This window comes from Listeria grandensis FSL F6-0971, from assembly GCF_000525835.1.
Classification (GTDB): Bacteria; Bacillota; Bacilli; order Lactobacillales; family Listeriaceae; genus Listeria_A; species Listeria_A grandensis.
This window is the reverse complement of the sequence record NZ_AODD01000009.1, coordinates 57,672-114,823: the sequence shown is the minus strand read 5'-3', so window position 1 is coordinate 114,823 and position 57,152 is coordinate 57,672. Positions and strand designations below refer to the sequence as shown.

Annotated in this window: 58 protein-coding genes, 7 tRNA genes and 2 pseudogenes (2 of these 67 cut by a window edge); 42 read left to right on the top strand and 25 right to left on the bottom strand. The window is 40.8% G+C overall.

The window, feature by feature from the left end; genetic code table 11:
- The 11 genes from PGRAN_RS16770 to PGRAN_RS07450 form a co-directional block, all read left to right on the top strand.
- On the top strand, positions 1-122 hold the 3' portion of the coding sequence (locus tag PGRAN_RS16770; protein ID WP_185526573.1) for a hypothetical protein. The gene continues 37 nt to the left of window position 1, outside the view; 122 of the gene's 159 nt are visible here — the last part of the coding sequence; its start codon lies beyond the left edge, outside the window; its stop codon occupies positions 120-122.
- A 57-nt stretch (positions 123-179) separates the two neighbouring features.
- Complete coding sequence (locus PGRAN_RS07495) at positions 180-980, top strand: Crp/Fnr family transcriptional regulator (RefSeq protein WP_077914623.1); 801 nt, start codon at positions 180-182, stop codon at positions 978-980.
- Positions 981-1,081: 101 nt separating this feature from the next.
- The gene (locus tag PGRAN_RS07490) at positions 1,082-1,792 is read left to right on the top strand and encodes a polyphosphate polymerase domain-containing protein (RefSeq protein WP_036066209.1); all 711 of its coding nucleotides are present in this window, start codon (positions 1,082-1,084) and stop codon (positions 1,790-1,792) included.
- Entirely contained in the window at positions 1,792-2,469 is a 678-nt protein-coding gene (locus PGRAN_RS07485) for a DUF4956 domain-containing protein (RefSeq protein WP_036066208.1), read from the top strand. The genes PGRAN_RS07490 and PGRAN_RS07485 overlap by 1 nt, the downstream gene beginning before the upstream one ends.
- Positions 2,470-2,719: 250 nt before the next feature.
- Positions 2,720-3,574 (top strand): class A beta-lactamase, encoded by an 855-nt coding sequence (bla, locus tag PGRAN_RS07480; RefSeq protein WP_036066262.1) that lies wholly within the window; start codon positions 2,720-2,722, stop codon positions 3,572-3,574.
- Between the two features lie 511 nt (positions 3,575-4,085).
- Positions 4,086-6,728: a cation-translocating P-type ATPase gene (locus PGRAN_RS07475; RefSeq protein ID WP_036066207.1), complete on the top strand. Its 2,643-nt coding sequence runs from the start codon at positions 4,086-4,088 to the stop codon at positions 6,726-6,728.
- A complete protein-coding gene (locus PGRAN_RS07470; protein ID WP_036066206.1) occupies positions 6,721-7,662 on the top strand; it encodes an L-lactate dehydrogenase in 942 nt (313 codons plus the stop codon). The genes PGRAN_RS07475 and PGRAN_RS07470 overlap by 8 nt, the downstream gene beginning before the upstream one ends.
- A 182-nt stretch (positions 7,663-7,844) precedes the next feature.
- Positions 7,845-8,954 carry a sporulation integral membrane protein YtvI gene (ytvI, locus tag PGRAN_RS07465; RefSeq protein WP_036066205.1) on the top strand — a complete coding sequence of 370 codons (1,110 nt, stop codon included), beginning with the start codon at positions 7,845-7,847 and terminating at the stop codon, positions 8,952-8,954.
- A gap of 110 nt (positions 8,955-9,064) precedes the next feature.
- Entirely contained in the window at positions 9,065-10,588 is a 1,524-nt protein-coding gene (gene cls, locus PGRAN_RS07460; protein WP_036066204.1) for a cardiolipin synthase, read from the top strand.
- Between the two features lie 347 nt (positions 10,589-10,935).
- Entirely contained in the window at positions 10,936-12,432 is a 1,497-nt protein-coding gene (yjeM, locus tag PGRAN_RS07455) for a glutamate/gamma-aminobutyrate family transporter YjeM (protein WP_036066203.1), read from the top strand.
- A gap of 159 nt (positions 12,433-12,591) precedes the next feature.
- Positions 12,592-12,774, top strand: coding sequence for a hypothetical protein (locus tag PGRAN_RS07450; protein WP_036066202.1), 183 nt, complete (start codon positions 12,592-12,594; stop codon positions 12,772-12,774).
- 59 nt (positions 12,775-12,833) lie between these two features.
- Here PGRAN_RS07450 and PGRAN_RS07445 read toward each other — a convergent pair whose 3' ends face one another.
- Positions 12,834-15,164 carry a glycoside hydrolase gene (locus tag PGRAN_RS07445; protein WP_206537355.1) on the bottom strand — a complete coding sequence of 777 codons (2,331 nt, stop codon included), beginning with the start codon at positions 15,162-15,164 and terminating at the stop codon, positions 12,834-12,836.
- 120 nt (positions 15,165-15,284) lie between these two features.
- Here PGRAN_RS07445 and PGRAN_RS07440 point away from each other — a divergent pair, with 120 nt between their 5' ends.
- From PGRAN_RS07440 to PGRAN_RS17265, 6 genes are all read left to right on the top strand, one after another.
- Positions 15,285-16,175, top strand: coding sequence for a PhzF family phenazine biosynthesis protein (locus PGRAN_RS07440; RefSeq protein WP_036066200.1), 891 nt, complete (start codon positions 15,285-15,287; stop codon positions 16,173-16,175).
- A gap of 66 nt (positions 16,176-16,241) precedes the next feature.
- Positions 16,242-16,979 carry a DUF2238 domain-containing protein gene (locus tag PGRAN_RS07435; RefSeq protein ID WP_051998486.1) on the top strand — a complete coding sequence of 246 codons (738 nt, stop codon included), beginning with the start codon at positions 16,242-16,244 and terminating at the stop codon, positions 16,977-16,979.
- Positions 16,976-17,356 (top strand): VOC family protein, encoded by a 381-nt coding sequence (locus PGRAN_RS07430; RefSeq protein ID WP_036066196.1) that lies wholly within the window; start codon positions 16,976-16,978, stop codon positions 17,354-17,356. Before PGRAN_RS07435 ends, PGRAN_RS07430 begins: the two co-directional genes overlap by 4 nt.
- Before the next feature lie 219 nt (positions 17,357-17,575).
- Positions 17,576-17,803, top strand: coding sequence for a helix-turn-helix domain-containing protein (locus tag PGRAN_RS07425; RefSeq protein WP_241433307.1), 228 nt, complete (start codon positions 17,576-17,578; stop codon positions 17,801-17,803).
- A 95-nt stretch (positions 17,804-17,898) separates the two neighbouring features.
- Positions 17,899-18,468: a VOC family protein gene (locus tag PGRAN_RS07420; protein ID WP_241433306.1), complete on the top strand. Its 570-nt coding sequence runs from the start codon at positions 17,899-17,901 to the stop codon at positions 18,466-18,468.
- Positions 18,369-18,740, top strand: coding sequence for a VOC family protein (locus tag PGRAN_RS17265; RefSeq protein ID WP_338151708.1), 372 nt, complete (start codon positions 18,369-18,371; stop codon positions 18,738-18,740). The genes PGRAN_RS07420 and PGRAN_RS17265 overlap by 100 nt, the downstream gene beginning before the upstream one ends.
- A 71-nt stretch (positions 18,741-18,811) precedes the next feature.
- Here PGRAN_RS17265 and PGRAN_RS07415 read toward each other — a convergent pair whose 3' ends face one another.
- Positions 18,812-19,057 (bottom strand): hypothetical protein, encoded by a 246-nt coding sequence (locus tag PGRAN_RS07415; protein ID WP_241433304.1) that lies wholly within the window; start codon positions 19,055-19,057, stop codon positions 18,812-18,814.
- Positions 19,058-19,216: 159 nt separating this feature from the next.
- Here PGRAN_RS07415 and PGRAN_RS07410 point away from each other — a divergent pair, with 159 nt between their 5' ends.
- The 3 genes from PGRAN_RS07410 to PGRAN_RS07400 all read left to right on the top strand — a co-directional run bounded on the left by PGRAN_RS07410 (position 19,217) and on the right by PGRAN_RS07400 (position 21,608).
- Positions 19,217-20,170, top strand: coding sequence for a magnesium transporter CorA family protein (locus tag PGRAN_RS07410; RefSeq protein ID WP_036066192.1), 954 nt, complete (start codon positions 19,217-19,219; stop codon positions 20,168-20,170).
- A 25-nt stretch (positions 20,171-20,195) separates the two neighbouring features.
- Positions 20,196-20,678, top strand: coding sequence for a GntR family transcriptional regulator (locus PGRAN_RS15615; RefSeq protein ID WP_051998485.1), 483 nt, complete (start codon positions 20,196-20,198; stop codon positions 20,676-20,678).
- A 270-nt stretch (positions 20,679-20,948) separates the two neighbouring features.
- The gene (locus PGRAN_RS07400; protein ID WP_036066191.1) at positions 20,949-21,608 is read left to right on the top strand and encodes a GntR family transcriptional regulator; all 660 of its coding nucleotides are present in this window, start codon (positions 20,949-20,951) and stop codon (positions 21,606-21,608) included.
- Positions 21,609-21,635: 27 nt separating this feature from the next.
- Here the strand turns inward: PGRAN_RS07400 and PGRAN_RS07395 are convergent, their stop codons facing one another.
- Together PGRAN_RS07395 and PGRAN_RS07390 are read right to left on the bottom strand one after the other, a co-directional pair.
- Positions 21,636-22,175 carry a GNAT family N-acetyltransferase gene (locus PGRAN_RS07395; RefSeq protein ID WP_051998484.1) on the bottom strand — a complete coding sequence of 180 codons (540 nt, stop codon included), beginning with the start codon at positions 22,173-22,175 and terminating at the stop codon, positions 21,636-21,638.
- Positions 22,156-23,181 carry a DUF975 family protein gene (locus PGRAN_RS07390; RefSeq protein ID WP_036066188.1) on the bottom strand — a complete coding sequence of 342 codons (1,026 nt, stop codon included), beginning with the start codon at positions 23,179-23,181 and terminating at the stop codon, positions 22,156-22,158. The genes PGRAN_RS07395 and PGRAN_RS07390 overlap by 20 nt, the downstream gene beginning before the upstream one ends.
- A 169-nt stretch (positions 23,182-23,350) precedes the next feature.
- Here PGRAN_RS07390 and PGRAN_RS07385 point away from each other — a divergent pair, with 169 nt between their 5' ends.
- Positions 23,351-23,542: an Lmo0654 family protein gene (locus PGRAN_RS07385; RefSeq protein WP_036066187.1), complete on the top strand. Its 192-nt coding sequence runs from the start codon at positions 23,351-23,353 to the stop codon at positions 23,540-23,542.
- Between the two features lie 96 nt (positions 23,543-23,638).
- Complete coding sequence (locus PGRAN_RS07380; protein WP_036066186.1) at positions 23,639-24,361, top strand: metallophosphoesterase; 723 nt, start codon at positions 23,639-23,641, stop codon at positions 24,359-24,361.
- 247 nt (positions 24,362-24,608) lie between these two features.
- On the opposite strand, the gene PGRAN_RS07375 is transcribed toward PGRAN_RS07380, so the two are convergent.
- From PGRAN_RS07375 to PGRAN_RS07355, 5 genes are all read right to left on the bottom strand, one after another.
- Complete coding sequence (locus tag PGRAN_RS07375; RefSeq protein ID WP_036066182.1) at positions 24,609-25,610, bottom strand: LLM class flavin-dependent oxidoreductase; 1,002 nt, start codon at positions 25,608-25,610, stop codon at positions 24,609-24,611.
- A gap of 101 nt (positions 25,611-25,711) precedes the next feature.
- On the bottom strand, positions 25,712-26,650 hold the full coding sequence (locus PGRAN_RS07370; RefSeq protein WP_036066180.1) for an LCP family protein: 939 nt from the start codon (positions 26,648-26,650) through the stop codon (positions 25,712-25,714).
- Between the two features lie 93 nt (positions 26,651-26,743).
- On the bottom strand, positions 26,744-27,244 hold the full coding sequence (locus PGRAN_RS07365) for a DUF420 domain-containing protein (RefSeq protein WP_077914619.1): 501 nt from the start codon (positions 27,242-27,244) through the stop codon (positions 26,744-26,746).
- A 194-nt stretch (positions 27,245-27,438) separates the two neighbouring features.
- Positions 27,439-28,254 (bottom strand): pyridoxine/pyridoxal/pyridoxamine kinase, encoded by an 816-nt coding sequence (gene pdxK / locus PGRAN_RS07360; protein WP_036066176.1) that lies wholly within the window; start codon positions 28,252-28,254, stop codon positions 27,439-27,441.
- A 24-nt stretch (positions 28,255-28,278) separates the two neighbouring features.
- Positions 28,279-29,145, bottom strand: a complete 867-nt coding sequence (locus PGRAN_RS07355) for a Cof-type HAD-IIB family hydrolase (RefSeq protein WP_036066175.1) — start codon at positions 29,143-29,145, stop codon at positions 28,279-28,281.
- Between the two features lie 175 nt (positions 29,146-29,320).
- Between PGRAN_RS07355 and PGRAN_RS07350 the strand changes: the two genes are divergently transcribed.
- The 5 genes from PGRAN_RS07350 to PGRAN_RS07330 all read left to right on the top strand — a co-directional run bounded on the left by PGRAN_RS07350 (position 29,321) and on the right by PGRAN_RS07330 (position 31,930).
- Positions 29,321-29,707: a DoxX family protein gene (locus PGRAN_RS07350; RefSeq protein ID WP_036066174.1), complete on the top strand. Its 387-nt coding sequence runs from the start codon at positions 29,321-29,323 to the stop codon at positions 29,705-29,707.
- 117 nt (positions 29,708-29,824) lie between these two features.
- Positions 29,825-30,394, top strand: a complete 570-nt coding sequence (locus tag PGRAN_RS07345) for a sugar O-acetyltransferase (protein WP_036066173.1) — start codon at positions 29,825-29,827, stop codon at positions 30,392-30,394.
- A gap of 3 nt (positions 30,395-30,397) precedes the next feature.
- The gene (locus PGRAN_RS07340; protein ID WP_036066172.1) at positions 30,398-30,685 is read left to right on the top strand and encodes a YwdI family protein; all 288 of its coding nucleotides are present in this window, start codon (positions 30,398-30,400) and stop codon (positions 30,683-30,685) included.
- Positions 30,686-30,702: 17 nt separating this feature from the next.
- A complete protein-coding gene (locus PGRAN_RS07335; RefSeq protein ID WP_036066171.1) occupies positions 30,703-31,077 on the top strand; it encodes a DUF423 domain-containing protein in 375 nt (124 codons plus the stop codon).
- A 427-nt stretch (positions 31,078-31,504) separates the two neighbouring features.
- Positions 31,505-31,930 carry a hypothetical protein gene (locus PGRAN_RS07330; protein ID WP_036066170.1) on the top strand — a complete coding sequence of 142 codons (426 nt, stop codon included), beginning with the start codon at positions 31,505-31,507 and terminating at the stop codon, positions 31,928-31,930.
- 55 nt (positions 31,931-31,985) lie between these two features.
- On the opposite strand, the gene PGRAN_RS07325 is transcribed toward PGRAN_RS07330, so the two are convergent.
- From PGRAN_RS07325 to PGRAN_RS07300, 6 genes are all read right to left on the bottom strand, one after another.
- A complete protein-coding gene (locus tag PGRAN_RS07325; RefSeq protein WP_036066169.1) occupies positions 31,986-32,357 on the bottom strand; it encodes an iron chaperone in 372 nt (123 codons plus the stop codon).
- Between the two features lie 129 nt (positions 32,358-32,486).
- The gene (locus PGRAN_RS07320) at positions 32,487-34,421 is read right to left on the bottom strand and encodes an FtsX-like permease family protein (protein WP_036066168.1); all 1,935 of its coding nucleotides are present in this window, start codon (positions 34,419-34,421) and stop codon (positions 32,487-32,489) included.
- Positions 34,408-35,175, bottom strand: coding sequence for an ABC transporter ATP-binding protein (locus PGRAN_RS07315; RefSeq protein ID WP_036066166.1), 768 nt, complete (start codon positions 35,173-35,175; stop codon positions 34,408-34,410). The genes PGRAN_RS07320 and PGRAN_RS07315 overlap by 14 nt, the downstream gene beginning before the upstream one ends.
- Positions 35,176-35,456: 281 nt before the next feature.
- Positions 35,457-36,212 (bottom strand): hydrogen peroxide-dependent heme synthase, encoded by a 756-nt coding sequence (gene hemQ / locus PGRAN_RS07310; RefSeq protein WP_036066165.1) that lies wholly within the window; start codon positions 36,210-36,212, stop codon positions 35,457-35,459.
- A gap of 117 nt (positions 36,213-36,329) precedes the next feature.
- Entirely contained in the window at positions 36,330-37,283 is a 954-nt protein-coding gene (gene manA / locus PGRAN_RS07305) for a mannose-6-phosphate isomerase, class I (RefSeq protein ID WP_036066163.1), read from the bottom strand.
- A 17-nt stretch (positions 37,284-37,300) separates the two neighbouring features.
- Positions 37,301-38,035: an NADPH-dependent oxidoreductase gene (locus PGRAN_RS07300; RefSeq protein WP_036066162.1), complete on the bottom strand. Its 735-nt coding sequence runs from the start codon at positions 38,033-38,035 to the stop codon at positions 37,301-37,303.
- A 128-nt stretch (positions 38,036-38,163) separates the two neighbouring features.
- On the opposite strand from PGRAN_RS07300, the gene PGRAN_RS07295 reads away from it, so the two are divergent.
- Positions 38,164-38,403 (top strand): helix-turn-helix domain-containing protein, encoded by a 240-nt coding sequence (locus PGRAN_RS07295; protein WP_036066161.1) that lies wholly within the window; start codon positions 38,164-38,166, stop codon positions 38,401-38,403.
- Positions 38,404-38,449: 46 nt separating this feature from the next.
- Here PGRAN_RS07295 and PGRAN_RS07290 read toward each other — a convergent pair.
- Positions 38,450-38,522, bottom strand: a tRNA-Ala gene (locus tag PGRAN_RS07290).
- 140 nt (positions 38,523-38,662) lie between these two features.
- Positions 38,663-39,385: a hypothetical protein gene (locus PGRAN_RS07285; RefSeq protein ID WP_036066159.1), complete on the bottom strand. Its 723-nt coding sequence runs from the start codon at positions 39,383-39,385 to the stop codon at positions 38,663-38,665.
- A gap of 392 nt (positions 39,386-39,777) precedes the next feature.
- On the opposite strand from PGRAN_RS07285, the gene PGRAN_RS07280 reads away from it, so the two are divergent.
- From PGRAN_RS07280 to PGRAN_RS16585, 3 genes are all read left to right on the top strand, one after another.
- The gene (locus PGRAN_RS07280) at positions 39,778-40,209 is read left to right on the top strand and encodes a MarR family winged helix-turn-helix transcriptional regulator (RefSeq protein ID WP_036066158.1); all 432 of its coding nucleotides are present in this window, start codon (positions 39,778-39,780) and stop codon (positions 40,207-40,209) included.
- A 15-nt stretch (positions 40,210-40,224) separates the two neighbouring features.
- Positions 40,225-41,163 carry an NADP-dependent oxidoreductase gene (locus tag PGRAN_RS07275; RefSeq protein ID WP_036066157.1) on the top strand — a complete coding sequence of 313 codons (939 nt, stop codon included), beginning with the start codon at positions 40,225-40,227 and terminating at the stop codon, positions 41,161-41,163.
- A gap of 63 nt (positions 41,164-41,226) precedes the next feature.
- Entirely contained in the window at positions 41,227-41,388 is a 162-nt protein-coding gene (locus tag PGRAN_RS16585) for a lmo0937 family membrane protein (RefSeq protein ID WP_149024011.1), read from the top strand.
- A gap of 63 nt (positions 41,389-41,451) precedes the next feature.
- Here PGRAN_RS16585 and PGRAN_RS07270 read toward each other — a convergent pair whose 3' ends face one another.
- The gene (locus PGRAN_RS07270) at positions 41,452-42,147 is read right to left on the bottom strand and encodes a phosphatase PAP2 family protein (RefSeq protein WP_065427908.1); all 696 of its coding nucleotides are present in this window, start codon (positions 42,145-42,147) and stop codon (positions 41,452-41,454) included.
- Positions 42,144-42,896 (bottom strand): alpha/beta hydrolase, encoded by a 753-nt coding sequence (locus tag PGRAN_RS07265; protein WP_036066156.1) that lies wholly within the window; start codon positions 42,894-42,896, stop codon positions 42,144-42,146. The genes PGRAN_RS07270 and PGRAN_RS07265 overlap by 4 nt, the downstream gene beginning before the upstream one ends.
- 212 nt (positions 42,897-43,108) lie before the next feature.
- Here PGRAN_RS07265 and PGRAN_RS07260 point away from each other — a divergent pair, with 212 nt between their 5' ends.
- Complete coding sequence (locus tag PGRAN_RS07260; protein ID WP_036066155.1) at positions 43,109-43,561, top strand: hypothetical protein; 453 nt, start codon at positions 43,109-43,111, stop codon at positions 43,559-43,561.
- 23 nt (positions 43,562-43,584) lie between these two features.
- Here the strand turns inward: PGRAN_RS07260 and PGRAN_RS07255 are convergent.
- The 6 genes from PGRAN_RS07255 to PGRAN_RS07230 form a co-directional block, all read right to left on the bottom strand.
- Positions 43,585-43,657, bottom strand: a tRNA-Lys gene (locus tag PGRAN_RS07255).
- Between the two features lie 5 nt (positions 43,658-43,662).
- Positions 43,663-43,737: transfer RNA gene (locus PGRAN_RS07250), tRNA-Gln, on the bottom strand.
- A gap of 11 nt (positions 43,738-43,748) precedes the next feature.
- Positions 43,749-43,831 (bottom strand) — tRNA-Tyr (locus tag PGRAN_RS07245).
- Positions 43,832-43,851: 20 nt separating this feature from the next.
- Positions 43,852-43,925: transfer RNA gene (locus tag PGRAN_RS07240), tRNA-Thr, on the bottom strand.
- A 63-nt stretch (positions 43,926-43,988) separates the two neighbouring features.
- Positions 43,989-44,064, bottom strand: a tRNA-Val gene (locus tag PGRAN_RS07235).
- 76 nt (positions 44,065-44,140) lie between these two features.
- A tRNA-Glu gene (locus tag PGRAN_RS07230) sits at positions 44,141-44,212 on the bottom strand.
- 334 nt (positions 44,213-44,546) lie between these two features.
- Here PGRAN_RS07230 and PGRAN_RS07225 point away from each other — a divergent pair.
- The 10 genes and pseudogenes from PGRAN_RS07225 to PGRAN_RS07180 form a co-directional block, all read left to right on the top strand.
- On the top strand, positions 44,547-46,370 hold the full coding sequence (locus tag PGRAN_RS07225) for an APC family permease (protein WP_036066154.1): 1,824 nt from the start codon (positions 44,547-44,549) through the stop codon (positions 46,368-46,370).
- Positions 46,371-46,735: 365 nt separating this feature from the next.
- Positions 46,736-47,641 (top strand): arginase family protein, encoded by a 906-nt coding sequence (locus PGRAN_RS07220; protein ID WP_036066153.1) that lies wholly within the window; start codon positions 46,736-46,738, stop codon positions 47,639-47,641.
- 226 nt (positions 47,642-47,867) lie between these two features.
- Positions 47,868-48,110 carry a hypothetical protein gene (locus PGRAN_RS07215; protein WP_036066152.1) on the top strand — a complete coding sequence of 81 codons (243 nt, stop codon included), beginning with the start codon at positions 47,868-47,870 and terminating at the stop codon, positions 48,108-48,110.
- A gap of 156 nt (positions 48,111-48,266) precedes the next feature.
- Positions 48,267-49,233: pseudogene (locus PGRAN_RS07210) on the top strand (LacI family DNA-binding transcriptional regulator).
- A gap of 486 nt (positions 49,234-49,719) precedes the next feature.
- Positions 49,720-51,495, top strand: a complete 1,776-nt coding sequence (locus PGRAN_RS07205; RefSeq protein ID WP_036066151.1) for a glycoside hydrolase family 13 protein — start codon at positions 49,720-49,722, stop codon at positions 51,493-51,495.
- Positions 51,496-51,771: 276 nt separating this feature from the next.
- Positions 51,772-53,035, top strand: a pseudogene (locus PGRAN_RS07200) (extracellular solute-binding protein).
- Between the two features lie 69 nt (positions 53,036-53,104).
- Positions 53,105-54,406, top strand: a complete 1,302-nt coding sequence (locus PGRAN_RS07195; RefSeq protein WP_036066150.1) for a carbohydrate ABC transporter permease — start codon at positions 53,105-53,107, stop codon at positions 54,404-54,406.
- Between the two features lie 68 nt (positions 54,407-54,474).
- Positions 54,475-55,260, top strand: coding sequence for a sugar ABC transporter permease (locus PGRAN_RS07190; protein ID WP_051998483.1), 786 nt, complete (start codon positions 54,475-54,477; stop codon positions 55,258-55,260).
- A gap of 201 nt (positions 55,261-55,461) precedes the next feature.
- Positions 55,462-56,301 carry a DUF1189 family protein gene (locus PGRAN_RS07185; RefSeq protein WP_051998482.1) on the top strand — a complete coding sequence of 280 codons (840 nt, stop codon included), beginning with the start codon at positions 55,462-55,464 and terminating at the stop codon, positions 56,299-56,301.
- Positions 56,298-57,152 carry the start of a glycoside hydrolase family 65 protein gene (locus PGRAN_RS07180; RefSeq protein WP_036066149.1) on the top strand. The gene runs 1,428 nt beyond the window's last position, so the window shows 855 of its 2,283 coding nt (coding positions 1-855); it begins with the start codon at positions 56,298-56,300; its stop codon lies off the right edge, out of view. The genes PGRAN_RS07185 and PGRAN_RS07180 overlap by 4 nt, the downstream gene beginning before the upstream one ends.

Below are 57,152 nucleotides of genomic sequence, written 5' to 3'. Positions count from 1 at the left end.
AGGATGTGGTGGAGGCCAATAGGCTAGTATCTGAAGAAGCAGTAAATACCGTTATTCATATCAGTTCTGAAGAGGAAATCGCGATTTTAGAAATGCTCAAAAAATATTGCGACGACTATTAAAGGCCATGCCTAGGGTGGCATAAGACATGCTATTGTTGCTAACGACCGCGCCAAAGAATGACCAATCAAGTAAGTTTGAAAGAAGATTTAATGGTTTTAAGAGATGCTATTGCTACAGCAACAAGCTCAAAAAGTTATGTGAAAATTAAAAGGAGGCATTCATTATGCTACAAACATTTGGCGTTGAAATCGACGAGAACTTTCTGGAAATACTGCTGTTTTCCAATAAATCATTTGATAAATATTCCAAAGAAAAAAGTATTACCAGCTAAAACAGTTATCGATGCCACGGTGACAGATAATCGTTCTTTCATCTATATAGAAAAAGGTCTAACCAAAGTTGTGGCAAGCCATAACACGAAGGAGACAACAATCTCATTCTCTGGAGATGGCGAATTTATCGGTTTTGCATCATTATTATCAAGGGGAAGCAATCAGTTTGAATTAGAAACGATTTCTGAAACGACGGCATATTTCATTGATCCGTACTTCGTTTTAAATGTAATCGATGAATCAGGTTGGGGGACCTCGATTCTACTAAAAATCATTGAAAATCTAACACAATCCGTGAACTATTATGGCAAGTTCAATCTTTTACCAGCGAAAGCAAAAGTAGCAGCGTCCTTGTTGCACTTAGAATCTAAAAAGCTAGGCAAATCAGAAGGACATTTACCAAAAGAAATCTGTCAACACCATTTAGCTAGCTATTGCCAAATCACGCGCGAGTACGCAACGACGATACTGTCTAAGTTTGAAGAAGAGGGGCTTGTCAAATTAACGCCGAAACCAATTACAATCTTGGATATACAGGCCTTAAAAGAAATGGTCGGTTTTGAAGTATCAGGATCTTTGCATTAATTGATAAAGAAATAGAATTTAGAATACCAGCCGGGAAGCGTAGCCTATTTTCGCGTTACGCTTCTGGTTTATATAAACATGTTTTAGAAAGGTGAGTAGTAATGCAGATTTTTGAACGGAAAGAAAAGAAATATATCTTGAGTGAGGAAAAATACACCTTGCTGTTAGATAGAATTTCTGAGCACATGAAAGAAGATAAGTACGGCTTACACACAATTTGTTCGCTGTATTACGATACAAACAACTATGATTTAATTAAGCGATCTAGTGAAAAACCTACATTCAAGGAGAAGTTCCGAGTTCGAACTTACGGGGTTCCGAGTAATGATCAGATGGTTTATTTAGAAATTAAGAAAAAATTAAAAGGGATTGTCTATAAACGGCGAATTTCGATGCGTTTGAGTCAAGTAGACGCGTATATGAGAAGCGATGAAGCACAGCAATTTGATGACAGATTAAATCAACAAATCAGTAACGAAATTTTTTGGCTAAAGAAGAAAGACATAATCGCGCCTAAAGTTATCATTTCGTATGATAGAAGAGCCTTTAGTGCGTATAAAGAGGACGAGTTTAGAGTAACATTCGATGCGAAAATAAGGTGGCGCAACGACGATCTCCAGTTGGCAAATGGTCACGATGGAGAACTTGTGGCACCAGAAATAGATGTATTAATGGAAGTGAAATCATTGCATGCCTATCCTTTATGGTTTGTAAGAATACTTTCAGAATTAGATCTTTATCCATCCAAATTTTCCAAATATGAGCAAGTATATAGACGCTATTTAACTAATCAGAAAGTAGGAGTTTTATAATGTTAGAAAATGTAGTGAAAAGTTCAATGGTGAACTTAGATGTATGGGAAATAATAATGTACAGTGGGGCTTCGGTTCTTTTAGGGATATTAGTTGCTTGCGTCCATATGTACCGCAACACCTATTCACAAAGTTTTATCGTGACGTTAACGATTTTGCCAATCTTGGTGCAATCGGTTATTATGCTCGTTAATGGAAATGTTGGTACAGGTATCGCTGTCCTGGGGGCATTCAGCTTGATTCGTTTCCGTTCTGTAGCAGGTGGTGCGCGCGAAATCAGCAGTATTTTTTGGTCGATGGGGATTGGCCTAGCAACAGGAATGGGGTATCTTATGTATGCGCTCATCTTCTCTGCCTTTGTTGCGGTTGTTTTGATTGTCTTAACGCGCACCAGATTTGGCTCGAAAAGTAAAGTGGCTGAGCGAAGTCTCCGTATTTCGATTCCTGAGGACATTGATTATGCGAACCTTTTCGATGACTTATTGCAACGTTATGGATATGAAATCTCACTGGAGCAAGTGCGGACGACGAATATGGGGAGTTTGATGGAGTTACGGTATTATATTAAATTGAAAAATATCGAGCAGGAGAAAGAGCTAATCGATGCAATCCGTACTAAAAATGGGAATTTACCTGTTATCTCGGGTCGTGTTTCGAGTATTAAGGCAGAGTTATAACCATTAGGTATAGCAAGAAGGGTAACCACTGAAAATCAGATGAGCTATTTCGGTGGTTATTTTGTATGATTTTCAACGTTGACGGAAAAATTAATATTTTCTTTCTGTTTTCTATACTTTTCCTTAAATGTTGTATGGTAGATTAGTATTTGTACGATATAATTAGGAGGGGTTGGAAGAATGTTTTTAAAAAAAATGTTTATTAGGATTGATGTTTCTTTTTGCAGTAACGGCTTTAGCGGCATGCGGCATGGCAGATAAGGATGCGACAGCTACTAAAACTAAAAAGGAAACAAAGCAGGAAAAAGCGTTGGCAGAGGCCAATGCCGAGTTGAAAAAACTAGAAAAGAAATATGATGCAACGCTAGGTGTTTATGGTGTTAATTTAGAGGACAATCAGAAAATCAGCTATAATGAACAAGAACGATTTGCGTATGTGTCTACATACAAAGCGATTGCTGGAGGATTACTACTTAAAAATTTGACAGCAGAACAGCTAAATAAGCGTGTCTATTTCTCAAAAGAGGATCTAGTCGATTACTCACCAGTTACAGAAAAACACGTGGAAAGTGGCATGACGGTTAAGGAAATTATTAACGCGGCCATGACGTATAGTGATAATACAGCAGGAAATATCTTATTTCATCAATTGAATGGACCTAAAGGCTATCAAAAAGAGCTCGCGAAAATTGGTGATAAAACAACACAGGCAGATCGATTTGAACCAGAATTAAATGAAGCTGTGCCTGGAGATAAGCGTGATACAACCACGCCAGAAGCGATGGTGAAAGTCCTATCATTCCTTGTAACAAAAGGAAATATGGCTTCTGATCGATTGGATTATTTCAAGCAAACGTTGATTGATAATACGACTGGAGATAAATTAATCCGGGCTGGCGTTCCAGAAGGTTACGCTGTTGGAGATAAAACTGGTGCTGGATCATATGGTACTAGGAATGATATCGCGGTCATCTATCCTAAGGAAAAGGATACGAGACCATTAGTATGGATTATCTATTCCAAAAAAGCGGGCAAAGACGATGAATACAACGATCAATTGATCGCAGACGCTGCAAAAGTGCTTAGTAATTATTTTTCTTTATAATACATTTCTCAGGTCGAGAGAAAAGGAACTCGTTTCATAGGGTTCCTTTTTTTGTTATCACGAAATAAAATTGTCATGAATGAATCTATGCGGCGCACAACTTTGGGCTGAAAAAGGAAATCAATGTGGTACGGTTTGAGGCCGTTTTATGGTATTATTATAAATGGAAGTATATAGAGAGAAGCTAACGAATGGAATTGTAAAGTGTCATATACAGTTGCACTTTTCTTCACTATTTGCAATTAGTCGTTGATCACACATTGACATTCTAAAAACAACATCGTAAATAACATAATAAAGACTAGAACCACTCGTAAATCTTGAAATGATGCTATTTTTGATCAGAAATAGTTATTGGAGGGGTTGTAGTTTTTTTTTTTCGGGAATAGTATAGAATAGCTGTATGATTGTTACATAAACCATCAAGACACGAATTGTAAGATTACTTTAATAGCGCAATTATTTTGGTAGGGAATCACGTATGGAGAAACATAGTGTGGAGGTAATCAGGATGAAATGGATGGAAAAAGAAATACAGGATATTTTTACGGCGCTTAATTCGAATGAGAGCAAAGGGTTAACGACAGGTGCTGCAACGAGGAAAAAAATTGAACATGGAGCAAATAAGTTCGAGGAAGGCCAAAAGGAAACATTACTTGCTAAAATTGGGCATCATTTACTAGAGATCACGACGATTATTTTACTTGTAGCAGCGGCAATTTCTCTGTACCTGGCAGTGACGACAGGATACGGATATCCGAAAGTAATTGTGATTTTGGCGATTGTTGTGCTGAACATGGTGTTAGGGATTTATCAGGAGAATAACGCAGAACGGGCGCTTGAGGCTTTGCAAAACATGAATGCGCACATGACGCTGGTGATTCGTGATGGTGTGAAGCAGGAGATTGACGCGACGCAACTTGTACCGGGAGATCTGATTGAACTTGGCGCGGGTGACATGATTCCGGCGGATGCGCGAATCATTGAAAGCAGTAGTTTGCAAGTCGAGGAGTCAGCGCTTACGGGTGAGAGCTTACCGGTGGAAAAGGATTCAAATGCGATTGTGACGGAGGCATCACCGCTTGGAGATCGCTTTAATATGCTGTTTTCGGGATGCTTAGTCACGGGAGGACGCGCGCGTGCGATTGTTGTGGAAACCGGGATGCAGACTGAGATGGGGAAAATTGCGAGCCTGATTAATGCGACGAAGAAAACGGAAACACCGCTGCAAAAACGCTTGAAGGAACTTGCGAAGCGTCTGAGTATTGTTGCGCTCGTTGCTGGTGTTCTTGTTTTTGGAATCGGCTTATGGCACGGTGAAACGATGATTGAGATGTTGATGATCGCGGTATCGCTTGCGGTTGCTGCGGTTCCGGAGACATTGCCGGTGATCGTGACGATTACACTGGCTTACGGCGTGCAGAACATGGTGAAGAAAAATACGATTATTAGACGGATTCCAGCTGTGGAAACGATTGGAAACACGTCGGTTATCTGTTCGGATAAGACGGGGACGTTGACGCAGAACAAGATGCGCATTCAGCAAATTTGGTCGGTCGGTGTGACGCCGAAAAAAGTGGAGGAAACATTTAGCGCGCAAGAAGATGCGCTGTTGGAAATGCTGAGCTTATCAAATAATGCAACGATTGAAGTGACGGAGGGCGTCGAGAATATCATTGGTGACCCGACGGAATCTTCTATTATCAGGTTGCTAGGTGAGAAAGGCTTGACGAAAAAGGCATTGGAACAGAAATCGCCTCGTGTATTTGAATTACCATTTGATTCGGAGCGCAAGTTGATGACGACTATTCATGAAGTGGAGGACGGTTTCTTAGCGATTACAAAGGGTGCTTTTGATAGGATTCCAGTTTCCTTTTCGGAGGAGTTGTTAGAGCAAGCACGCGAAATCCATGACCGTTTTGCGGAAAAAGCGTTGCGGGTCATTGCGGTGGCTTATAAACGTTATACGGAGATGCCGGTAGATTTAACGGCGGAGGCGCTGGAACATGATCTGACGTTTGCAGGGATGGTAGGCATGATCGATCCGCCAAGACCTGAGAGTAAGCGTGCAGTTTTGGCGGCGAAGAAGGCGGGAATAAAAACAGTCATGATTACGGGAGACCATATTGTGACCGCTTCTGCAATTGCTCGTGAAATTGGCATTTTGGAAGAAGGCGATAAATCGATTACTGGCGTGGAGCTTGCGGAGATGTCGCAGGAAGAATTGGAACGCACAGTTCGCGACTACGCGGTTTATGCCCGAGTAAGCCCTGAGGATAAAATTCGGATCGTCCAAGCTTGGCAAAAAAATGGCGAAGTAGTAACGATGACCGGAGATGGTGTCAATGATGCACCCGCTTTGAAAGCGGCGGATGTCGGAGCAGCGATGGGAATTACCGGAACAGACGTATCAAAAAATGCAGCAGATATGGTGATCACGGATGATAATTTCGCGACCATTGTAGATGCGGTGTCAGAAGGTCGGACGGCGTACGAAAATATTCGCAAAACGATTTATTTCTTGCTCAGCACAAACTTCTCGCAGATTTTCATCATGTTTATCGCGATTACGCTTGGCTGGGGAGCACCAGTTGTGGCAGTACAGTTACTGCTCATTAACGTTGTTGCAGATGGGATTCCTGGTTTTTGTTTGAGTCGTGAAAAAGCAGACGCGAATGTGATGGATCGTCCGCCGATGAAGAAAAATAGTGGCATTTTTGCGAATGGTTTAGGTGCGAAAGTAGCGACGCAAGCCGTTGTGTTTACCGTGGTGACCTTGGTCGGATTTTATGTCGGTAGATTTGTTGATATCAATGCTACCATTGGCGCAAGTACAGACGTTGGGATGACAATGGCGTTCGTTATTTTAGCCTGGTCGTCCGTGTCGCATATTTTTAATGTTCGTAGCGATGAGTCCATTTTCAAAATTGGCTTTTTATCGAACAAACCGCTATTTTTTAGCGCGATGCTATCGATGGTCATTATTTTACTGATGGTGCTGATTCCACCAGTTGCAAACATGTTTTACCTGGTACCGCTTAGCTTGACACATTGGTTGTTAGCATTTGGTTTATCAGTTTTTCCATTAATTTTTGTAGAAATTCAAAAAGCGGTTAAAAATCGCAAACAAAAAGGAGACGAGAAATATGCGTAAAGACAAACAAAAAGTGATTTTAGTAGGAGCGGGAGATGTTGGAGCAAGCTATGCCTTCGCACTGACTGCGCAAAATATCGCACGTGAAATCGGTATTATCGACTTAAATGTAGGTAAAAAAACAGGTGACGCGTTGGATTTGTCGCACGGCCTAGCTTACACTTCGCCAAAACGGATCTATGTAGCGAGTTATGACGATTGTACCGATGCGGATCTCGTTGTTATCACAGCAGGCGCAGCGCAAGCACCTGGTGAAACTAGGCTCGATTTGATCAGCAAAAATTTAAAAATCACAAAAGCCATTGTGGATAGCGTGATGGCCAGCGGTTTTGATGGTATTTTCCTCGTAGCAAGTAACCCGGTAGATGTTTTGACGTATGCCGTTTGGAAATACTCAGGATTGCCAAAGAACCGTGTCGTTGGTTCTGGAACATCGCTTGATAGCGCGAGATTCCAACAAGCACTGGCAGAACTTGTTGGCGTTGATGCCCGTGACGTACAGGCTTACACGCTAGGCGAGCATGGCGACAGTCAGTTTCCGGTCTGGTCACACGCGAATATTGGTGGCTTACAGATCAAAGAATGGATGCGAGATCATCCAGAAATCACGGATACAGTGCTTGATGAGCTATTCCATCGCGTTCGTGACGCAGCTTATGAAATCATCGAGTACAAAGGTTCTACCTACTACGGCATTGCGATTTCGCTTGCTCGGATCACAAAAGCGATTTTTAATGATGAAAATGCGATTTTGCCACTTTCGGTTTATTTAGAAGGTGAGTACGGACATCGCGATATTTATATCGGTTCAACGGCCGTTATAAATCGTGAAGGAATCAAGTTTATTATTGAAATGCCGCTAAATGACAAGGAACAACAAGACATGGACAAATCGGTGGGAGAAATTAAAGCGATGATGCACGACTTCTTCTAATCTTTCACCGGGGCGAGAAGGCCTCATTTCTGTCGTTAAAAGCTGTGCTCCGATGCTCATGTACAACCCCGTACGTGCCGCTTCGGTGCTCGCTTTTGCCCAGGAACTGATGCTTTCTCGCTTCCGATGAGGTTTGGAGTACATATTGGCTCATAGCATTGGAATAGAACGGAGGGGTGTTTTTGGATGAGGAACGGGAGAGCGCTCAGAAACCGGATTTAGAGAAGCAGAAACGGTTTTTGATTCGCTTTTTGTATATTGCTAGTATTGTTGTTATTATTTTTCTGTTTATAAAGTATGTTTTGCCGCTTACTTATCCGTTTTTGATCGGGTTTGGGCTGGCTTGGATGTGTATGCCGCTGACAAGGTTACTCGCACGGAAAACAAAATGGCGGAATCGCAAGGCTTGGGGACTTATCGTGATGTTACTTTTCTACACGATCCTCAGTGGACTGCTTTTTCTTGGATTGCTCGAGTTGTTCAAATTACTCGGTAGCTCGATTAGCAGTATTCCAGGTCATTATCAAAATGATGTTTTACCGGCATTGCAAAAAATTGAAGATTGGGGTGCCGACTGGATTGAGAATATTGCGCCTGATCTTTTGAAACAGTATACGGATGTGTTCCATGCTGTCATCGCCAAAATTGGGCGATTTGCGCTTTCGCTTTCGGGAAGTATCGCGAGCTGGGTCGGTTCTGTAACGCTTTCTTTGCCAAGTATTTTTATCTTCTTTTCCTTCAGTATGTTATTTTCCTTTTTCATCGTGTGGGATTTTGATAAGGTTGGAGCGTTTATGCGTAAGCAGTTGCCAGATCGCGTGAATGAAACGGTGCAAAATGTGCATAAGCATTTCAAAACTACGACGGTTGAGTACGTAAAAGCTTATCTTATTATCGCGGGAATTACTTGTGTGGAGCTTTTCATCGGACTTACCATTCTCGGTGTGCCAAATGCGATTTGGATTGCGCTTGGGATTTCTGTTTTTGATATGATCCCGGTATTTGGTACAGGCGGCATCATGATTCCGTGGGTTCTGATCACCATGATCAACGGCAATTTTGCTTTTGGGATTGAGCTACTTATCTTGTACGGCGTGATTACTGTCATTCGAAATATTATCGAGCCAAAAATCCTCGGTACAAAACTAGGCTTAAATCCAGTTGTGGCTCTATTTACACTTTACATCGGGCTCCAACTGTTCGGCATTATCGGGCTCATCATGGCACCAATTGTGACGGTTATTATCAAAGACTTGCACGATGCTGGGAAATTCAAGCTTTGGAAATATTAATAAAATGTGTCGCGCTCGGTAGAACTAGGCGCGGCCGTTTTTGATAGAAGAGGACAAAGGTAAGTATTCGATGTATAATAAAAGCAGAAATAAGAAAAGGGAGCCATAATATGCAAAAATTAATCCAGTTTATTGTTATTTTAGTCTTATTTGCCTTTGTAGGTTGGTTTCTATTCACTTGGTCAGGTTTTATTTTAACGATCGCAACCATTAGTGCGGAAATCGCCGGAGTCGTGATTGCGGTGCGCCTACTACTCTGGGATCAGCGCAATACTACATCCAAAATTGCTTGGGTAGCCGTTGTGTTCGTTTTGCCGACCTTTGGTGTTGTACTCTATTTATTCTTCGGTAGAAACCCACAAAATCGTATCTTTTCGTCAAATCAAATCAAAGAAAAAGAGAAACTTATTGAGGCGATACATAATTTGCCGATCCACCAATCGGAAAAAGAGTTGCCGGAACTTTCAAAGAGCCTCTATGCATTAACTGATATTCGGCCGATGAATGGGAATAAAGTCAAGATATTAACAAATGGTTCGGAAACATTTCCAGCTATTTTAGCCGCCTTGCGCGAAGCAAAGGATCATATCCACATGCAGTATTACATTTATCGGCAAGATGAAATTTCGACGGAAATACGAGATATCCTGATCGAGAAAGCGAAGGCTGGTGTGACGGTTCGTTTTATGTTTGATGGTATGGGATCGGCGCACTTGAAAGACGAATTTTTGGAGCCGCTAAAAAAGGCTGGTGCATCGGTTTATGCATATGATCCAGTGCGTTCGATTTGGATTGCGCGTACAGCCAACCTGCGGAACCATCGTAAAATGATTGTTATTGACGGAAAAATTGGCTTTACAGGCGGACTTAATGTTGGCGAGGAATACCGCAGCAATACACCTGACTTTGAGATTTGGCGTGATACTCATATGCAAATTGAAGGTACCGGTGTCATCGAGTTACAAGAATCTTTTCTGTTTGACTGGGTCTATATGGAGAACTATGATGGTAGTGCGGATGAGTTTATTAGTGAAGCTGGAATTGCACGCTATCTTAATGCACAACCAGCAACAGATGCAGATGATTGGATTCAGATCGTTTATGGCGGGCCGTATGACAAAGAGAAGTGGGTGCGTGATGCCATGCTTGATTTAATGAGTTCAGCCAAGAAGTCCGTCTGGATTGCCAGCCCTTATTTTGTACCAGATGAAGAATCACTTGCTGTTATTCGGCGTATTTCCATGAGCGGCATTGACGTTCGCGTTATCGTCCCAGGTAAGGGTGACCGAGGCGTGTCCTTCAATGGAAGTAATGCCTACATCCAGACCATGATTGATGCAGGAGCAAAAATGTATTCGTATCGTGACGATTCCTTTATCCATGCGAAGGTAATGCTTGTTGACGGTGAACGTGCAGCAGTAGGGACAGCTAATTTTGATATTCGTAGTTTCCGTTTAAATCATGAATTAATGGTATTTTTGTATGATCGCAGTGAAGCTATTGTGCAGATAGAACGAGATTTCAATGCAGATTTTCTTGAGAGTCATCTATTCACTGAAGCTGATATGAAAGCCAAATCAAGAACACAACGGATGAAGGAGACATTAGCGAGTCTACTGTCCCCAATCTTATAAAATTAAAATCGGTCGATCGCCAGTAGAATGAAATTATGGTGATCGACCGATTTGTTGTAGGAGATGCATCACTTGTCATGTGAAGTTAGTTATGGGCACGAAATTATGCAACGTATCATCGAACATGTAAAAATAACAACAAAATAGGCATATAAATGGATGACCCGATAAACGAATGTATGGTATAATCCTTTTGCTATACAAGTTTTACTTTCTTTTGTAGATTGGTCGGAGGTTAAAGAGTCGATCTATTTTAATTTAATTATCAGATAAAAGTAGACTTAATTACGTTTTTAATGATATTTTATCACGATAGCAGTTTCAAAATAAAAAATTGGAGGATACATATGACAACACAAGTGAAAAAATTAACATTGATAGGGCTTATACTGATGATTTTTACTTCGGTATTTGGATTTGCAAACAGTCCATCCGCGTTCTATCTGATGGGCTACGGCGCGATTCCATGGTATATTTTATCCGCGATTTGTTTTTTTATTCCGTACGCTTTGATGATGGCGGAATTTGGTTCGACATACAAAAAAGAACAAGGTGGTATTTTCTCATGGATGAATGATAGTGTGGGGCCACGGTTTGCTTTTATTGGGACTTTTATGTGGTTTGCTTCCTATGTAATCTGGATGGTGAGTACATCTTCCAAAGTGTGGATTCCGCTCTCAACATTCATTTTTGGTGGAGATAAGACGCAAGAATGGCGCCTATTTTCATTAACATCAACTCAGACAGTCGGTATTCTGGCAATTATTTGGATGCTTGCTATCACATTCTTTGCGTCGCGTGGTTTGAAACAGATTTCGAAGGTAACGGCGGTTGGAGGGATTGCGGTTACCGGCTTGAATGTTGTGCTTCTACTCGTAAGTTTGCTGATTATTTTCCTGAACGGTGGGGAATTTGCACAGCCGATTACTGGCTGGACCTCTTTTGTTGAATCACCTAATCCGTCTTATGTGACGCCACTTGCAACGCTTTCGTTTGTTGTTTTTGCGATTTTTGCATATGGTGGAATTGAGGCGGTTGGAGGACTTGTGGATCAGACGAAAAATCCAGAGAAGAATTTTCCAAAAGGGGTTATTATTTCGGCGATTATTATCTCGGTTGGTTACGCGCTTGGGATTTTCCTTTGGGGCGTGAGTGCGAATTGGCTACAAGTACTTAGTGGTAAAACAACGAACCTTGGAAATATCACATATGTATTGATGTATAACCTTGGTTTTGAGCTCGGGAATGCGCTTCAAGTGAGTACAACTGCCGCTGCTTCTATTGGCACCTGGTTTGCTAGAATCACTGGGTTATCGATGTTCCTAGCCTATACGGGCGCATTTTTCACCTTGATCTACTCACCTCTGAAAACGTTGATTCAAGGGACACCTGCTAAAGTTTGGCCGAAAAAAATGACACAGATGAATAAGGCGAATATGCCGGAATTCGCAATGTGGATGCAGGCCTTAGCCGTAACTATTATCATTCTTTTAGCCTCATTTGGTGGCGATAATGCTTCTGCTTTTTATAATAAATTAACACTGATGGCAAATGTTTCGATGACATTGCCTTACTTATTCTTAGCGTTTGCCTTCCCATTCTTTAAGGCGAAGCAAGGCCTAACAAGAGAATTTGTGATTTATAAAAAGAAATGGCAAACATATTTGGGAACTGCTGTTGTATTGATTGTTGTTGGGTTTGCAAATATCTTTACGATTATCAACCCATCTCTTCAAGGTGACTATAGTAGCACGATTTGGATGATTGCGGGTCCTGTTGTTTTTGCTCTTGTTGCTTACCTTTTATATGAATCCTATCTATACAGAACAAAAAATAACCGATAAATCGAAAAAAACGCTACGCTTCAAAATGAGGGAGTAGCGTCTTTTTGTGTTTATTTTGCTATAATTGATTATTTTCCTTGGCTAATTCATACATATTTTGTTATAATTATAAGGTAGTATAGATATAATAAAAATGAAATAAAGAAAGGTGCTGTTAATATGCAACGGGATGCATTAGAGAATGGCAATAAAGATACAACGTGGAGCGAATGCGCGGAGGCTTTCCAAGTAGTTATCGATCAGATGCGTGCGCAAACGGAAGAGCAACAGCAACGATTGCAAAAAACGATCGATATGTTTAAGGAGAGACAAAGAGAATTGCAGGAGCTCATGGATAAGTAACTGCTGGCGAAGATGTACAAGCAAAGACTGGGAGAATAACTCCCAGTCTTTTTCAGTGTTTATTTATCGAGAGTATCCGTTGAAATGAGTGTTTTTTTGCCGTTTTGAAGAATCACCGCGGTGTGTGCTGGTATTTTTAACTTGTCTGCTTGAAAGTCTTTATTAGAAAAGTTGGCGATGACTTGAAGCCTAGAACCAAATTCTGTTTTTTGAACGAGACGATCTTGATCGAGTGTTTGGAAGTTCGACATTTCGTGTTGCAAGGCTTCTTTTTGAAATGGTGTCCAGTTTTTCATATTCGCGGCAATATCAGCGCCGTGAAGTTTCCAATTCGCTTCATCGAGATGGAAGAGGGGCGGTGTGTTGTATAAATATTCCTTGAGACGACGCTCGCCTGTTTGTCCTTTTATTTTGTAACTATCCCATTCCCAGTGATGCGTACTAATGACTGAACGATTATACACCAATTTGAAAAGTGGTAGGGAATAAACTAGACTCGTATAAATCGGCTTGTATTCGTCTTTTATTGGGACAATTTTGCTATAGCGTGTCGGAATGGAGCCATCCATTGAAGCATATTTCCCGATAAAGTACGGACTATCTTCATTTTCTCGCATATCAGGGTCATCCCATTTAATAACAGGTGTTTCCAATCCATGGGCAAAAGCGATATCGGAGGCAGCGTAATCATTGCCGCCTTCTGAACCAACAACGAGTCCTTTTTTAGTTAGAAAATCGAGTCGTTTCATTCGAGCTGCAGCATCTTCTTTTTGCGTAGTTGGATGCGCTTTTGCGAAGTCATCGTGGAGCTCACCGGCAGCATCGACGTCCATAAACCATGAATTAAAACCAATACCGCCTGCTAAAATACCGTCAACGCGCGTTTTCACGGCATTAAAAACAAGCGTGGGATTAAGTTTGCGACCTTTTCCGAGGAAACCAGTGAGCTTTTTGCCTTGCTCATTTTCAACTGTTGCATCTTCGTAAAGTGTCGGATCTGGGAAGGAGGCAGTGTTCCAATCGATGCTCGCATTTTGCTGAATAGACTGATAGGAATCGTATGGTCCAACGAGATATCCTGCTTTTTTGGTAGCATCCACAAACGCCGGATTCATCAAGCCGTTCACCCAGTTTGGAAGGCCAATCCAGGCGTTTTTAATTCCTGCTTGTTGCATGGAAGCAATGATATCCTTGGAATTAGATTGTCCCCATTCATTTATTGGTGTAGTAAGGTCCGTTATTTGGTTAGCGACCAGATGTTTGTTTAAATCGTAAAGTTCTTGCTCGTTCAGGTTTTTTATCCCCTTATCAATGTACTTTGCCGCGGTTGCATCAGGATTTTTAAAGATATCAGGATTGTAAAGTTGCTTCATTTGTAAAGTATATTGGAGAGAATTTAAGATCATATTTTTTTCATAGGCATAGAGCTCCCCGTTTTTTATATTGGTTATTACGGTTCGATACTCTTTTGCGCCATCATCACCGTATTTGTCAAGTAAATCGCCAATCCATTCGAAAAGTGGATCATTGATGGCACTCTTTAATGTATTCCAATGCATATCATCAGCGGTCAACACGCGGCTGTTCCAAAGATAAGCGTGCGGTGCGCCGTATAGTTTTTTGATTTCTGGATTTTGCTTTTCTTTTTCAGCAAGTGTGGTGAACTGGTGGTGGTCCTTGATATAATTTTGATAATTTTTGGCGATTGCTACAGGATTGTTATCCGTAACAAAAATTTGATAGTTATAGTTTTTTTCCTTGTTTACGGAAGAAAATGTGTGCTTGATGCTAAACTGAATAGCTGGGTCTGTGTGGAATAAAATATCATTATTGAATGTATCTGGCATAACATAAGATACAGCGAAATTCTTTTTATTTAATGTGAAAAATTTCATTGAGAAATATTCATTCATCGTCTGCTCATTATCTGAGGTGAAGTATTTTTTCCAAGCCACATCGTTTTGAGGGATTTGTTTTCCTTCTGAGATTGGAAGTGTGTAGGTTGGCGCATTTACACGAGGCCACTCCAAGTGCGATGTTTTTGGATCGGTAGAATGAATGGAGACAGCAAGTGATTTTTTTTGTTTTTCGATGGTAACGTGGAGCTTATCATCTGGGAAATCCCAACTTGTTTTTGTGGCAGACTTTTGGAGATTGCTCACTTTTCGTTTGGCTTGAGGTTCTGCGATAGTTTCTGTGGTGCCGTCTTTTGTGATTTTTAATGTGAATGTTTCAGGAATAACCTCATATTCAAAATCACCTTGGGCATATTCGATTCGTTTATTATTTTCTTTGTCGATCTGTGATGGTGTTTGGGCACTTGTGTCCTGTGAACAAGCAGTGCCGATGAGTAGAAACATTACTATGCTTATGATCATCATTTTTTTCATTTTCATTCCTCCTTCATTGGTTCGAGGACAACTATAGCATCTGTATGTGACGTTAATTTGACAACATAATAATATTTCCCGGGAAATAGTGTTATAATTTGAGAGAAGGAGTGATGGGAAATGCAAGTATATCGTTATGATGCGTTTAGTCATGTGCCGAATAGGGGAAATCCGGCGGGTGTGTTGTTGGAAGCTGATAAGCTAACTGGAGACGAGATGCAGGAGATAGCGAAAGCAGTAGGATTTAATGAGACTGCTTTTGTGCTACAATCGGATATAGCGGATATCAGATTGCGCTATTTTACTCCTGGACATGAGATGAATCTGTGTGGACACGGAACGATGGCAGCAATTTATGCGCTATACGATCAACATTTTTGGACTGAAATGGGTGAAATGCGGGTAGAGACTAAGGCAGGCATTTTGACGGTGAAAACGGAGCGTTTGGATCATGGGCAACTGGAGATAACGATGGAGCAAGCTACACCTGCTTTTAAGCTGTTTTCAGGCTCTCACTTGGATTTAGCCGAAGCAATAGGGATTGAGATCGATGATTTGTCTGAGGAATGGCCGATTATGTATGGAAGTACTGGGGTTTGGACGCTGCTCGTACCAATTAAAAACAGGGAAACCTTTCAAAAAATGAAACCAGATAATGCGAGGTTTCCAGAGATATTAAAAGAAATACCTCGGGCTTCGGTGCATCCATTTTGTTTAGAAACGATAGATCCGAAAGCTACTATGCATGCGCGCCACTTCTCGTCACCATTTTCTGGGACAATCGAGGATCCGGTTACAGGGACGGCATCAGGTGTTATGGGTGCTTATTATGCCACGTATATTTCACCAGATTTCAAAAATCAACTGAATATCATGGTGGAACAAGGTACGGAGGTTGGTCGCGATGGCAAAGTAATAGTGCACGTTCACAAAAGAGAGGCTACATATGAGATCAAGATTACAGGAACGGCGGTTTATGTGGAAAGCATAGGCGTATCCATTCAACGTTGAGGTATGTAACTCTGCTATAATGAAAAGGATCAAGGAAGACTTTTGTAAGAAGAGGAGATGAGAACAATGTTAACAAAATTAAAGGGAGTGAGCATCGCGCAATGGATTGCGATCTTTATTTTCGTTTCAATGGGGATTTCGATGATTTTTATCACCGTTGAAATTTTCTTGGCGCCAGTGGAACAAACGCCGGGGCAGCCAAAAGTAACATTGCGCAGTGATTATATTTTCTTGCTATTTGAATGTGTGTTAGGAGTCATTATACTACTTTTACCAACGATTTTATCCCACCGATTCAAATTTGAGATACCAGGATTAGTCTATATTTTATTCTTAATTTTCTTGTATGCATCTATTTATCTTGGAACGGTGCAAAAATTTTATTCTACGGTGCCGCATTGGGATAAGATTCTGCATACATTCAGTGGTGCTATGCTCGGTGCCATCGGTTTCTCCTTCGTCAACTTGCTGAATAATGACAAGCATGTCGTGATGAAAATGAAGCCAGGTTTTATTTCCGTTTTTGCGTTCTGCTTTGCCGTCACGTTAGGTGCTTTTTGGGAAATTTATGAGTACACGTTTGACGGTTTGATGAACTTAAATATGCAGCGTTATAATTTGTCGAATGGGACACCGCTTGCAGGTCGTGCGGCATTAGCAGATACAATGGGAGATATTATAGTGGATGTTGTCGGCTCACTTGTCTTTGTGTTGATCGGTTACTGGGCCTTGAAAAAAGGAAGACCGTGGATGATCAATTTTGAATTTAAGAAAAAGCAGCCAAAAGAAGGAGGAGCAAAATGAAGATTGAACACGTAGCTATTTGGGTGGCAGATATCGAGCAAGCAAAGGATTTTTATACACGCTATTTTGAAGGTGTTGCTAATGAAAAATACACCAATGAAACAAAAGGATTCTGTTCTTATTTTATCACGTATCCGACAGGTGCACGTCTTGAAATTATGAATAGACGAGACATTACCGAAGAGAAGGGAAAAGCGCAACTTGGTTGGGCACACATTGCTTTTTCAGTTGGTAGCAAAGAGCGCGTGGATGAGCTAACCAAGCAGTTACAAACAGATGGCTATGTTTTAGAAAGCGGCCCACGAACAACCGGTGATGGCTATTATGAAAGTGTTATTTTGGACAGCGAAGGAAATCAGATCGAAATAACCGCATAAAAAAGAGGCGATGCGCAGAAAAAGATGGCATCGCCTTTATCTAATTCAAATAGGTAGATAAGCGTTTTGTTAATCAGGATTTCTCAATAGGATATTTCGTGATTTCCTCCTTGCTTGATATCTTTGAAAAATAAAAATTCGGGAAAACGATGATTTTTTCTTCAAGCATATCTATGTTATAATATGTTCATATATGAGCAATCGGAAAGGATGATGAATTTGGAGAAAATAATCTCAAATAGTCCGTATCCTCTTGCGCTCGATTTGTTTTATGACGAACAGATAGATAAGTTCCAAGATCTAAAAACGTATCTGGCTGAAGTAGAGGTTCACTGTATTCGCAAAACGATAGCAAGAAATAATGGAAATGTGACAAAAGCTGCGGAACAACTCGGTATTCATCGCTCGATATTATACCGTAAATTAAAAGAGTATGACGAAAAATAGGAGCACTAAATTGCTTACTAATTGTAAGCGGAATGATTGGACTTTTGCAGGTGAGTATGTTGTAATATTATTAGTTACAACGAAGGAGTGATTGAATGCTAAAAATAAATCCACATACGGAGATCGGCAAAGTTGTTTTAAAAACGAAAAATAATCAAAAGCTAGCGGCCTTTTATAAAGAAATAATTGGTTTGAAAGTAATAGAAGAGTCAGTGGACAGTGTCTCGCTAGGTATTGGGAAACGTATTCTTGTGGAATTGGTGCAAGTAAAGCGGGCTCAAATACCGAAGGAAGCCAAAACTGGTTTGTATCACACGGCTTTCTTGTTGCCGAGTCGTGAGACATTGGGGAGCTTTTTGCAACATCTACTAGAAAGTGAGTATCCCCTTGATGGAGCCGGGGACCATATTTTTAGTGAGGCACTCTATTTTCGGGATCCAGAAGGAAATGGGATAGAGGTTTATGCAGATCGGCCAAGAGCAGAGTGGCAACGAGATGAGGCTGGTAACTTACCGATGGCGACAAATCAAGTGGATGGGGATGGACTTTTGATGGCTGGTGCGATATGGATTGGTCGGGTGTGCCAAAGGATACAAAAGTTGGACATATCCACCTGCAAATCGGTGACATCGAAGCGACGCGGAACTTTTATCAAACTATGTTAGGCTTCACCATTATGACAGAGATCCCATCAGCGCTCTTTTTTGCAGCTGGAGACTATCATCACCATATCGGCGCTAATATATGGGCTGGGCGCGATCTGCCGAAGCTTGCAGATGACGAAACGGGCTTGGCCTATTTCACAATCAAAACTGCAGACATAGAAAAATTGCAAGCGTATCTTATACAACAAGGGATTGCTTTTCAAGAAAAGGATGATGATATTCTAGTAGAAGATCCGAATGGGATTAAATTACGCATTACTGAGCATAGATAACAACAAAAAAGCTAGGCGTCATTTTCGACGCTTAGCTTTTCTTTATGAGCAAAATTTTGCTATAATTAACTTTAAGAATGTTTCCAGTTCTTTTGACGCGTTGCTGTTTTCTTTAACAGCCAGTGCGCTAGTCCGAGTGCGGCTTGTATCAACACAAAGGTCAGAATACCTAAGTTCAAGTAAAATAGGGCAGTTTGTGCCTCTTCTGGAAACGCGCGCCCAACAAGTAGGAAGGCTAGGAAGAAGCCTGTATTTGCACTGAGCGATACCCAATAAATAGGGAGCTTTCCAAGTTTACTAATGACAAAAGATAGCACGAAGGAAAAAGACTGCAAAACCCAAACCAATCATTATCATTTGGAACGCCATGATGGACACCTCGATTTGTTACAAAATTTGTTTTATTGATAATAATTGTAACACAAATGAAATGTATTGTAAAGTTTACTTGTAATGTTAGGCTTGGAGGAGAGAAAATGATTGAGTATTATAAAACGCAAGAAAACGGTGAGATGGGGCAAATAAACAACTATGAATCGGGATGTTGGGTTCATGTCATCGCGCCTAATCCAGATGAAATCGACTATTTATCGGAGAAACTGGAGATACCGAAAGATCATATTCTTGATCCATTGGATGAGCAGGAACGTTCACGTATTGAATTAAAGCATGTGGAAGAGAATTTCAAGCATTCACTAGTTATTGTTGATTGTCCGGTGGAAGCGAAAGATGAGATGGGATTTTTAGAGTTTAAAACGATGCCGATCGGGGTGATTACGACGAAAGAGGTTGTCGTGACGGTGGCTTTGCGGCAGGTTCCTGTTTTGGAAGATATTATGGACCGGCGAATGGAGCAGTATAATACGGCTAATCACATCCAATTTGTCTTGCAAATTTTGTACGCGGTTTCTTATTATTTTCTCAATTACTTAAATAAGATCATCGAGCATATGCATGAGCTTGAGAAAAACATCCGCGTATCGATGAAAAATGAGGAATTGTATGCATTCATGGCAATTCAACGCAGTTTAGTATTTTTTGCAACAGCGCTTCAGTCAAATAAAGCAGTTTTGGACAAGATGGCACTGGCAGAACATTATACTAATAAAATGGAGAACCAAGAGCTTTTGCAAGATGTTATCATTGAAAACAAGCAGGCGATTGCGATGACAGATACGTACACACAAATCGTAAGTGGTATGTCTGATACATTTTCGTCGGTTATTGCGAATAATTTAAACCGTGTCATGAAATTTTTGACGTCGTTCACAATTATTCTATCTTTACCGACAATTGTCGCGAGCGTTTACGGGATGAATGTGAAGCTACCGTTCTCTGATCAAGAGTATGCATTTGGCCTCATTATGTTGGGGACACTGGTCATTACAATTATCACAACGATCATATTCTGGCGCAAAAAGTACTTTTAAAAAGACTTCGAGAGGGACGATCGACTTGGAAAAACAAAACTATGAGAAAAAATCTTATGAAACAATTAAGGAAAAAATACTAAATGGACAATTACGGACGGGAGACCGTGTCCCTGAAAATGTGATTGCAAAAGAGCTTGGGATTAGTCGTACTCCTGTGCGACGTGCGCTCATGATGCTTGAAACAGAAGGTTTTTTAACAATTGAGAGCAATCGAGGGGCCATTGTTTGTGAGAGTAAAGTGACGGTGGGTAAGTTTATTGAAATGTTGGAAATGCTTGAGTTGTTCACGATCAAGACGATGGATAAGATTAATAATAAGGGTATTTCTTACGAGCCAAAACTATTTTATCGTCGCTTGGAGGTAATGGAAGCATCTTTTAAATTGGGGGATAATATTGCTTTTGTGGAAGAGAATTGGCAAATTATCTTTGATTTTATGGGCTATTTGGGCAATACATATGCGGCAAATACAGTTCGTAAGATGGGAATTGATTTTTTTAACTAGGGCACCAAAAGAAATTCTTCTAATTCCATTTCATAATGGTGTATTTCTGATGGAGCAGCTATTGAAATTGAATGAGTTACTGCAACATAAGGATTTTGATGAAGCAAAAGCGACTGTGAGGGATTTAGTAAATTATTTTATAATCAAAACTTTCCGCTAACACTTGGTAGGTATTTTATCTATAGTGATGTAATGTTTTGTAAATTGCTTTTTTTTTTCAGAGGGCTTATGCTACAATGTTCGTAATTAAGATAGGGAGTGGCGGATCAATTGAAAAGTAAACGAGAATATAAGACGCTAGACAGAATGGTGTATTTCAGCATTATCGAAAAAATTAAATCTGGTGAGTTAAAACCGAACGAACACTTAACGGAGGAACGCTTAGCAAAAGAATTAGATGTAAGTAGATCACCGATACGTAAAGCGATTACAGCACTGGTTTCAGAAGGTATCCTAGACTATCGTACATATAGCGGGGTCGTTGTCCGGGATTCAATGATCGATTCTGCTAAATATGCACAACTTTTAGAAGTTATTGAAGTATTTATAGATGCTACCATTCAGAAAATGAAGAAAAACAAGACACAATTGGATATTGATGCCTTTCGTAACTATATTGCTTCCATGGATCGATCTTCTTATCTGCAAAATATGGAGGACTATATTTTTAATCAGCATCAATTTTTCTTCCGCATTTTAAAATATGATCCAAATCCATATTATTATGAAAATGTGAAGCGTACTTTCTTTACGATTAACAATTTCTCGATGGAGACGGTTGTGAAACAAGGATCGGAGGATAAGCGTGATTTGACAGTGAAGAAATTTACAGCTATTGCAGATGCTTTTGAAGCGAACGATTATGACTTGGCGAATGAACGGATTCACTCTCTATTTGCGGATTTTGCATTAAGCGCATTTCGTGAATAGTCCAAATGACAAAAAAAGAACGCAGGATTAATTCCTACGTTTTTTTTCGTATATACAGAAGCCATCTACCGTCGCGATGTTGGTAAAACCAGCGTTCTGATACAATGTGTTTAATTTTTGATTATCAGCGATGCAATCTAGGCGTACGGCTACATGGCCAGTGTGTTCGGCTTCTTTGCTTGCCCAATCAAGTATCGCTTGACTGAGGTTTTTACCAGACCATTCGCGCGCAATCATTAAACGATGCAAGTATCGGGCAGGCGCATCTTTTCCGTGGTCGTTCCACAGACGTGCATCCCAGTCACTAGCAGTTTTCCGTAAAATGAAGGCTGCCGCTATTTCCGCTCCTCTTAAAACTAAAAAAACTTCGCCATCTCGAATGCGGTCGCTGAGTCCGTGGACATCCGTTCCTTCTAGAATATCAGACCACTGAGAGGAACCGCGGCTTTTTAGCCAAGAGGCAGTATCAATCATTAATTGTTGTAGAGAGGCCTCTTCTGATACCGAAGCCTCCTTCACAACAAAGATGTCATCGCCTAATGGAATGTTATTTTTGTTCGTCGTCATTTTTTTGCTCGACAGATTGTTCAGGTTGAGATGGACGAACGGTTTCGCTTATCGTGTCGTTTTGTGTTTCTTCGATTGATGGCGCATCTGCTGGTGGCGTTTCCTCAGATTCAGGTGATGCAGTTGGTGCATCTGGTTTTACCATAGACTCAGAGCCCCATGTTTTATTTTCAAAATGCGGTGCTTCGGGTTCCGCTGGTGGAATAGCGCCAAATGTTGTATCATCTTCTGGTGCCTGCAAGTCTGTATCGCCGCCACCAAACGTACCAGTGCTCGCGTAAAGATCATCATAAAATACCGCACATGCAATAAGAACTTGTGGATAAATCCAAATCGCTAGACCAAACAATACGGCAGCCATCAAGAAGTAGCCTAAAACAAACACAAGCACAAAGACTGGGCTCATATCAGGCATACTTGAGTAATAATCATATGAGTATGAATGGTAACCATAGTCGAACATAGCAGTTGTTGCCATCGCCACAATTGCAAGTATCATCATAATAATCACGGGGATAAAGAACACCCAAACATAGGACAGCACAAGACCGAACAAACGACCTTTATGTCCATTCATACGATGACGACTTTCTGTAATCGCATCCAGTGGTGAAATATTCGGATCATCGCGCAAAATCATAAACGTTTGGGAATACGAGAACGATTTAATAATACCAGGAATAAGGAATAGCAAACTCCATAAAAATGTAAAAACAAATACCAGTACGGCGGCAAGTAAATTGCGTCCAAATGTTTTAAATCCACTAAATAAATAGCCAATCTCAGGCTTTTCTTGGCGGCTAATAGCAAGGAAAAACCAAGTTGCGCCAATCATAAATGGTCCTGCAAAAACATAATACGCAATCGTCCCTAGAACCGGAATGAAATTGAGCATGGAGACAGCCGCTAAAATCACGTAAGCCAATGCTATTCCACCAATCGCTAACCCCCAGTTACCCTTCAAGGCTTGCTTTGTCATCTTTCTAACTTCTGAAATACTCATCATAAAATTTATTATCTCCTTTCAAAAGATACATATATACTTAAAAGTACCATAGAATCGTTACGAATGACAGCAATAATTAGGGATTTTACAAAATGATTGACTTTTCACGTAAAGGGGAATAGTCTATAAGGTAAAATGGATGCTGATTACTTTTGGAGGTGAAGAAGAAATGGCATATGAAAAACAAGATTTAGAAGACCGTTTGGTTGAACTGCGTCGTCAACATCAGGAACTGCTCGGTGAAACAGATCAATTTAATGATACCAACTTAGTAAATGGAACGATTTCGGCGACAGAGCTACGAATGAATGCACTTGACAAAGAGATCAAATCGGTTGAAAAGAAATTGAATAAACTTTAAAATGATCTAAAGACGCGTATACACAAGTTAGATCAGCCTTTTTAGCGCCTGATTTACCAAGGCGAATAGAGAGGTACTACATATGAGGTGATAGAAATGGATTATATTTTTGCGGTTGGAGATGTGCATGGAGAAATAGCGGCATGGGAGGCATTATTGGCGAAATGGAATCCAGAGAAGGAACGCTTGCTTTCTGTCGGAGACTTAATTGACCGTGGCAAGAATCCGGGAGCGGTTGTTCGTAAAGCAATGCTACTTGAGAAGCAGTACGGAGCGATTTTTTTGCGAGGAAATCACGAGAACATGTTGCTAGATTGGCTGGCGGAACCAAGTGAGAAAATGATGTATTACATTAGCCAAGGCGGAATGGAAACGATTGAGAGTTTTATAACCTACAAAGCAATGACGAGAAAAATAACACCAGAAGAATTGGCACGGCGTGTGGAGGACGAGGCTGCAGAAGAACTTGCTTTCATTCGAAAACGGCCATATTACTATGAATGGGGCGATTTTGTTTTTGTCCATGCTGGTGTCGATTTAACAATGGCAGACTGGAAAATGACGTCAGAGCACGATATGGTCTGGATTCGTGAACCTTTTCAACAGGGTGAAAATAAAACAGGAAAGACATTTATTGTTGGGCATACCCCCACAGAGAGTTTAAATGAAGACGGATCAGCGGCTATTTGGTATTCACCAGATCGCACAATTATTGATATTGATGGTGGTGCAGTGTTCGGTGGCGATTTGCACGGCGTTGTGGTATCACAAACAGGTATTGAAAAAACATATCATATTACGAATCAGGAAAAAGCATGAAAATAAAGCCGAAAACTATTCTACCAATTGATAGCGGGTAAATCAGTTTTCGGCTTTATTTAGTTTACTATCAAAGCTTCCTTGATTTTCGTGGATGCTTGTGCGTGGCATTACGCCGTCTAGCTCGTTTGCTGTTCTTTTTTTGCGTTTTTCGCTTCCCATTCGATCCTTTGCGATCAAACAGGCTCATAAATGCTTCACCAATGAACGAAAAAATAAAATAGAGCAATCCGTCTAAAAGCAGCATCTAAAACCACATTTCAGCTAAGCGTTGATAACTTTTTTGTTTTAACATAGGATCATAGATGTTCGACGCAACAATAATTTCGTTTGGTTGGTGAACGTCGATAAATTGTTTTAATTCGGTTGTGACTTTCTGCTGATCACCAATAAAGCTATATTTCATTTGGTGTTGTAGCGCATGTTTTTCATAATCGGTCCAAATTTGATCGATATCTTCTCTTGGTTTTGGAAGTGGGGTAGGGTTGCCGCGAGTCAGGTTTAAAAAGGATAGGTAACCAGATGTTGCGAGAAAATTAGCTTCGTCTGTTGTATCGCTAACAATCGCATTGACGGTGACCATCGCATAGGGCTCATTTAAAACATCGGATGGCTCAAAACGACTTCGATAAAGCTCCAGTGCATTCTCTAGTTCATCCGGTGCAAAATGGCTAGCAAAAGCGAACGGTAAGCCCAATTTCGCAGCAAGTTTGGCGCTGTATGTGCTAGAACCCAGTAAATATAGTGGAACGTGCAAACCACGACCAGGAATGGCGACAATACCATCATTGCCAGCATCGGAAAAATAGTTGGCAAGTTGCATCACTGAATTTGGAAAAGCTTCCACGGTTTCGTGTAAATCGCGACGCAACGCACGGGCTGTTTTGAAATCAGTTCCTGGCGCGCGTCCGAGACCAAGATCAATCCGATTTGGATAAATCGTAGCAAGTGTCCCGAACTGTTCTGCAATGATGAGCGGAGAATGGTTTGGCAACATGACGCCGCCTGAACCGATTCGAATTTTTTCGGTTTGTGCTGCTAGAAATCCGATTAAAACGGCTGTAGCAGAACTTGCAACGCCCGCAATCCCATGGTGTTCAGCGACCCAATATCGATGAAATCCCGTTTCTTCCGCAAACTGAACTAACGCCCTACTATTTTGAAAAGCATCCGATTCATTAAAGCCTTCGCGAATCGATGCCAAATCGAGAATGGATAGAGGAATTTCTCCAAATGTACTTTTTGCCATAAAAATCACTGCCCTTCTTTGACTAATAGTATAATCATCTTGGCAAGTAGAGTCAAAAAAAATAAACTACCCGTCGATGAAAACGAGTAATTTATTCCTACTTAGTTTTTCAAGAAGTCTTGTAAAGCTTTCGCATTGGCGGCCACATCAATGTCTAGTACCGCTCCATGAGAATTGCGGACATTTTTATATGTGCCATCGACAGGGAGGCGAAAATCTTTGATATCTTTCGCATTTCCTAGAATGAAGTCTTTCCCAATGGAAATCATCAGACCAGTGGACACATTTGTATTTGTGTAACCTTGCATCGTCCCGATTAGACTCGGAAGTTTTGTGACAGTACCAATGCTTTGCGCCTGATCTTTTAATGCGCCCAGTACTTGTTGTTGCCGGCGAACACGACCGAAATCGCTCTCGGCATCATGACGGAAACGTGCATATTGCAACAATGTCTCGCCGTTCATAGACTGTTTACCAGCCTTGATATTGGCTTCAATATTTTTAGACATATCTTTTTCGGCATCGATTTCAATACCATTCGGTGCAAGCGTATCAACAATTTTCGGGAATCCTTCAAAATTAGCAACAACATAATATTCAATATTGATGCCAAAATTTTCTTTGATTGTTTGGCGAACGAGCTCTGGACCACCGAAAGAATAAGCGGCATTGATCTTGTTCAGACCGTGACCTGGGATGTCGACATATGTATCACGCATAATCGAGACCAGCTTTGGAGATTTTGATTTTGTATCGTAGTGGGCAATAAGCAGTGAATCGGAACGACCTTGGTCTTTCCCACGAGAGTCACTACCAATTAGTAACACGTTGAGATCATTCGCGTCTTCCGCTTTCTGACCGTTAAATTCAAAATCTTTTATTTTATTATCAGATTCAGCCGCATTTAAACTTGATTTGTATTGATAAAAACCTATTCCTGCGATAGCCAAAATGATGACGAGGATGACAGTAAAAATAGTTCTGCCTTTCCTTAATTTCTTCTTCTGTGTTGGGTTGTTACGATCTTGGCGAGTGGCCATATTTTTCACCTCATTTGTTAGTTTAAAGCTAACAGCACAACAATTCTCCCATGATAATTATAGCCAAGCAATGTTACATGAATGTGGCGAAGCTCAGTAATACGGCGCCATAAACAAGTAAACGAGCACTCCGGTTAAACTCACATACAGCCAAATAGGCATTGTCCAGCGAACAATTTTTTTATGTTTGCCGATTTGATTGGTCCAGCCCCAAACGAGTGCGAATAGTGCGAGTGGCACAACGACAGCTGCAAGGAAACTATGTGTAATCAGAATAAAAAAGTAGATAGGACGAACGATTCCCTCACCACCAAAAGTCGATGTTTCCGCGGACATGTAATGGAATGTCAAGTAGCTCACTAGGAAAAATAACGTCGATGTAAAGGCAGCTAAAATGAAGCCGCGATGCATCTTAATATTTTTCTTCGCAATAATGGCCCAGAGCGCAATCAGCAGAAACACAAACGTAAAACTGTTAAAAATCGCGTTTAAGCGTGGGAAAATAGATAGATCATAATCGACTTTGCCTTGGTAACCGATTGGTGAGAAGAACAACAGTAAAATAACGACTACTGCTACGAACGATAAAATCATAATTGGCCAGAAATAATTTTTTTCAGATGTCGCTTTATTGATCGCATCTTTTTTTTTGTGTCATGAATTTAAATCCCCCTAAAATAAGTTTCGCTTCCATTATACCATGTTCAGATCATGAATAGGTATGAAAAGATAGTCATAGAAAAAAACCTTACCTGAAATATCAAGTAAGGTCACTAGTTGGAAGGGGTTTATCTATTTTCGGCGTTATTGTAAGCACCGTGCCATACCGGCCCGATAAATTTGTTTAGCGCAAAACCGCCTTTAATCGCTGCGGTCACGAAGTCTTTTGCTTTGTGCACGGAATCTTCGACAGTTAGACCATTCGCAAGACCTGCTGTGATCGCTGCTGCAAAAGTACAGCCGGCACCGTGATTAAAGTTGGTATCAATTTTTGGTGTTTCTAGCACAGTAAACGTCGTGCCATCATATAATAGATCGATTGCTTTATCACTTTTTAGGGCTTTGCCGCCTTTGATAACGACATATTTTACGCCTAGAGCAACGATTTTTTCAGCAGCAGCTTTCATATCGTCAAGCGTTGTTAATTTACCAAGACCGGAAAGTTGACCAGCTTCGAAGAGATTTGGTGTCGTGATTAGTGCGCGAGGCAATAACAGATCGCGAATTGCTTCGGCATTTTCAGGTTGGATGAGCTCGCCTTCTCCTTTACAAACCATAACGGGGTCGATGACAACATTTTGCAAGTTGTATTCATCAATAGCATCACGTGTTGCTTCAATAATTTCGACAGAACCGAGCATTCCTGTTTTCATAGCGTCAACGGGGCCACCAGAAAGAATCGTTTTTAACTGGGCACGCAATAAATCTGCATCGAGTGGTGTCACACCATGACTCCAGTTGTTGTCTGGATCCATCGTTACGATCGTTGTAATCGCTGAAAATCCGAAAGTACCGTATTCTTCAAATGTTTTTAAATCCGCTTGGAGTCCAGCGCCACCGCTAGAATCTGAGCCTGCAACAGTTAATGTTTTTTTGATTGTCATGATATTTTCCCTCCGATTATAAAATTAATTATTGGTTTCTAGCATTTTATGAATGGCAGTTGCCACGCCATGTTCATCATTAGAGTCGGTGACATGCTTTGCAAGCTTTTTAACAGCCGGTTCGGCGTTACCCATCGCGACGCTGTATCCCGCCATTTTTAGCATCGAGACGTCGTTGAAATTATCGCCAATTGCGAAGGTTTCATCCATTGTTACGCCCATACGCTCCACGTAGTATTGCAAAGAAAGTCCTTTTTGGGCATCGATATGCGTGATTTCGATATTGTCGGAAAACGAGGAACTAATCGCCAAATTTCCTTCTGATTCTAGCGTATCCTTCGCTTTTTTTAGCACCGCTTGGTCAGAAGAGAAGGCGATAAATTTCAGGATCGTAATATCTTTATTTCGGAAAAGACGCTCAGGATCATCAATCACATGGACGTCCTTGCTTTCAAAACGCTCCTCAACATAGCGATGGATCTCCTCTGCGCTTAAGTCAGGATGAACCTTATGCTGAATTTCCTTCATCAGCTCAATACCTTTATCTTTATTCGGCGAGATCGGACCAATATCAGTGAAAAATTCACAATACATCCCCAAATCTTTCAAAACTTGATACGTATATCGTGCAGATGCTTCCTCAATCGGAATTTGTTTTAATATTTTGCCGTGCTCATCTCGAATTTCAGCACCATTCATGCAGATTGCTGGCGCATAAAGATTGGCATGATTGATGAGTTGCGTGGCGTCATCATACATACGGCCTGTACACAAAACGAAGTGAATGCCTTTTGCACGAGCCATCTCGATCGCTTTTACACCCTCTGCGTCTACTTGGATTTTGGAATTAAGCAGTGTGCCGTCCATATCTGAAGCAATTACTTTTATCATAGAATATAATCCTCCCATTTTTGTACCTACATAACTAGAATATCATTTTTCCGGGAAAATTGCAGTAAGTAAAATCGGCTCGTAAAATTAAGAAAAATTTAATACCCAGTTAATCAGTGGGATATAATTTTTGGGCATAATAAGCTTTACTACTTTAGAAAAGGAGAGGAAGGATATGAATAAATACGGTATTTTGCTTGTCAGAATTTTATTAGGTGGATTGATGTTTCTTCACGGACTGCAAAAATTCACAAATGGGATTGGTGGAACGGTAGGCTTTTTTGAGAGTCTAGGAATTCCAGGATTTATGGGATATGTTGTTGCTAGTATCGAATTAGTCGGTGGCTTAGCACTTGCTTTTGGTGTATTAGTTCCTTATATTTCGATTTTGTTCATCGGTATTTTAGGCGTCGCGATTGTGACCGTGAAGTTTTCGAGTGGTTTCCTAGGCGGATACGAGCCAGAATTTGTGTTAGTCGTGCTTTCTGTCGTAACCTTGATTACAGGATCATTTAAAAAAGTATTTCAATTTCTACCAACAAACGAAAAAATAACAGAATAAAGGAGAGCATAGCCTGGTTCAAAAAGATATTTTGAATGGGGCTTTTTTATGTAGGTTTTTAGCTTGAAAAACAGTATAATGGGGGAGTAGATAAAAAAGGATGGTGGTGGGAGAATTATGACAGAGCGTGAAAAGATGATCAGTGGCGAATTGTACCGGCCGGGAGATGCAGAATTAGTGGCGGATCGTGATCGGGCAAGACATCTGAGTGCAAAGATTAATGGCGTGGTAAGTGATAAAGATGAACGCGCGGTACATATTCGTGAATTACTGGGCATGGCGGGGAAAGAGGTTTATATGGAGCCTAATGTTCGCTTTGACTACGGTTATAATACAGAAGTTGGCGATTATTTTTATGCGAATTTTGATTGTGTCTTTTTGGATTGTGCAACGATTAAAATTGGTGATAATTGCATGTTTGCGCCGGGTGTTCATATTTATACGGCGTATCATCCACTGGACGCGACCGAGCGCAATAGTGGTTTGGAGCTTGCGAAGCCTGTCATAATTGGTAACAACGTGTGGATTGGTGGGCGAAGTGTGATTAATCCTGGAATTACGATTGGAGATAACGCTGTAATTGGCTCAGGATCTGTCGTGACTAAAGATGTCGCGGCGAACACCGTTGTCGCAGGAAACCCGGCACGCGTGATTCGCACGCTAAATGATGCGCAAGGAGGCAAGTAAACGATGACAGTATCAGATCAGGCTTTATTTGCCAAAATGGAGCAGGAGCTAAGCCTCGCTAAGAATGCTAGTAAAGAGCAAGAAAAGCAGCTGCATTTGCACGGGCTGGCAGTTCTAGTGGAAGTGATGCGTGGGCAAGCAGGCACCACGGAAAAAGCAGAGACGCTGAGCTCCAGCATGGAATATCAAGCGATGACCGGCGAATTGCCGATCGCAAAACCGATGACACTGGATAGTAAGAAGATGGAAACAGAAGATGGGTCCAATGGGGATTCATTGCTAGATTTTTAGGGGGTTCTAATAAGAATATGAGAAAGATGTTGATTTTAGGAGCTATTTTTGCAGGATTAGCAGTAGGAATTGGGGCATTCGGTGCACATGCGCTGAAAGAAACGCTTGGAAGCTATCACACAACATTTGAAACAGGCGTGCAATACCAAATGTTTCATGCAACAGCGATACTGATTGTCGGTTTACTCCTTGGGAAAGTGGATGTGGGGTTACTGCGGGTGTCCGGATACTTATTTGCGATCGGAATTGTATTGTTTTCAGGAAGTTTATACGTGCTCAGCATCACGAAAATAACCGTGCTTGGCGCAGTAACACCACTTGGCGGCGTTGCATTTATTGCGGGATGGATATGTTTTATTATTGCTGTAGCGAAAAATAAACCGACTCTGTAATATAAAAAATGTTGTCTAGCAGCGAGTTTCGGATTTTTACCGAATTTGTGGTAATTTTTGTTACCAAACTTTAACAAAAAAATGTTTTAAAAAAGGATTGCATTTCAGATTTGCGGGGTATTATACATGTAAGCAACGACATCTTAATTACTTTTTCTCCCTTTTTAGTAATTGAGAGTCTTTCTTACCTTAAACTCCCTTTTAATCGCTAAACCTGCTGAAACGCCGGTCTGGCGATTTTTTTTGTTTTTAAAACGCGTGATGGTATAAACTACGAGATACGCTTGTCCATTTCGAAGCTTTTTTGTTGCACTTTGAGTCTAAACGGTCTATTTGTATGGGACAGACGATTAAAAAGTAGTAGAATGAGAGCGTAGTTTTATTTACATTTGTTTACGAGGTACTAATTATAAAGGGGGATTTTTATATGTCTACCACTATGCGCTTTTTAAAGGATCATGTAGAAGAGGCCACAGATTATTGGATTAGTTCTTATTATGTGAATTCAGAGGAATACCAACTTAGAAAATATACGCCCGGTTATCTGGCAGCACATCGTAAGGAAACCCTTCATCTCTTTAAGCAAGCTTTGACGAATTGGCAGGACGCGGTCAACGTGAAAGAAATTGGTGAAGATCGATATGATATGCGGACAAGTTTGATAGATGCTTTTATGAATCATATGAGTTTTTACACGGCTATTCATGAATTCTTAATCATTCATTATATGAAGCACACCTTCTTTTGTTCGGAAAAAGAATTATTTGAAGATTTGCTGAAAATTCGAGAATATGAGGTTGCCTCCGCGCAAGCATTGATTACAGGGTATATGTCGAAACAAGAAATAGATTGATTATGTTGAATTTTTGCTCAAAAAAAACGCCTATAAGGTAAGGCGCGTGATGAGTCTATTTTCTCCAAAATGTTTCGCAATTAGCTTTATCGGAAATATTAAAAGCAATCATTTTTCTAAGTAATTCGAAATCGACTGGACCGTTCCACGGAATACGGACTAATAACTTTGTATGGTCGTACCCAGCCTCAGCAATTGCGTCTGTAAAATGTGTGATTCCTGCGCCTTCTGGTGAAACAGCCAAGTGTTTTTTTGAAACGCTAAAGCCAATGATATACGTGCCATGATCTGAAAACATCGGCTGATTCCATGCAATTTTAGGTTCCAATGTTGGGAATTCTTTCATGACCCAAGCGAAAATTTCTTCGGTGCGCATGCGATTTTGTGGATCATCAATTTTTGTTAAAAAGTCTTCTAGAGTCTCCATTACCTTACCTCCTGAAATGATGTTTCCTACTAATTATATTTTAACGTAAATAACTAGAAATACAAGTATTTATAATGCGAAAAAAGACTGGAATAATGTGGATCCAGTCTTTTTTCGTGTGCATCTAACTTATTTATTTTTACCCATTACGATGTTAGTATACGTATTTACTGTTACGAAATAGTAAATGGTAAACATCAAGGTGTAGGCTCCAGTACTTAGAATAACTGGTAATGTCAGATCCATTTGTAACATGTGAGATAAGGCGACAAGTGCGACGGAACTGTGTACAATTCCTAAAATCAGTGGAACTAGGAAGATGATGAGCACTTGTTTGGCAATCGTTTTGCGAATTTCTTTGCGATCTAGACCGATTTTCTTCAAAATATCGTAAGTTGCCACGTCATTGTAAGCTTCGGTCAGTTGTTTGAAGTAGATGATACTTCCGGTTGCAGCTAGGAAAACTAGCCCTATAAACATACCGATGAATAAAAGTACGCCAATCGTGCTCATCATGACTTCATAACTTTGTGGAAAGCTTTGGAACATCGCGTCTTCTGGAAGTACTTTTGACATTTGTTCGCTGAGGGCGACGGCATCTTTTGGCTGATCAACCATAATGGATTGTATATTTGTTGGTTTGTTAGCTGGTATCGCATTGGCTACATCATCTGAGACGATGAGTAAACCATAAATTGTACTAAAAGGTGATTCTTTGATGGTTTTTGTCAGCGTTACTTTTTGCTTTGTGGTATTTTGTAGGGTGAAGCTTTGATCTTTGACGATATCTGCTGTGTCAGGTGAATATAAAGTACTTGGTGCGATAAGAATTGCTTCATTATCTTTTAAGGCTGTAGCTTTTAAATCGTCGTTGCCTTCTAGAGCTAGTAATTTATTGTAAGCTGTGCGGCTAATGACTGCAAAACCTTCCTCTTGGCTGTATTCTAAAGGCATTTCTCGATCGCTCGTTGCTTTTACATGGTTCACAATGGTTTCTTGGTGCGCGGTCATGGGTGTTTCTTTATTGCTTTTTGCAAGTGACAAAGCCTTCTCGTTACTTGCTTCATCCACGATATGGTATTCAAAAGTGGCAGGGTAGCTGGAATTGGACTCTTTATTCACGTTGTAGTAAAGGCTACCAATCGCGCCTATTGCGGTTAATGTTGTAGCGCTCAGAATCGCGATAACAGCAAGTGTTCTAGCGTTAGAGGCAATCCGGAATGCCAGTTGTGAATTACTGATAATATTCGTGCCATTGTAGAAAATTCGTTTGTTTTTGCGAATTTGATTGAGTAAGAACGGTAAAAAGTTACTAAGTAAGAGCCCCGTTCCTAAAATAACGGATACTAAAATAACTAACGCACCAGGTCCAAAGCCGATTTTCCCCCAAATAGAAGTTTCATTGAGGGGCTGTAGGGCGATAACGTAGCCGCCTGCAATCAGAACGAGCGCGAGTATTGCTAAGAAGGGATTGCTTTTAGGTGTTTTTTCGCGTTTGCTTTCTGAGTGGAATAGATCAAGTAATGTTGTCCGATAAATGATGCGGTAACCAGTAAACGAGGTGATCAGCGTGATGATGATAAAAATCACGATCGTATTCATCACAGCATCGATCGAAAAGACGAAATTACTAATACCACCAATATTCATGATCTTGAGCAGTATCGTGACAAATAGTTTTGACAGGAGTGTGCCAAGACCAATCCCGATAACTAGAGCACCAATACCCATTAGGAAATTTTCATAAAAGAGCATCCGGCCGATTTCTTTTTTACGAAGGCCGAGAAGGGAATAGATACCAATCTCCTTTTTTCGTTTGCGGGTAAAAAAGTGATTCGAGTACAAAATAAAGATCGCGACAAAAATAATTAAGACGATCGACGACGCGTCAAATGCCGTAGAAAGCTTGGCGCTCTTATCGATACGTGCGATAACCGCAGGATCTTGCGCTAGCGACACGAATGTATAATAAATCATGATCGAGAAAATCATCGAGGCAAAGTAGAGGAAATAATGAATAAAATTATGTTTTATGTTCTTTTTTGCTAAATCAAATAACGTCATTCATGTCCCCTCCTAATTTCGCCAACACATCCAGAATTTTTTGGAAGAACTCTTTGCGCGTTTTTGTGCCACGATAAATTTCGGTGTAAATGGCACCGTCTTTAATAAATAAAATACGTTTACAAAAACTAGCCGCGTAAGCATCATGCGTTACCATCATGATTGTTGAGTGCTCCTGTTCGTTTAGTTCCTTCAAGCTTTCTAATAGGTCTGTCGCTGATTTTGAATCAAGCGCACCGGTAGGCTCATCCGCAAAAATCAAACTAGGGTTAGCGATAATTGCCCGACTCGCAGCTGTCCGTTGTTTCTGCCCCCCGGAAATTTCATTGGGATATTTGTCGAGAATATCACGAATGCCGAACGTATCCGCCACTTTTTCCAGTTGGGTTTCCATTTCTTTCACAGGACGCTTGGCGAGTGCGAGTGGCAAAATGATATTTTCGCGAACACTAAGTGTATCGAGTAGGTTATAGTCTTGGAAAATGAAGCCTAACTGATCCCGACGGAATGAAGACATTTGTTGCTCGTTCATTGTTTCTAGCTCCTGACCAGAGATTTGAATCTCACCCGAGGTTGGTTTGTCGATCGTTGAGAAGACGTTGAGTAGTGTGGATTTACCAGCGCCACTTGGCCCCATGATGCCAACAAAATCTCCTCTTGTGATTTCTAGACTAATGTTATCTAAAGCCGTGTAAACGTTGCCTTTAATGCCGTATACTTTACGAACGTTCTTTGCTTGTAAAACTATTTCCATATAAACTCCTCCTAAATAAATATCTTGTACCCTTAGTTTAACGATAGAAGGAGACGTAAACCATTGATTAAGATGACATTATAGAGGTAGGAGGTTACATTTTTGTAACCCAGAAATGTAGAATACGTAGGTCAGGCTTGAGAGATATTGCTAGGGGCGTAGTAGTTGAACACCCAATCTTGATTGAGCTTTTAATTCAGCAAAAGAGACCTCAACAAAGGCACCGCTCTAATTCCGAAAACTAGGATCGAAGCGGTGCCCTATATCATCCCTTATTTATTTTAAATCCTAAAAAAATCTTGCAATGCATCTGTCGCTACATAATTACCAACTAAAAATGAACCAAACTCAGCGAAACGAGCGCTAGATTCATCAAATCTCATTTCTGTCACAATCCGTTTGAAATCAAGCGCGTCATCTGCAAACAGCGTTACGCCCCACTCGAAATCATCCAGACCAATTGAGCCACCAATAATCTGCTTGATCTTTCCGGCATATGTTCGGCCAATCGCACCATGATCACGAATCATCGCTTGTCGTTCTTCCATCGGTAGCATATACCAGTTATCTGAGAGACTCCTTTTTTTTGTCATCGGGTAGAAGCAAATATGTTTACGTGCCGGCAACTCAGGATACAAGCGCTCTCGAACATGCTTGTTCTCATAAGGATCTTCACCTTTTGCCATGTGATTCGCCAAATAATTGCTGAGCTCTACGACCGAAATATAAGAATAAGCTGGCAATAAATAATCCGCAATCCGCAGTTTGTTCAATTGGTTTTCGACTTCATTCAAACCTTCGAGCGTAGGTCTAAGTGTGAAAAATAGTAAGTCCGCTTTTTGGCCAAGAATTGAGTAAATTGTGTGTTCTCCTTCGCCCATTTTTTTCGTGATGTCCATATCTCCCAAGAAATTTTGTAATTCATTGAGCATAGATTCGCGATTTTCTGGAGAAACTTCTCTTAAAGCAGGCCAGTCAATCGATCTGAAATCATGCAATGAAAACCAACCATCTAATGTTTTTACCGCTTCGTTCATACCAAGCACTTCCTTCCTATGTATTACTTGAATTGTAACATAGAAATACGAAAATTGTCCCAACGCATGTTTGTGAAAAAAAGCCCCCACAAAAAATGTGAAGGCAAATCGAACATATTATTTGGCTGGCGTGGAGACGATACAGCTAACATTGCCATCGATTGTCCAGTTTTTACACGTGTTTGGTAGGATGAAGTGATCCGCTTTTTTGATCGTTGTTGTGTCGTCATCAATTGTTAACGTTGCTTCACCAGCAAGTACGCTAACCAATGTGTATGGTGCAGTAGCAGTGAAATCAGCACTACCGGCAATATCCCATTTATAAACGGCGAAAAATTCACTGTTGACAAACGTCGTTTCCGTCAAAGCGCCGATCGTTTTTGTTTGGATATCTAGCACGGCATCGTGGTGCGGCACTGTCGTTACATCAATTGCTTTCCCTAAATGAAGCTCGCGTTTATTGCCATGATCATCGACACGGTCGTAGTCATAGACACGATAAGTCGTATCCGAACTCTGTTGCGTCTCCAAAACGAGCGTCCCAGTACATAACGCATGAATCGTACCACTTGGCACATAGAAAAAGTCACCTGGTTTAATTGCAACTTTACGAAGCAACTCTCCCCATTTTCCGTCGCGCGTCCATGCAATCAATTGCTCTTTCGACGTAGCATTATGTCCATAAACAAGCTCAGCACCAGGCTCACAGTCAATAATATACCAACATTCCGTCTTGCCAAGCTCGCCATTCTCGTGCTCTTTAGCGTAGGCATCGTTTGGGTGAACTTGCACCGAAAGATCTGTATTTGCATCCAAAATTTTTGTGAGTAATGGAAAAACAGCCTCGGTCGGATTTCCGAATAGAGCCGGTTCATTATTCCATAATTCGATCAGTGTTTTCCCTTTGAATTCGCCATTTTTTACTGTAGAAGGGCCGTGTGGGTGCGCCGAAATCGCCCAATATTCACCGGTCGTTTCAGACGGAATCGTGTATCCGAAAAAGTCGCGTAGTTTCGTGCCTCCCCAAATACGATCTTGAAAAACGGAATCTAAAAATAAAGCCTTTGTCATTGTTTTTTTCCTCCTAATTATAAATCTTTCATTACAAATCCTTGTTTTTTAAGCGCCTCTGCGATCGAAGGGTAATAATCTTTGTCGTAAAATGCAGAAACGCGCTTTGTCCAAGAAATCCCACCTTCACGCGTCGAAAACGGAATAATCGTTTCATCATATGCCGCAAGTGATGCCGCGACATCGCTTTGATATGTTTCTTCAAAATAAATAGCTTCTTTGGGAAGTCGTGGTTTGATAGGCATCCCTACATCAGGATAGCCAACACAAAGCCCCACAACCGGAAAAACGTATTTTGGTAATTGCAAAAAATCGATAACTTCTGCCATATTTCGGCGAATTCCACCGATGCAGACGACGCCGAGCTCTAATGATTCTGCGGCGATAATCGCGTTTTCACAAGCAAGTCCAACATCCGTCGCACCGACGAGCAGGGCATCGATATTTTCCACTGCTGACAACGAGCCACCATGTTGTTGACTCGCTAACTGTGCCCGATAAAAATCAGCAACAAATACTAGAAAAACGGAACTTTCCGCTATGTACGCCTGATTACCACACAACTCCGCCATTTTTTGTTTCCTTTCTGGATTTTGGATGGCTATAATCGAATACTGCTGGCCATTAATCCAGGATGGGGCACTTTGCGCAGAACGAACGATGGCATCAAGCTGTTCTTTTGGAATCGGTTGGTCCTTTTTAAATTTGCGGAATGACCGATGATTCCGCAAATGATCTATAATCGGATTCAAATGAAAACCTCCATTTCGATAATAGTAACCAATTAAGTATAGCCCTTTTTTGAAATAGATGAAAGCATTATTAGGCCAAGACTTGAAAAAGACCCCCAACATCCAGTAAAATAACAAATAGAAAGCGGGTGGGAAAAGCAAATGGAAAAAAAAGAAAAGCGATCATCCTTCTTGAACAATATTTCCTAACTACAGAAGAAGCCGCAGTATTTCTAGGTATATCCAAACAAGCTCTGTCATCTCTCGTCAAACGAGGCAAGCTAGAACGCGTGGAAAAAGGAAAGATCAATTTATTTTTCAAAGCTGATATTGAAAAGCGTAAAGAAGAACAACTGATACTGCGAAGAAAATACCGACCATATACATAAAAAATAGGAAGGCGGCCTGCACGCGCAGACCGCCTTCCTATTATTATGGAGCGTAGGGGGATCGAACCCCTGACCTCTACACTGCCAGCGTAGCGCTCTCCCAGCTGAGCTAACACCCCGATATCTTGAAATCATTGTAGCATAGCGCTTTTGGCTCTGTCAACCCTTTTAGCTTTACACTGTGAAAAGTGCTCCGTGGGCGGAAGCAATAGCAAAAAAATCATCGGAACTAGCATGCACAAATTCCGACGATTTTCCTTTATTTCAAAACAGTGATGATAGAAGCCGTTATTCCTGGCATCGTGACGGTATTGCCACCGGTTGTATCATAGGCATAGATACCGTAAACAGTACCGTAAACTTCGATGATATCATTTTTTACGGCAGTTGTTGTTCCCGCATAAATGACAGTCACGGGATTTTTCCAACTGTCACCATCTTGCGTCATATTCACCCGAAGAAGTGTTGTGGCGCCACTATCTGTTACTTGGCCTTTTAGATAATAAGGTTGGTGCGCGAATTTGTTTGGATCTTGATTTAGCACATTATAAGGTATTTTTGCTGCGTTTGGTTTTGCCGCGGTTTTTATTTTGTTTAGTGCCTCTTGTTTTGCGGCTACTTCTAGCTCTTGTTTCTTCTCTTTAATGGCAACAGGCTGCGTCACATTAATTGTTGCGCTGCTTTCTTCTAGGCCTTTTTTTGTAGCTAAAACTTTGTACGACTTGTCACTCTCATAGACGTGGCTTAGCTCAAAATCACCTTGCTTGTCCGCCGTAACAGTTACATCATCTATACTCACAGAAGCGCTCGGAGTGGTCTTCCCTGTAACGGTGAAAATATCATTTACTTCCGCGATCAAGTCTTTTTTATCAAGTTTTAATGTCGTCTTGGTTTCTGCTTTTTCTTCGCTGCCTGATGGGGTTGAGCATGATGCTAAAAGTAATACAAAGCCCAAAAGCAGTATCCCGATGCTTTTTTTCATTTTTTGAATCTCTCCTCTTACCATTTTTATGGAACTCTCTTCATTATATAATCATTATTTGGAGGATGACAGAGGATCTTTCCTTTTTTTGTTGTAAATTGCTTCTTTTGTGTCGAAATTAAGTAGCCGATTGCTGTCACGGTTGGAGAGAGGATAATCATCTGACTTATGAGGAATTGTAAGGCGTAAATCAGGATTGCAAAGAGGGCGAGCCACTTCAAATAGGACATTGGAACGTTAAATGGTAAACATAATCCGAGGCAGAAATAACGATGAATAGCAGATGAAAGGTGCCTGTAATATTTCCTTTGAGCAAATATCTTGCAAGTTTGCTGGAAAAGAGTAATATAGTTGATACATCAATTGATGGGTCAATTAATGGGGGGATAAAGATGGACGATGGTTGTTCAGAGCGTGCGATATTGCTTGCTCAAATGCATGGTTTATGCAAACAAATGAACCAGAAATTTGAAGCTACACTACAGATGAGTGCGACGAAAGTAGAAATTTTGTATCGTTTATCTTGTGCTGGGGAGCAGAACCAACAGGCTTTGCAACGTAGCTTGGACCTTGATGCTGCAGCGATCACAAGACATTTAAAAAAACTGGAAGAAGACGGTTTGCTCATTCGTGAAAAGCGGGTGCCGGATCGGCGAGCAACTTTTATTCGGTTAACGGAATTGGGTGAGACAAGACTTGCAGCGTTGACGGCACAAAAAGAAGCTTTTCAGAAGGAATTATTAGACGGTTTATCAGAACAAGAACTAGCTCATTTTGCAGATATTTTAGAACGGATGTCGGCGAATGTGACACGTTCACTTTAGAGGAGGAAATAGAGGATGAAAGCAGTTATTATTGAAAATTATGGTGGTAAAGATGTATTGAAAGAGGCGGAGGTTGAGACGCCAAAAGCGGGCGCTGGACAGGTTGTAGTGAAGCTTGCGGCAACATCGATTAATCCAATTGACTGGAAACTTCGCGAAGGGTACTTAAAACAAATGATGGATTGGCCATTTCCGATTATTCTTGGCTGGGACGCGGCAGGTGTGATTTCAGAGGTCGGTGCTAACGTGACAGATTGGAAAATTGGCGATAAAGTATTTGCGCGTCCGGAAACCACACGTTTTGGTACGTATGCAGAATATACTGTAGTCGATGCGCCATTACTCGCCAGAATTCCAGATAATGTGTCATTCGAGGAAGCAGCTTCGATTCCACTAGCTGGTTTGACAGCTTGGCAAGCGCTGTTTGATCATGCAACACTACAAGCTGGTGAAAAAGTGTTGATTCATGCCGGGGCGGGAGGCGTCGGAACACTTGCGATTCAACTTGCAAAAAATGCTGGGGCGCACGTGATTACGACGGCAAGCGAGAAGAATGCGGCTTTTTTGAAGGAGCTAGGCGCGGATGAAGTGATTGATTACAAAACGACAAATTTTGCGGACGTGTTGACAGATGTCGACGTCGTTTTTGATACAATGGGGGGCGATATTCAAAAGGATAGTTTCCGAGTCTTGAAGGCTAACACAGGACGTTTGATTTCCATCGTATCGGAGCCAGATCAAGAGATTGCCAACGCGAAAAATATCATTGCAAAAAGCATTTGGCTGGTCCCAAACGGAGAGCAACTTCAAGCATTCGCTGATTTAATGGCAAGTGGAAAAGTGAAGGCGATTGTTGGTGCAACATTCCCATTTTCCGCGCAAGGTGTCTATGATGCGCATGCGTTAAGTGAGACACACCACGCAAAAGGAAAAATCGTAATTAGCTTCGAGTAAGAATGTTTGGCCTTTTTTCATTGTGGTAAAGATATAGATGACACAAATCTAGGAGGGTTGCAGATGCTTGGTATTATTTGGGGGATTATTGTTATCCTGTTTGTATTCTGGGTCATCGGATTGATTTTCCATATTGGTGGGGCATTGATCAATATTTTATTGGTAGTCGTTCTGGTATTGGTTATTTGGAATTTAATTCAAAGTGCTAGAAATAAGCGTAGTTAAATAAGCAAAAAGCTATGCCATTCGTAACCTGTAAAAGGAGATACGGACGGCATAGCTTTTTTGTTATTCTAATTTTTTCAAGTAAACGTCTTTCCAGTTTCGAGCCAATAAATAGTGATGACAGGATTGACTGTATAGTAAAAATAGGGCGCTACCGCTGAGAACGATCGTGCTACCTAGCAGCAATCCAGCGGTGACATCAGAAGGATAATGAACGCCAAGATAGACACGCGTGTACATAATCACTAAAATGATGAGGAACGCAAGAAAACCGATTACGATACGATGCCATAATTTTGTAAAAGCAATAATGAGAAGTGCTGCAATCATGCCATAAAACGCTGTCGAGCCTGCTGCATGACCACTTGGAAAACTAAAACCACCTTGTTCAATTAACATATCACTGGGGCGTGGACGTGCGATGATCTGTTTAATAAGCCAAGGCAAAAGCGCACCACCAACTAAAACCGTTCCACCAAACCAAATCGCAATCGTGTAGCGCTTCATAAGGATAAAGATTAGTAAAAGCAGGATGGTCATCACTACAATCGCAGCAACGCCACCAAAATTAGTGATAAAAGCAATGATGTCCGTTTTTGTTGCTGAAATATTAACGCGAATAATATCAATCCAATAGGTATCAAACTGTGTAATAAAGCTAGCATTTGTAGTGACACCGATCAATAGTACAATAAAACCGGCGGCTGTCATCGCACTAAGCAAAAATAAGAGGCGCGCATTTTTTTTCGTATTCATCATGCAAAGTCTCCTTTTTGATCGATCCAATCAAGTACAGTTTGAATTTCGCGATCCCAATATTCCCAGTTATGCTCACCTGGTGCTTCCCGATAAATGTAAGGGAAATCTGTTTTTTCGATATGCGCCTTAAAAATAAGGTTATTGTCATAGAGGAAATCTTCTGTACCACAAAGCTGGAGGACACGCGGTTTCGTGGTAAATTCTTTGTCTAGCAAAGCCAGTAAATCATTAGTAGAACTTCGCTGTTCGGCAATAGAGCCAAAAGTTGCTAGCATCTCGTTTTCTCCTTCAGGACGCGTCTCGCGCAACCCTACCATATCAAGTGCGCCGGATAACGATGCAATCCCCGCGAATTTCTCTGGGTGGCAGAATCCCCATTTGAATGCCCCAAAGCCTCCCATGGAAAGCCCTGCTACATATGTATTTTCAGGCTCAGTCGGCAGTTTGAACCAGCTGTGAATAAGCTGTGGTAATTCCTCACTTAAAAAAGTCCAGTACTGATTTCCAACTCGCATGTCCGTATAAAAACTGCGATGAACTTGCGGCATAACAATTGCAATATTACGATTCTGGGCATAGCGGACCAGAGATGTGTTGCTCAACCAAGCTGTATCATCATCGGATAAACCGTGTAATAAGTACAATAGGCGCAACGGTTCTTCAGTATCAACCTGATCAGGGATAAAGACTTGCAAAGAGGTTCTTAACTGTAATGATTTTGATATGAAATGAGTAGAAAAAGTAGCCATATTAGAATTCCTCCTTTAAATCGAAAGTAGTATTAGTATAACATAAACACCATCTATGTAGCGGAAGTACGCAAACCTTCAAAACAATTCTCTAGAAAAATGCTCTTTTTGTAAATTGTCATGAAAAGTACGCTAAAAGTCCCAACTGTTCTTAACTCCTATATTATACTCTATGTATACCAAGTTACGAGCCATAGGAGGAGATGATAATAATGCAAGTACAAGAGAAGCAGCGACGTATAGTAGAACGTTTGAAAACAGAATGGAAGTTCTTATTGAAATTAGGAGACACTAATAAAGCATATTATGACATTGATCATTTTGAATCATTTCAGTGGTTGGTTTCAGCAGAATTAGTACATGCGTTGTTTAATGATGATATGATTGTATTCGAAGGTTTGACGAAGCAAGGAGAGAAATTACGCGATGCGCTCCATTTTTATATGGATGGTAAAACGGGAATGATGCCAATCTTACTGTTTGATCAAAAAGGATTTCCGGTGCAGGTATTTATCACAATGGAAGAAGCAGCAGAGCAGTTAGGTATGAGCAAAAAAAAGCACCCAGTTCTATTTGGAAACGGGAGGGGTAAGCATTTCTGGGCAACAACTGAAATTCATTATAGAGTAAACATGTGCGCTGTTCAAATGCAAAAAAAAGATTGATTTTTAAAATCAATCTCTTTTTATGAGCCGTGATGGGCTCGAACCATCGACCCTCTGATTAAAAGTCAGATGCTCTACCAACTGAGCTAACGGCTCTAATATGGCTGGGCTAGCTGGATTCGAACCGGCGCATGACGGAATCAAAATCCGTTGCCTTACCGCTTGGCTATAGCCCAATAATAAAAAATGGTGGAGGGGGCAGATTCGAACTGCCGAACCCGAAGGAGCGGATTTACAGTCCGCCGCGTTTAGCCACTTCGCTACCCCTCCATATAAAAACATAAATCTAATGCCAACTGCAGGAATTGAACCCGCAACCTACTGATTACGATTCAGTTGCTCTACCAGATTGAGCTAAGTTGGCAAAACAGAATATTCTGTTCGACCGCCCAAGAGAACTGTTTCCTAAATAACAATTACAGATGAATGGTGGGGGCTAACGGGATCGAACCGCTGACCCTCTGCTTGTAAGGCAGATGCTCTCCCAGCTGAGCTAAGCCCCCGATAAAAGATACTATCTCATAATATAACATATTTTCTGTTTTGACCAGTGTTTTGCTACAAAAAAAATTTAAAAAGTGACCCGTACGGGATTCGAACCCGTGTTACCGCCGTGAAAGGGCGGTGTCTTAACCGCTTGACCAACGGGCCAGATGCTAGCAAATTTACCAGCCGAAAACTATTATATAAAGAGAATGGGTGGTTTGTAAATACTTAAATTGAATTCTTTTTATTCAGAAAAATATAAAATAAGGTTTCAAGCTTAGAATAACAAGGGAATAGGAGGATATGTTATTTTTCAGTAGTTGCTAAAAAATCGACTTTTAGAGCGCAGATTTTGAAGGGATGCCTAAATAAGTACTAGCTAATCACTCTAAATATAAAAGGGTATTCCATTTTTAAATCGCTGTGTTATAATGTGACGTATGCTATTTTTAAAGGGTAAATTTCATAAAAAATTTCGTTAAAAAAGGTAGGGAGCGAAATGGCATCTCCATTAAAAAGAATGCTGATTGGTAAACCTCTTAAATCTTCAGAGGCCGGAGATCAGAAACTAGGAAAACTAAAGGCATTAGCTGTATTATCATCGGATGCGCTGTCATCTGTTGCTTATGGAACTGAGCAAATATTACTTGTATTGATTACTGTGGGAGCCGCAGCAATGTGGTATTCTTTACCGATCGCGCTTTGCGTATTAGTACTATTATTTGCACTCAGCTTATCGTATCGGCAAATCATCTACGCTTATCCACAGGGCGGCGGTGCTTATGTTGTTTCCAGAGAAAACATTGGTAAGAACGCGGGTTTGGTTGCTGGTGGATCTTTGTTAGTGGACTACATGTTGACCGTAGCAGTAAGTGTCTCATCTGGTACAGACGCGATTATCGCAGCAATACCGTCGCTGTACCAATTCGCAGTACCACTTGCGATTGTGTTGGTCATTGTTGTTACCATCATTAATTTGCGTGGGGTGACAGAATCGGCAACTATTCTGGCAATTCCAGTATATTTATTTGTTTTCTCGATGATTGTTATGATTGTTACTGGACTAGTCAAATTAGCGATGGGACAAGATGTCACGCATGAAACTGCTTCTGTTGGTACGCATGTATCTGGCGTCACGCTCATCCTATTATTGAGAGCATTTGCATCTGGATCTGCATCACTTACAGGTATCGAGGCTATTTCAAATGCAGTGCCGTTATTTAAAGATCCAAAAGCAAAAAATGCTTCTCGGACATTAATTATGATGGCATCTATTCTAGGGTTCTTCTTTGTAGGCATCACACTACTGGCTTATTTCTATGGTGTGGTACCTGAACTAAAATCTACGGTACTATCACAAATTGCTGAGAATATATTTGGTCGAAACTTCTTTTATTATTTTATTCAAGCGACAACTGCACTTATTTTGGTCCTAGCAGCCAATACTGGATTTTCAGCATTCCCATTACTAGCTTTTAATTTGTCAAAAGATAAATATATGCCACGGATGTATTTAGATAAAGGGGATCGGCTAGGTTATTCTAATGGGATAATCACATTGGCGCTTGGCTCTATCCTTTTGATTATTCTTTTTCAAGGGAAGACGGAATCACTTATACCACTATATTCGGTTGGTGTGTTTATTCCCTTCACGCTTTCACAAACGGGTATGATTATCAAGTGGGTAAAAGAAAAGCCCGAGGGTTATATGAAAAAACTATCTGCTAACTTACTCGGGGCACTGATATCATTTACTGTGCTTATGGTCTTATTTATCACTAGAATGAGTGAGGTGTGGCCAGTATTTATCTTCATGCCTGTAATGATTTATGTTTTCCACAGAACGCGCTCACACTACGCAAAATTAGCACCACAGCTACGTATTGATGAACAAATGGATTTACCTGCGTTTGAAGGAAATGCTGTTGTTATTTGTGTGTCTGATACGACGAAAGTGGTCGAGGGGGCTCTGCGTTATGCGAAATCAATCGGAGATACAGTTATTGCGGTTCATGTGTCATTAGATAGGCAAGAAGGAAAAGAATTTGTAGAACGATGGAACAGGATACACCCGGAAGTTCGTATCGCAGATTTATACTCTACGTATCGCTCGATTACAGAGCCTTTAATGAAATTTATTGATACAGCACAGCAAAAAGCTAACCAAGATAATTACTCATTAACAGTGCTAATACCACAGTTCATCCCGAAGAAAGGTTGGCAAAACGTTTTGCATAACCAAACAAGTTTATTGATTCGAACCAAGCTTTTATTTAAAAAGGATGTTGTCGTAGCAACTTATCCATATCATTTAAAAGAATAGAAATTGCAAAGAGATGGCATAATTAAACCTAAAAAATTCTGGGGGGAACTTCTAAGGATAAAAGGGGGGAGGTGCCATCTCTTTACGCTTTCTTTGCAATTCATCTACAACTATACAAAAGGTTTGTACAGGAGGACTACCATCATCCTAACAGAAAAAGAGTAGGACGTAAAAGCGGTAAAAACAGCTTTTGAAGCCCTTTTTTTGTGTGAAATCTAGTTTTCTTTAAGGTCAAAAACGGTTTTTCAGTACAGCAAAGACAATCAAAATACAAAATTAGTAATAAAAAGAAAAAGTTTATATTTTGGAAAAGATAGGAACTTATGATAGAATGTAAGATAATATATATAGAAAAGGTGAAGTGGATGGAGAAGCTCGGGATTCTCGGTGTACCGTGGATGTTTCATGAAGGAAGGCAAGGCGTAGCTTTAGCGCCATATGCGATCCGATATACGGGGATTGTGGAAATGCTAGAGAAGATGGTAGATAGCGTTGTAGATTATCACAACATGGCGTTCTTTACTGATATGGAACAAGAGGCTATTTTGAAATCAAAGGATTTGAAAGCGATTACATATAAATCAAAAGAACTAAGAGAAATCGTCGCAGATATGAAGGCGGAAGGTGGTATGCCGATTATTTTTGGTGGGGATCAATTTATATCACTTAGCTCGATTGCTGGGGTACAGAGCGATGGAAATGAGCAGGTGGTCATTTGGGTAAACGCACATGCGGATATGGGGACGCAACTAAATCAAGAGAACTTATGCCATAATGTGATGGCGACAGTTATCGGAAAGGGGCCTGAGGAACTAGAAAGTATTATGAACCATCGTTTTGTTCGAGGTGATAATGTATGTATTGTAGGGACAAGACGTATTGATAGAGAAGAAATACATGTGATTGAGGCAGAGAAAATCCTTCATTTTGAAATGACAACGATTGATCGAATGGGCTTTGCGATGATGACGGATGAAATTATTCAGTGGCTAGCTAGGAGGAATGGGGATGTGCATTTAGTGCTAGATGTGGATGCGGTTGATCCAGAGTTTACACCAGGAACAGATTTTATTTCACAGGGTGGGATTTATTGGAGAGAAATTCGCTATTTCATGAGAAATCTAGCACTCAGTAACAAGATTAGTGCAATGACATTTACTGGAGTAAATCCACTAAATGACGATAAAAATAAGACGGCTAAATTTGTTAATTCGCTCTTAGAAGAGTATTTTAAGGCGAAAAGTATGCAAATAGATCAATTGGAAGGCTGAAATGAATGTTACAATTTGTAGACAAATGTTTCTTTTTTGTGATGGAATCGAAAGAATTATGAGGTAAATGGGTGATAGCAATGAATACAGCTTGTTCACCATTTTTTCATAAATATAAAATGTAAGCGCTTTTCTTGTTGAAAAAAGCGGGGTTTGGGAGTATACTGGAATTATGATTTAGGCATAAAAGTTTAGTAGAATATTATTTTGTAAAGGAGCGTTTGGTGTGGGGGAGCATGAGATACGGTATTTTGTCATTCCGATGATTGTTGTTTTTATTCTGGGTATTGCTACTATTAGTGGACCTACTTTTCCGGTGTTTGAGTTTATGATTGTTGGACTCATAGCTGTTCTTATCGGAACTATATGCGGTTGGCTAGCTGTAGGAATTAAATTGCTTGTGAAACTACTCCAAACGTGGAAAGAACATCGCGCTGTAAAAAAAGTTATTGTCATTTCAAAAAGATAAATTACATACGTTCAAAACATTTTTCCTCTGGGGAGAAGTGTTTTTTTTTGTGCTTTAAATCACGTTTTTAGTTATAGGGAAAGAAATTAAAATGCTACCTTTTTACAGAAAAACTGCTACAATAAAATGGAGAAGAAGTAGCAAGGGAGGATATGGATGGCTACATTAGCTGATGTTGCAAAAAAAAGCAAATGTTTCTAAAATGACTGTTTCGCGTGTGATTAATCACCCAGACCAAGTTTCTGACGAATTGAAACAATTGGTGTATAGCGCAATGGAAGAGTTGGAGTATGTGCCTAATTATGCAGCTAGAGCACTTGTACAAAATCGAACACAAGTTGTAAAGTTTTTAATTTTAGAGGAGATTGATACGGTCGAGCCTTACTATATGAACCTTTTGACAGGGATAAGTAGGGAGCTCGATAAGCATTCCTATTCGTTGCAACTGGTGACACAAAAATCTAAAAATATTGGGCCGTATGATGGGTTGATTGTGACAGGAATGCGTGATTGCGAAATTGAGAAGGTGATTGCAGGGCTTGAAAAACCGGTGATTGCGTACGGGGAGAATAGGCGTGATATCGATGCTATTGACGTCGATAACCGAATGGGTGCCGAACTAGCAACAAAACATGTGTACGAGATTGGCTTTCGGCACATTATTTTTTTTGGTATTAATTTGTTGGAAGAGGAATTTATGCGTTCTAGGCTCACCGGCTATTCTGAAGTGATGAAAGAACATGATCTAACAGAGGAAAGTTATTTTATGAAAAATAGTTCGCGGGTTGCGGAGAAGAAGGCGCTAGATATTTTGCGTAAGGCTACTGAACCAATAGCGGTTATATGTGCATCAGATCGGATGGCGGTAGGCGTCATTCGGGCCGCGAATTTTCTGCACAAACGATTTGGGGAAAATATTGCAGTGACGGGATTTGACGGTGTTTTTCTAGATCGAATTTCTTCACCCAAAATTACAACCGTGCGTTCTCCCGTGATCGAGATGGGGGAGACGTGTGCACAGTTATTGCTGAAAAAAATTAATGAAGGTGGTGCAAAACAGGGTTCTATTTTGTTTCCACCAGAGCTAATTGTGAGGGGTTCAACGGTGATTGGGAGAGAGTAGTGGATAGGACAGAAGTGTTGGCGCGTAGGGGTAAATTCCTGCGCGTTTTGTTGCTGTGTTTGTGTTATGAGTATGTGTAGTGGGACATCAGTGGGTCTTATTATGTCTATTGGTTTCTTCCTGACAAGTACCTGTTTAGATGCGTCTTCCTGTGTAAACATTGCTTGTCCATTGTTCTCAAGATTGGTCTGGTGCCTCGTTCTCGAGTTCTGCGGTTAGTCGTGTAGGGTAATCTTGTTGGCGGGAATGCTTTGTTCTTTTACGTAGCCTAATTTCGCGATCTAGCTTCACGGGCTAGCTCCTCGAAAACTTCACGCCCTCCATAAAAAGCAAAAGCGGCTTTTTACTGCGGCCGCTCCAGTTTTTTTCGGAGCTGAACGAGCCCGTTCCGCTTTTCATTCTGTTACCGATAACAATCATAATTTGATTGTAAGTGTTTTCAAAGCATGCTAACTTGGAAGAAGATATTGAAGGAGGTTTTTAGTGATGGAGAAATCAGCAATTTATCACCAGCCATTTAGTTCGTATGCATATGGGTATGATTCAGAAACGCTACATATCAAGATTCGGAGTAAGAGGGGTGATGTGAAAGAGGTCACTTTGATTGCCGCAGATCCGTATCTGCACACAAAAGCGGGATGGTCGTCGAAGGAAACATCGCTTCGTAAGGTGGCAACAACGGAAGAGCACGACTATTGGTTTGTTGCCATAAAACCGGAGCAACGCAGGTTACAATACGGCTTTGTTTTGGTTGATACTAGCGGAGTAGATATTTTTTACGGAGGACGGGGTTTTTATGAAAATACATCTGAGAATCGCGCGATTATGGACTATTATTTCAAATTTCCTTTCTTGCATGAGTCGGAAGTTTTTAAAGCACCAGAGTGGGTGAAGAAAACGATTTGGTATCAGATTTTCCCAGAGCGCTTTGGCAATGGTAATCCTGACCTTTCACCGGAAAATGCGTTGCCGTGGGGAAGCAAAGATCCTGGACGTGATGACTTTTTTGGTGGAGATATAGAGGGTATTATCCAACATCTGGATTATTTAGTAGAGCTTGGCATTAACGGTATTTACTTGACACCTGTATTCGAGGCGTCGACGAATCACAAGTATGACACGCTCAATTATTTTGAAATCGATCCGCATTTCGGTGACAAAGAGACATTCCGCAAACTTGTAAAAGAAGCGCATAACCGCGGTATTAAAATAATGCTTGATGCTGTTTTTAATCATATTGGGGATAAATCTCCGGAATGGCAAGATGTGCTTGAAAATGGTTCTGAATCCAGGTTTGTAGACTGGTTTCACATTCATTCATTCCCAGTAACGCCAGGTGAAAATGGTAATATTGAAGGCGAAAATACGCTCTCTTTCGATACGTTCGCATATACGATGCACATGCCGAAATTAAATACAACTAACCCGGACGTACAGAAGTATTTGCTTGATATTGCAACGTATTGGGTTCGCGAATTTGACATCGATGGTTGGCGCTTAGACGTTGCTAATGAGGTGGATCACGCCTTTTGGAAGGAATTTAATAAAGCTGTGCGCACCGAAAAAGAAGATATCTACATCCTTGGGGAAATTTGGCACGATTCTTGGGCTTGGTTGCTTGGAGATGAGTTCGATTCTGTGATGAACTATCCTTTCACGCAAACAATCATTGAGAATTTTGTAGAAGAGCGTATTAAGCCAACGAAAATGGTATCTGGAATTAATGAACAGTTGATGCGCTATCAAGAGCAGGTGAATCATGTGATGTTTAATATGCTTGATTCGCATGATACGGCTCGTCTATTGACGCGATGTGAGGGGGATAAAGAGAGGGCAAAACTAGCGCTAGCTTTCATGTTTGCACATACCGGTTCTCCGTGTATCTATTATGGGACTGAAATTGGCATGGATGGTGCGGATGACCCGCTTTGTCGTAAATGTATGGAGTGGGATGAGGCGAAGCAAGATAAAGAAATGCTAGCCTTCATGAAGAAATTAATTGCTTTTCGCAAAGTGAATCAAGAGATACTGACGTATGGTAACTTAGAATGGCATGTTGTTGATGATATAAATCGGATTGTAACATTTTCAAGGACACTAGGCGTCAAGCGCTTGATCTTCCTTTTCAACCAAAGTGAAGTAGTGCAACGCATTGAAAAATCGGATCTTGGTATTCAAACTGAACTTCGAAATGTTTGGACGGATGAAACTGTTACAGACATTCAGGTAGCAGCGAAATCATTTACCATTCTAGAGAGCTAATATCCCTTTCACAAACTTACAAGGCGCGGTAACAGGGCCCGATTTCCAGGATAACACTTACCCCTGTTACCACCACCCAAGTCATACCAATAATCCTGTTATCGGTAACACGGAAATAAATCTTGAAAACGTTTTCGTTATCAGCCATAATGACTACAGAGGTTAACCTGTTTCACAATGCTTTACCAAAGAATAAAATAGGGCGTGGAGAAGGAATGCACAGACTATGATTGATAAGTTGTGCATGGATTTTCCAAAAGAGGAGGAAAAAAGGTAATGAGTTCATTCAAAAAGTTTAGCTTATTAGCAATGGTTTTGGTAATTGTAGCAAGTCTTGCAGCATGTGGTAGCGGCAGCTCATCAAAAGATAGCAGTTCGGATAGCAGTAAAAAAACATTGACGGTTTCCGTTGATGAAGGCTATGCAAAATATATTGATAAAGTGAAATCTAAATTCGAAAAAGATAACGACGTAACAATTAAAAGTAGTTAAAAAAGATATGTTCGAAACACTGGAAGCATTGCCACTAGATGGTCCAGCGGGAACAGCGCCAGACGTAATGATGTCAGCGTATGACAGAATCGGTAGTCTTGGACAACAGGGACATTTAGCTGAAGTGAAATTGGGAAATAAAGATCAACTTGATGATAATGATGTGAAACAAGTGACGATTGACGACAAAATATACGGTGCACCAGCAATCATTGAGACACTCGTGCTGTATTACAATAAAGATTTACTAGACAAAGCCCCAACGACTTTTAAAGAACTAGAAGCGTTAACAAAAGATCCTCGTTTTAATTTTGAAACAGAAAAAGGAAAATCAACAGCCTTTCTTGCTAAATGGACAGATTTCTATTTCTCATATGGTCTGCTAGCGGGTTATGGCGGCTATGTATTTGGTGATAACGGCACGAATCCGAAAGATATTGGTCTGAATAACGAAGGTTCTATCGAAGGAATTACGTACGCAACGAAATGGTTCCAAACTTATTGGCCAAAAGGAATGCAAGACAATAAGAGCGCGGATGACTTTATCCAAGATCAGTTTATAAAAGGTAAAGCGGGCGCCATCATCGGTGGACCTTGGTCAGCAGCCAGCTATAAAGAAGCGAAATTAAACTATGGTGTTGCAGAAATTCCAACACTTGATAATAACAAGCCTTATTCGCCATTCGCTGGTGGTAAAGGTTGGGTTATCTCGAATTACTCTAAAAACAAAGACGTAGCTCAAAAATGGGTAGACTACTTGACGAACACAGATAATCAAAATACATTGTACGAAATGACAAATGAAGTGCCGGCAAACCACGAATCACGTGATACAGCCGCGGCTAAGAAAGACGAATTATCAACAGCGGTTATTGCACAATACGCGAATGCACAACCAATGCCAAACATTCCGGAAATGGCCGAAGTTTGGACGGGTGCTGAGAACTTAATGTTTGACGCAGCATCGGGTAATAAAACGCCAAAACAATCTGCAAACGACGCTGTCAAAGTAATCTCAGACAATATCGCTCAGAAATATCAAAAATAAATAAAAAGAAAGTTTGGGAGATGGGAGGCTTTATTCCACTCCCAAGCTTTAAGATAGGGAGATAACACGATGAATAATGAACCAATTAAAAATGTTCGTAAGGCGACGCTGTTATCGATCATTCCAGGACTCGGACAATTTTATAACGGGCAAATTTTTAAAGGTGTGGTTTTCATCGCCGTTTTTATTGCCTTTGTTATCGAATTTATTGCAGTTGGTATTAATGCATTTATTGGTCTTATTACGCTCGGATCAATTCCAGGTGTAGATCACTCGTTGTTCCTGATGATTGAGGGAACGCTTCAACTGATTGTTACTGTCCTTTTTATCGGCTTTTATATTATTAATATATTTGATGCGAGGCGGGTAGCAATAACGTGGAACTTGGGAGAAACAGTTAATACAAAAACGATCGATATTCTAAAAAATATGGTGGAGAAAGGTTTTCCATATCTTTTCACGCTACCTGCATATCTTGTGATGACATTTGTTATCATTTTTCCAGTACTGGTCACGCTATTTATGGCATTTACGAACTATGATTTTTATCACATTCCACCAGCGAACTTAATTGACTGGGTCGGTTTCAAGAATTTCTTTAGTATCTTTTTCTTGAGCTCATATCGCGATACATTCTTGAGTGTATTCTCGTGGACGCTCATTTGGACACTTTGCGCAACAACGTTACAAATTATAATCGGTGTTTTCACGGCTGTTGTTGCCAATCAAAATTTCATCAAAGGAAAGCGCCTTTTCGGAGTTGTTTTCTTGCTTCCGTGGGCAGTACCAGCTTTTATCACGATCATGAGTTTTTCTAACATGTTCAATGACAGCATCGGTGCAATTAATATGCAAGTTATCCCACTTTTAAATCATCTGCCGTTTGTGGATATTCCATCGCTTGCTTGGAAAACAGACCCGTTCTGGACAAAAGTAGCCTTAATATCTATTCAAGGATGGTTGGGATTTCCATATATCTACGTTATGGTTACCGGGGTTTTACAAGCAATTCCTGGTGAACTATACGAAGCCGCAAAAATTGATGGTGCCAGTGCCATTTCGCGTTTCCGCAAAATTACAATGCCGATGATTCTTTTTGTGACGGCTCCTGTATTTATTACACAGTATACATTTAATTTCAATAACTTCTCTATCATCTACCTATTTAATGAAGGTGGACCTGGAAGTGTCGGTGCAGGTGCTGGCTCAACGGATATACTTATTTCTTGGATATACAAGTTAACAACTGGGACCTCGCCACAGTATGCGGTTGCAGCGGCGGTTACGCTCCTTATATCGATTGTTGTTATTTCTGTATCTATGATTGCGTTTAAGAAAACCAATGCCTTTGGTAATGAAGGGATGATGTAGGATGAAGTCGTTTTTTTAAAGATCAACGGACAACGAATTTCTTAACAAAATTTTTCACGTACTTCTTTTTGATAGGTTTAACGATTGTCATTTTATATCCGATTTTGATTACAGCATCATCGGCGTTTAAACCTGGCAATATTGCAGCATTCACACTAGAATGGAGCGATAATTGGACGCTTAATAACTTTGCGAGACTTTTCAATGACACATTGTATTTAGACTGGTATCGTAATACGTTGATTATTGCAGTTACAACGATGATTTTCCAAGTTGCGATTGTGACGATTGCGGGCTATACGTATAGTCGTTACCGTTTCAAAGGACGTAAAAATAGCTTGATTTTCTTCTTGATTATTCAAATGGTGCCGACAATGGCTGCTTTAACCGCTTTTTATGTGTTAGCAATGCTTTTAGGCGCGTTAGATCAATTCTGGTTCTTAACATTGATTTATATTGGCGGCGGAATTCCGATGAACATTTGGCTGATGAAGGGCTATTTCGACACAGTGCCGCGCGATTTGGATGAATCTGCGAAGCTTGATGGTGCAGGTCATTTCCGGATTTTTGGTCAAATTATCTTGCCGCTAGTTCGGCCGATGATTGCGGTACAAGCTTTGTGGGCGTTCATGGGACCGTTTGGAGATTTCCTTTTGGCAAAATTTCTACTACGGACACCGGAAAATTTGACAATTGCTGTTGGCTTGCAGAGTTTTATTGCGAATCCGCAACAACAAAAAGTTGCACTATTTGCTGCAGGTGCTATTTTAGCGGCTTTACCGATCTGTTTATTGTTCTTCTTCCTACAAAAGAACTTTGTGTCGGGACTTACGGCCGGCGGAACCAAAGGCTAGTGATGGGAGCTTAGTGTTGGAGTTGTTCGCATACTATAGCTTATGCTCCTATGTGCGGGCAAAGACTTGGGATCTGTTTGTCGCCTTTCGGAAGTTTGATTTTGGCCTTTGTTTTGAAAGAAGGTTTTATTTGTTAAAGTTTTCCTTGGGGTGCTATGATAGCTTTGAGGATGAGATTTTTAGATTGTGATGTGATGAGTTATGAAGCGTGGGTTTCCGATGAGTTATTTTTGGGGAATGTGCTCGCCAAAGCGAATGTTTGCTAATCGAACGTCGTTTGGATGGGGAAAGTTGATATTTATATTTGTGTTTTTGACGGCTTGTTTGTTGATCCCAGTGTCGCTTCATTTTGCGAAGCAGGATTCGTTTGATTTGGAGTCGTTGATGCCAAATATGATGCAGCAGGTGGATGAGGCTTTTGTAAGTGAGGTTACGGCCAGTTATGCGCTACAAAATGGAACGCTTTCGGGACAACCGAGTGAGACGAGGCTTGAAAATAAGAGCGGTATCGCGATGGTTAACCTGGCGAATTCGGATAGACCAGATGCGAAAAATATGCTTGTTTTAGGAAAAAATAGTATGGAACTTCGGGATAGCTCAGGATATGCGTTCACGGTGAAGTATACGGATGACGCGAGTCTTGAGGGAATTACGAGTCCGACGGATATGCAGGCGTGGATTAGTGGACAGTGGTATGTGCAGAACAAGGCGTTTGTATTTTTGACGATGTCCGCGATGCTTGGTTCGGTACTTTTCGCGAGTAGCCTCATGTTGACGCTGTTTGCGGCTCTGTTTATTTGGTTTACGAAGCGAAATCAGATGTCGGAAATAGGTTCTTACAAAGAGGCACTGTCATTGACGTTGCTCGCGCTTGGATTACCAACGCTTTTTGCTACTGTGATCGGGTTGATTTATTTTGATGTGACGGTGATGATGGCGGTTCAGTCGCTTGGCATGGTGCTGATGATTGCATTCACCTTCATTAAGACGCGTTTTAGACAGACGGATGATATTTTGGAATTGGGGGGACGAGCAGGATGATGCAACGCTTATTTGAAATTGATGAATGGAAATTAAGATCTAGAAGTGTAGAGAAAGAGGCGAAACGATTACAGGAAAGTCTGACTTCACTTGGAAATGGCTATATGGGGATACGCGGCAATTTTGAGGAGCGATATTCTGGGGATACGCACCAAGGCACGTATATTGCGGGTGTTTGGTACCCGGATAAAACGCGTGTTGGTTGGTGGAAGAATGGCTACCCTGATTATTTTGGAAAAGTGATTAATGCGCTTAATTTTATCGGTATTGATGTGGAAATAGATGGCGAAATACTGGACTTATTTAAGGATAAAGCGACGGATTTTGTATTGGAATTGGATATGAAAACAGGGATTTTGCGCCGTTCTTTCAAGGTTACGAAAAACGGGAAGGCATTCTTCGTGGAAACGGAGCGCTTTCTTAGCATTGTGAAACAAGAACTGTGCTTGATTCGCTATCATGTTACCGCGTTGGATGCGGATGCAATCGTGACTTTAACGCCTTATATCGATGGGAATGTGACGAATGAGGACGCGAATTATGATGACATGTTTTGGTTGGAAGTGGCGCAAGAGGCAAGTGAAAACAAGGCAACCATTGTGACCAAGACGATTGAGAACAATTTTGAGATTCCTCGGTTCAAGATTGCAGCTTCGATGGAATCACGCGCAGAAAGTGCAAGTGAGACTGCAGCTGAAGCGTCAAAACTTTATGTGGAAAATAAATATCGATTTACGGTGACAAAAGGAAAAACAGCAAAATTGGAAAAACGTGTGGCGGTTGTGACTTCGCGAGATTATGCGGAGCAAGAATTAGCGCCGAGCTCACAGCGGATTTTGGATGATTTAGAA

What these genes read in the sequence shown, in the direction of transcription:
- PGRAN_RS07475 (WP_036066207.1), top strand. Translation starts at nt 4,086, where the DNA reads ATGAAATGGATGGAAAAAGAAATACAGGATATTTTTACGGCGCTTAAT.
- PGRAN_RS07485 (WP_036066208.1), top strand. Translation starts at nt 1,792, where the DNA reads ATGTTAGAAAATGTAGTGAAAAGTTCAATGGTGAACTTAGATGTATGG.
- PGRAN_RS07375 (WP_036066182.1), bottom strand. Translation starts at nt 25,610, where the DNA reads ATGGCAAAAAGTACATTTGGAGAAATTCCTCTATCCATTCTCGATTTG.
- PGRAN_RS07440 (WP_036066200.1), top strand. Translation starts at nt 15,285, where the DNA reads ATGCAAGTATATCGTTATGATGCGTTTAGTCATGTGCCGAATAGGGGA.
- manA (WP_036066163.1), bottom strand. Translation starts at nt 37,283, where the DNA reads ATGACAAAGGCTTTATTTTTAGATTCCGTTTTTCAAGATCGTATTTGG.
- hemQ (WP_036066165.1), bottom strand. Translation starts at nt 36,212, where the DNA reads ATGAACGAAGCGGTAAAAACATTAGATGGTTGGTTTTCATTGCATGAT.
- PGRAN_RS07420 (WP_241433306.1), top strand. Translation starts at nt 17,899, where the DNA reads ATGCTAAAAATAAATCCACATACGGAGATCGGCAAAGTTGTTTTAAAA.
- PGRAN_RS07435 (WP_051998486.1), top strand. Translation starts at nt 16,242, where the DNA reads ATGTTAACAAAATTAAAGGGAGTGAGCATCGCGCAATGGATTGCGATC.
- bla (WP_036066262.1), top strand. Translation starts at nt 2,720, where the DNA reads ATGGCAGATAAGGATGCGACAGCTACTAAAACTAAAAAGGAAACAAAG.
- cls (WP_036066204.1), top strand. Translation starts at nt 9,065, where the DNA reads ATGCAAAAATTAATCCAGTTTATTGTTATTTTAGTCTTATTTGCCTTT.
- PGRAN_RS07445 (WP_206537355.1), bottom strand. Translation starts at nt 15,164, where the DNA reads ATGAAAAAAATGATGATCATAAGCATAGTAATGTTTCTACTCATCGGC.
- PGRAN_RS07285 (WP_036066159.1), bottom strand. Translation starts at nt 39,385, where the DNA reads ATGAAAAAAAGCATCGGGATACTGCTTTTGGGCTTTGTATTACTTTTA.
- PGRAN_RS07410 (WP_036066192.1), top strand. Translation starts at nt 19,217, where the DNA reads ATGATTGAGTATTATAAAACGCAAGAAAACGGTGAGATGGGGCAAATA.
- PGRAN_RS07355 (WP_036066175.1), bottom strand. Translation starts at nt 29,145, where the DNA reads ATGATAAAAGTAATTGCTTCAGATATGGACGGCACACTGCTTAATTCC.
- PGRAN_RS07275 (WP_036066157.1), top strand. Translation starts at nt 40,225, where the DNA reads ATGAAAGCAGTTATTATTGAAAATTATGGTGGTAAAGATGTATTGAAA.
- PGRAN_RS07495 (WP_077914623.1), top strand. Translation starts at nt 180, where the DNA reads ATGACCAATCAAGTAAGTTTGAAAGAAGATTTAATGGTTTTAAGAGAT.
- PGRAN_RS07390 (WP_036066188.1), bottom strand. Translation starts at nt 23,181, where the DNA reads ATGATGAGTATTTCAGAAGTTAGAAAGATGACAAAGCAAGCCTTGAAG.
- PGRAN_RS07430 (WP_036066196.1), top strand. Translation starts at nt 16,976, where the DNA reads ATGAAGATTGAACACGTAGCTATTTGGGTGGCAGATATCGAGCAAGCA.
- PGRAN_RS07450 (WP_036066202.1), top strand. Translation starts at nt 12,592, where the DNA reads ATGCAACGGGATGCATTAGAGAATGGCAATAAAGATACAACGTGGAGC.
- PGRAN_RS07380 (WP_036066186.1), top strand. Translation starts at nt 23,639, where the DNA reads ATGGATTATATTTTTGCGGTTGGAGATGTGCATGGAGAAATAGCGGCA.
- PGRAN_RS07395 (WP_051998484.1), bottom strand. Translation starts at nt 22,175, where the DNA reads ATGACGACGAACAAAAATAACATTCCATTAGGCGATGACATCTTTGTT.
- PGRAN_RS07345 (WP_036066173.1), top strand. Translation starts at nt 29,825, where the DNA reads ATGACAGAGCGTGAAAAGATGATCAGTGGCGAATTGTACCGGCCGGGA.
- PGRAN_RS07370 (WP_036066180.1), bottom strand. Translation starts at nt 26,650, where the DNA reads ATGGCCACTCGCCAAGATCGTAACAACCCAACACAGAAGAAGAAATTA.
- PGRAN_RS07270 (WP_065427908.1), bottom strand. Translation starts at nt 42,147, where the DNA reads ATGATGAATACGAAAAAAAATGCGCGCCTCTTATTTTTGCTTAGTGCG.
- PGRAN_RS07320 (WP_036066168.1), bottom strand. Translation starts at nt 34,421, where the DNA reads ATGACGTTATTTGATTTAGCAAAAAAGAACATAAAACATAATTTTATT.
- PGRAN_RS07325 (WP_036066169.1), bottom strand. Translation starts at nt 32,357, where the DNA reads ATGGAGACTCTAGAAGACTTTTTAACAAAAATTGATGATCCACAAAAT.
- PGRAN_RS07330 (WP_036066170.1), top strand. Translation starts at nt 31,505, where the DNA reads ATGTCTACCACTATGCGCTTTTTAAAGGATCATGTAGAAGAGGCCACA.
- PGRAN_RS07335 (WP_036066171.1), top strand. Translation starts at nt 30,703, where the DNA reads ATGAGAAAGATGTTGATTTTAGGAGCTATTTTTGCAGGATTAGCAGTA.
- PGRAN_RS07490 (WP_036066209.1), top strand. Translation starts at nt 1,082, where the DNA reads ATGCAGATTTTTGAACGGAAAGAAAAGAAATATATCTTGAGTGAGGAA.
- PGRAN_RS07350 (WP_036066174.1), top strand. Translation starts at nt 29,321, where the DNA reads ATGAATAAATACGGTATTTTGCTTGTCAGAATTTTATTAGGTGGATTG.
- PGRAN_RS07470 (WP_036066206.1), top strand. Translation starts at nt 6,721, where the DNA reads ATGCGTAAAGACAAACAAAAAGTGATTTTAGTAGGAGCGGGAGATGTT.
- PGRAN_RS07205 (WP_036066151.1), top strand. Translation starts at nt 49,720, where the DNA reads ATGGAGAAATCAGCAATTTATCACCAGCCATTTAGTTCGTATGCATAT.
- PGRAN_RS07220 (WP_036066153.1), top strand. Translation starts at nt 46,736, where the DNA reads ATGGAGAAGCTCGGGATTCTCGGTGTACCGTGGATGTTTCATGAAGGA.
- PGRAN_RS16585 (WP_149024011.1), top strand. Translation starts at nt 41,227, where the DNA reads ATGCTTGGTATTATTTGGGGGATTATTGTTATCCTGTTTGTATTCTGG.
- PGRAN_RS07315 (WP_036066166.1), bottom strand. Translation starts at nt 35,175, where the DNA reads ATGGAAATAGTTTTACAAGCAAAGAACGTTCGTAAAGTATACGGCATT.
- PGRAN_RS07260 (WP_036066155.1), top strand. Translation starts at nt 43,109, where the DNA reads ATGCAAGTACAAGAGAAGCAGCGACGTATAGTAGAACGTTTGAAAACA.
- PGRAN_RS07185 (WP_051998482.1), top strand. Translation starts at nt 55,462, where the DNA reads ATGAAGCGTGGGTTTCCGATGAGTTATTTTTGGGGAATGTGCTCGCCA.
- PGRAN_RS07280 (WP_036066158.1), top strand. Translation starts at nt 39,778, where the DNA reads ATGGACGATGGTTGTTCAGAGCGTGCGATATTGCTTGCTCAAATGCAT.
- PGRAN_RS07340 (WP_036066172.1), top strand. Translation starts at nt 30,398, where the DNA reads ATGACAGTATCAGATCAGGCTTTATTTGCCAAAATGGAGCAGGAGCTA.
- PGRAN_RS07365 (WP_077914619.1), bottom strand. Translation starts at nt 27,244, where the DNA reads ATGATTTTATCGTTCGTAGCAGTAGTCGTTATTTTACTGTTGTTCTTC.
- PGRAN_RS07225 (WP_036066154.1), top strand. Translation starts at nt 44,547, where the DNA reads ATGGCATCTCCATTAAAAAGAATGCTGATTGGTAAACCTCTTAAATCT.
- PGRAN_RS07385 (WP_036066187.1), top strand. Translation starts at nt 23,351, where the DNA reads ATGGCATATGAAAAACAAGATTTAGAAGACCGTTTGGTTGAACTGCGT.
- pdxK (WP_036066176.1), bottom strand. Translation starts at nt 28,254, where the DNA reads ATGACAATCAAAAAAACATTAACTGTTGCAGGCTCAGATTCTAGCGGT.
- PGRAN_RS07265 (WP_036066156.1), bottom strand. Translation starts at nt 42,896, where the DNA reads ATGGCTACTTTTTCTACTCATTTCATATCAAAATCATTACAGTTAAGA.
- PGRAN_RS07195 (WP_036066150.1), top strand. Translation starts at nt 53,105, where the DNA reads ATGAATAATGAACCAATTAAAAATGTTCGTAAGGCGACGCTGTTATCG.
- PGRAN_RS17265 (WP_338151708.1), top strand. Translation starts at nt 18,369, where the DNA reads ATGGATTGGTCGGGTGTGCCAAAGGATACAAAAGTTGGACATATCCAC.
- yjeM (WP_036066203.1), top strand. Translation starts at nt 10,936, where the DNA reads ATGACAACACAAGTGAAAAAATTAACATTGATAGGGCTTATACTGATG.